This is a genomic window from Novosphingobium sp. 63-713, from assembly GCF_001898925.1.
Classification (GTDB): domain Bacteria; phylum Pseudomonadota; class Alphaproteobacteria; order Sphingomonadales; family Sphingomonadaceae; genus Novosphingobium.
Genome location: NZ_MKVS01000047.1, coordinates 514,446 through 570,495, shown reverse-complemented (window position 1 = coordinate 570,495; position 56,050 = coordinate 514,446). Strand labels below are relative to the sequence as shown.

Genomic DNA, 56,050 nt, shown 5'->3' with positions numbered 1-56,050 from the left:
CGCGCGACGCGACTGGTGGTCGACACCGGCATCCATACCAAGCGCTGGAGCCGCGAAGAGGCCACGCGCTATATGATGGACACCACCGGCTTTGTCCGCGGGCGCAGCCAGAGCGAAATCGAACGCTATATCTGTATGATCGGACAGGCGTGCAGCTACAAGATCGGCCATAATGTCTGGGTGGCCCAGCGCGAAAAGGCGCAAAAGGCGCTGGGGCCGAAATTCGACATGGGCTGGTTTCATGACGTGCTCAAGGACGGCATCCTGCCGCTGGCCATGCTGGAACGGCGGGTGGATGAACGCATCGCGGCGCGGCGCAAGGGTTAAAATTTTCGGCCCCCGCATGGTTAATGCCGCCTAGCGCTAAATACAGGGGGTCGCCGCAAGTTTCTCCGCAAACCCATCGTGTACAAACCGCCCACCAACGAAAGGAATAAAATGGGCGCGCGCAATGGTATCCCGATGGATCGCTCGGATTGGTTTCACCGGCTGGACGAACTGGCCCGGACCATAAAAGAGGCGCAGGCCGGGCAGGAGATCCATCTGCTGCGCCTGTTCCTCGATCTGCTCGACCATGCGCCGGAAACACCTTTGCTGCAGGGCCTCATGCCGCCATCGCGTGATCGTATCGAGGCCGTTCTGGCCGTCGGCGCGATGGAAAGCGCGGCCATGATCCTGATGGGCGAGGACAGCGGTTTTTGCCTGTCGCGCGGGGCCGACGGCACGCCGCTGGCCTCGGTCCTGCTGCCCTATCGCTTTGCGGAAACCACCTCGGGCGGGGCCAGTCTGACGCTGGCCTGTCTTGGCGCGCTGGCGGGCGCGCTCAACGGCGCGCAGGGGCAAATGGCGGGCAGCGCGCAGTTCGATATTCCGGCCGACACTTTGCTGCATTGAACGCCCGCGCCGCGATGGCAGGGCCTGAAAATTCTTGTCAGCGGGCGACGGGATTGTCATACCTTACAACGAAAGGTTGCTAAAAACCTGCGTTGAGAGGACCGCCCCCGATGACCCTGCTTTCCGTGCGCTCCGGCCTGTTGCTGACGCCGCTGCTGCTGGCCGCCTCCCCGGCCATGGCGGCTCCTCCCGCCTCCGGGGCGGGCGCCTGTGCGGCCATGGCGCGCGAGAATTTCGGCCCTGGCGTGGCGATCACCTCGGCGCGGATGGTCCCGGCGGGCACAGTGCCGGGCGAAATGGGCGCGCCGCCGGTTGCCTTGCCCGCCCATTGCCGGGTCGAAGGCACGATCAATGCGCGCCAGTCCAAAGGCGTTACCTATGGCATCGGCTTTGCCATCGCCCTGCCCGCCAATTGGCAGGGGCGCTTTCTGCTGCAGGGCGGGGGCGGGCTGAACGGCACGATCCGCCCGCCCATCGGCGCGGCGGCCTCGGGCAAGATCCCCGCTCTGGCGCGCGGTTTTGCCGTCATCAGCCATGACAGCGGCCACAAGGGCGCGGTTTTCGACAGGGATTTCATGGTCGACCAACGCGCCGCCCTCGATTTTGCCGAAAGCTCGGTGCGCGAAGTGGCGCTGCTGGGCAAGGCGATCACGCGGGCCTATTACCGCCGCCCGATCGCGCGCTCCTATATGGCGGGCTGTTCGACCGGCGGACGCGAGACGATGCTGGCGGCCCAGCGCTATCCCGAATTGTTCGACGGGCTGGTGATTGGCGCGCCCGCGATGCGCACCGGCAATTCCAATCTGGCCACCACCTATGCCGCCGTCACCTTCAACCAGGCCGCCCCGCGCGATGAAGCCGGACTGCCGATCCCCGCGCAGATCTTTTCCGCCGCCGACCGCAAGACCATCCTCGATGGCCTGTTGAACCAATGCGACGCGCTGGACGGGCGCAAGGATGGCATGATCGCTAATGTAGCCGCCTGTCATTTCCGCCCCGCCGCATTGGTCTGCGCGCCCGGCGCGGCGCAGAATTGCCTCTCGCCGCTTCAGGCCGAGGTGCTCGAACGCGCCTTCCAGCCCCCGCGCGACAAGGCGGGCCATGCGCTCTATTCGCCCTATCCCTATGACACGGGCATCATCGCCACAGGGGGCGGCATCCCCGGCTTCCTGCCCACCGGCATGCCTGGCCCGCTCGGCCCGCCGATCCGCGCCTTGACCTTCGATCCCGACGCCCGCATCGAAGCGATCCGCGCCGATTTCGTGCAAGGGCTAACCGACACCGACCGCTGGACCAACCTGTCGGGCTTTCTGGGCCATGGCGGCAAGGTGCTATTCTATCACGGGGTTTCCGACCCGTGGTTCTCGGCCTTCGACACATGGGATTACTGGCAGCGCGCGGCCGCCGCCAATGGCTCGGCTTTCACCGATGCCAGCCGGTTCTATATGGTGCCGGGCATGGGCCATTGCGGCGGGGGCAATGCGTTTGACACATTCGACCTGCTGGGCGCGGTGGTCGATTGGGTGGAAAAGGGCGCGGCGCCCGAGGCCATCGACGCCTTTCGCCGGAGCGGGAGCGAGACGATGCCGCTCTGCCCCTATCCCGGTTTTGCCCGATATGCCGGTGATCCGGGCCGCTTCACCTGCGCCCCGCGTTAACCCTGCGCATTAAGGCTGGCGGTTAAGACTGGTCGCGCTCGGCCCGATAGGTTGCGCGCTGCCAGTCATAGGCCGGTTCGACCAGCTCAGGATGGTCCTTGAACGCCTCGGCGGGCGGCGGGGCCATGCCCATCGCGTCGAGCAGCACCCAGAGCGCGAATTTGCGCCCGCCCTCCTGCTCGACCCCGAAATCGAGCGCGAGCTGTTCGCAGCCCATCGCTAGCGTGTCGGGATCGACATCGGCCAGATCAGTCGTGTGGAAATAATGGGTGAGCAGCATGTCGAGTTCCATGGCGAGACCCTTGCGCCATCGCGCCCGGTTTGAACAGGCCCATCCGCAATTCGGCCCGGTTGACAGGCCGCGCCGCGCTGCCCCAACCTTGGGCGCTGTTTCCAATGGAGTTTGCCATGATCGCCCGCCGCTGCCTGCTTGCTCTTGCCCTTGCAACATCGGCACTGGGGGCGGCCCCGGTTGCGGCAAAGCCTGCCGCCGTCGCTTCGGGCAAGCTGGACGCTATCCCCCGCACCGTCATCATCACTGCCTTCGAGCCGGAATGGGTGGCGTTGGAAGGCGCGGTGAAAGCTCCCAAAGCCTATCACATCAACGGCCTGACCATCCTGACAGGCAAGATGGCCGGACGCCCGGTGGTCTTGCTGCAATCGGGCGTCTCGATGGTCAATGCGGCGATGAACACGCAATTGGTGATCGACCGGTTCAACGCGCGGCGCATCGTCTTTTCCGGCATCGCGGGCGGCATCGACCCGGCGCTGTCGGTGGGCGATGTGGTGGTGGCCGACCAATGGGCGCAATATATGGAGGTCGCGCTGGGCCGCAAAAAGGGCGATCAGTTCATCAGCCCCGACATCTATGACGACCCCGACCATCTGAGCAATTACGGCATGATGATCCCGCGCACGGTGCGCGTGGGCAATGCGGCCCAACCGGCCAAGCGTCATCGCTGGTTTCCGGCCGATCCCGCGCTGCTGGCGCTGGCGCGCAAATCGGTGGGGGGCTTTGCGCTCGAACGCTGCCTGCCCGCCAACGAGCCCATCCCCCAGACGCGCGGCGTTTCGGCCGAGGCGGGGCGCTGCCTCGACCATCAGCCCCGCGTGAGCGTGGGCGGCAACGGCATTTCCGGCCCTGCCTTTGCCGACAATGCCGAATATCGCGAATATCTCTTCGCCCAGTTCAAGGCGCAGGTGCTGGACATGGAAACGGCGGCCACGGCCCATGTCGCCTATGCCAACCAGGTGCCCTTCATCGGCTTCCGCTCGCTCTCCGACCTTGCGGGCGGCGACAGCGGGCCGAACCAGTCATGGGTGTTCGGCCGCCTTGCCGCGCGCAATGCCGCCACGGTGGTGCAGCGGTTTGTGGCCGCGCTTCCTGATTGAGGGGCCGAATTGAGCGGGGCACCGGCCCTCTCAGCCCATCAAAACGCCCGGTAGATCACCGGCGCGATATTGGTGAATTTGGGCAGATCACCCATCACCTTGGGCGTCTCGATCCCGTTCAGCGCCGCATCGATTGCCTCGCTGCTTTCAAAACGCAGCAACACCGCCCCGTGCCACGGCTGATCGCCCTGCGGCAAGAGCACCTCGGCGCTGCTCAGCCCATAGGGCGTCCAGCAGGTGCGGACCAGCGGGATATGCGTTTCCACATAGTATTCGGCGTCAAAATGCGTGTCATTCCCGACCGGATAGCTGACAACCAGAGTAGGCATGATCTTCTCCTCATCCCGCGCCCGGTTCTGGCCGGGCCGCTTGTGTGGTGCCAACTTGCCGCAATTATCGGCAATAGGCGAATTGCCCTTTGGTCCTACGCGCTTTTGCCCGCGAGCCTGTTCAAGGGCGCGTAAAGCGTTTAACCTCGCCCCATCCGACATCAAAAGAGCCGTTCTGCCATGATCGAAAAGCGTTACCTCTCGGCCAATGACCTGCTTGCCGACTCCTTTCGCCTTGCCAATAAAATCCTCGATTCCGATTTCCGCCCCACCCATATCGTGGGCATCTGGCGCGGGGGGGCGCCGGTGGGCATCGCGGTGCAGGAACTGCTGGAATATCACGGCGTGGTGACCGACCATATCGCGGTGCGCACGGCCAGCTATACCGGCATCGACCGTCAGGAGGACGAGGTCCAGGTCTATTCGCTGGGCTATCTGATCGACACGCTGGAGCCTACCGACAAGCTTTTGGTGATCGACGATGTGTTCGACAGCGGGCGCTCGATTGCCGCGTTCCTCAAGGAACTGGCCGCGCGGTGTCGGCATAACACGCCCAAGACGATCCGCAGCGCCACGGTTTACTACAAACCGCGCCGGTCGAAAGTGGATATCAAGCCCGATTTCTATGTCTATGAGACCGATGAATGGCTGGTGTTCCCGCATGAGGTGGACGGGCTAACCAAGGAGGAAATCCGCAAGCACAAGCCCGAGGCGGCGATCATCCTGCGCGAGGAATAAGAGGAGGTGCGCGAATTTTTGCAACGCATGGGGCAAAAATTTGCGCTTTCTCGCACAGGATGGCCGGGGCAAAGAGGACAGGGGCAACACTAAGGAGGCCAGATGAGCGGGGACATCGACGGCGCGACACTCGATGTCCTGCTGCGCGTGGCGGGATTGGCCCCGCCACAGGAATGCCGCGCCGGGATCATGGCCAATCTGGCGCTGCTGGCCCGCCACGGCGCCCATTTGCGCGAAATCGACGATCCGATGGAGGATCCTGCCGAGCTGATCGCGCCGTGATCGATCCTTTCAATGCCTTCACCACGCTCCTGCCCGAAGGCGACCCCGTGCCGGACGGGCCTCTGGCGGGCACCAGCTTTGCCGCCAAGGATCTGTTCGATGTGGCGGGCCATGTCACGCTGGCGGGTTCGAAGATCAACGCCGATGACAGCAAAGTGGCCGCGCAGGACGCCACGCTGGTGGCGCGGCTGAAGGCAGCGGGGTGCCGGTTGGTCGGCATGACCAACATGGACGAATATGCCTATGGTTTCGCCACGGAAAACAGCCATTACGGCACCACGCGCAACCCGCATGATCCCGCGCGCATCGCGGGCGGTTCGTCGGGCGGATCGGCGGTGGCGGTGGCGGCGGGGCTGGTCGATATTGCGCTGGGGTCGGACACCAACGGGTCGATCCGGGTGCCTGCCTCGCTCTGCGGGGTTTACGGACTGAAGCCCACCTTTGGCCGCCTGTCGCGCGCGGGGGTCTGGCCCTTTGTGCACAGCCTCGACCATGCCGGATTGTTCGCCCGGACCCCGGCCATGCTGGCCGCGGCCTATGACGCAGTGCAAGGCCCCGACCCGCGCGACCCCGCGCAAGGCCAACGCCCGGTCGAACCCGTGGCGCTGACATCCGACATGCCCCCCCTGCGCGTCGGCGTGCTGGGCGGATTTTTCGCAGCCGGCGGCGCCCCCGAGGCCCATGCCGCGCTGGCCCATGTGGCCGATGGGCTGGCGGGTCTGGGTTGTTCCATCACCCCCGCCCTGCTTGATGGGGCCAGTCATGCCCGCTCGGCCGCCTTTTGCATGACCGCGATGGAGGGGGGCAGCCTGCACCGCGCCGATCTGATGACGCGCCCGATGGATTTCGATCCCGCCGTGCGCGACCGGATGCTGGCCGGATTGCTGATGCCTGCCGATCTGCTGCTGGCCGCGCGGCGGGTGCGGCGGATTGTGGCCGATCAGGCCCGCGCGCTGTTTGCCGATTTCGACCTGCTGCTCTCCCCCGCCACGCCATGCAGCGCCCCGCGCATCGGCGAACCGACCATCGAGATTGAGGGCCAACAGGTCCCCGTCCGCGCCAACCTTGGCATGTTCTGCCAGCCGATCAGCTTTATCGGCCTGCCCGCAATCTCGGTCCCGGCGCTGCTTGTTTCTGGGGGGGCCGACACGCCCTTGCCCATCGGCGTCCAGATGATCGCGCCCGCATGGGCCGAAGCGCGTCTGATCGACGCCGCCCACCACCTTCACCGCGCCGGGATCACCGGCACCACAGGACCCACGCCATGAGCCTCGCATCCACGCTCGACCGCCATTTCGCGCTATCCGAAAGGGGCACCTCGATCCGCACCGAGGTGCTGGCCGGGGCGACGACTTTCCTGACCATGGCCTATATCATTCTGGTCAATCCCTCGATCCTCGGGCTGGCCGGGATGCCGGTGGCGGGCGTGGCGGCGGCCACCTGCTTTGCCGCCGCTTTTGCCAGCATCCTGATGGGCACGATCGCCAACACGCCGCTGGCCCTTGCGCCGGGCATGGGGCTCAACGCCTATTTCAGCTTTACCGTGGTCCAGTCGATGCATGTGCCATGGCCGGTGGCGCTGGGCTGCGTGTTTGTCTCAGGCGCGATTTTCCTGATCCTGACGCTGGCGGGGATACGCCAGATGATCGTGGCGGCGATCCCGGCCCATCTGTTCGCGGCGGTGGCGGCGGGCATCGGCCTGTTCATCGGGCTGATCGGCCTTAAAAACGGCGGTCTTGTGGTCAACAGTCCGGCCACGGGTCTGGCGCTGGGCAATCTGCATGAGACGGGGCCGATCCTGGCGATTGTCGGCCTTGTGCTGGTGGTGGCGCTGCATGTGTGGCGGGTGAACGCGGCCATCCTGATCGCGATTGCGGCCACCACGGTTCTGGCATGGATCGCGGGCGCGGTCAGTTTCGATGTTAAACCCTATTCCATCGCGGCGATGACCGAAACGGTGGGCAAGCTCGACCTTGGCGGCGTATTCGGCTTTGGCGGCAAGGCGGGGCTGGGGATTTTCGAGATCCTGTTCGTGTTCCTCTTCGTCGATCTGTTCGACAATCTGGGCACGCTGATGGCGGTCACGCGCCGCGCAGGGTTAATTGAACCGGCAGGCAATATTCCCGGCCTCAACCGGATGCTGGTGGCCGATTCGCTGGCCACGATGGTGGGCGCGGTGGCGGGTACGTCAACCGTCACCTCCTATGTCGAAAGCGCCAGCGGGGTTGAGGTCGGCGGGCGCACCGGGTTGACGGCGATTGTCACGGGCGTGCTGTTTCTGGCCGCGATGTTTGTTGCCCCCTATGCGCAACTGGTGCCCGGCGCGGCGACGGCGCCCGCGCTGATCCTTGTCGGCGCGCTGATGATGGCGCCGCTGGCCGATGTGGAATGGACCGATCCGGAAGATGCCATCCCCGCTTTCCTGACGCTGGCAGGCATTCCCCTCACCTTTTCCATCGCCAATGGTCTGGCCTTCGGCATTGCCGCCCATGCGCTCATCAAGCTGGTGCGGGGCAAGATCACGCGGAAAGACTGGCTGCTGCTGGTGCTGGCGGGGCTGTTCATCGCGCGCTTTGTCTGGCTGTCGGGGGCGGCGTGATGCAGACGGCCAAGGAGACGGCACGCGGCGAAGGGGGCATCGTCACCGCGCCCCATTATCTGGCATCGCGCGCGGGCCTCTCGGTCTTGCAGGATGGCGGGACAGCGGTCGAGGCCTGCGTGGCGGTGGCGGCCGCGCTGGCGGTGGTCTATCCGCATATGACCGGCATCGGCGGCGATGGCTTCTGGGTGATCCGCGAGGCCGATGGGCGCGTTCATGGCATCCACGGCTGCGGCGGGGCGGCGGAAAAGGCGGATCTGGCGCTCTATGCGGGGCTGGACGCGGTGCCATGGCGCGGGCCTCTGGCGGCCAACACCGTGGCGGGCACGATCAGCGGGTGGCAGGCGGCGTTGAAAGGCGATGGCGGGACGATGCCTTTGGAACGCCTGCTGCGCGATGCCATCGCCCATGCCGAGGCGGGCGTCGCGGTCACGCGCGGCGGGGCGGAAATTGCCGCCGCCAAGGGTCCGGAACTGCGCATTCAACCGGGCGCCTATGCGTCGGTGTTTGAACCCGATGGCCACCCCCTGCGCGAGGGGGATATTCTGCGCCAGCCCTTGCTGGCCGCGACATTGCGGCGCCTGTGTGACGAGGGGCTGGAGAGTTTCTATCGCGGTCCTCTGGCCGCCGACATGGCCGAGGATCTGGCCGCGCTGGGCAGCCCGGTTTCGGCCTCCGACATGGCCGCGCATCGCGCCACGCGCCCCGCCCCGCCCCATGTGCGGACCGGCCATGGCACCCTGTATAACGCCGCCCCGCCGACGCAGGGGACGGCCTCGCTTTTGATCCTCGCCCTGTTTGACCGGCTGCAGGCGGGCGCGATGGATGGGTTCGGCCATATCCACGGGCTGGTGGAGGCCACCAAACAGGCCTTCCTCTGGCGCGACCGGCATTGCGGCGATCCGGCCTATATGAAGGGCGATCCGCAGACCCTGCTGGATGATCCCGCCGCGCTGGACGCGATGGCCGCGCGGATTGATCCGGCCCGCGCCCTGCCTTGGCCCCAGCCCAGCCAGTGGGGCGACACCTGCTGGTTCGCCGCCGCCGATGGAAGGGGGCAGGTCGTCTCCTGCATCCAGAGCACCTATTTCGAATTTGGTTCCGGCCTTGTCCTGCCGCGCACCGGGATCACATGGCAGAACCGGGGCGCATCGTTTCGTCTGGCACCGGACGGGTGGAATGCGCTCAAACCCTTTCGCAAGCCGTTCCACACGCTCAATCCCGCGCTGGCCCTGTTCGATGATGGCCGCGTGATGGCCTATGGCACGATGGGCGGCGAGGGCCAGCCCCAGACTCAGGCCGCGATCTTTTCCCGCTATGCCCGCTATGGCGCCGATCTTCAGGAGGCGATCTCCGCGCCTCGTTGGTTGCTGGGCCGGACATGGGGGGATCAGTCCACCACGCTCAAGATCGAGGACGGCTTCGCGCCTGAGGTCTATGATGCGCTGATCGCGGCGGGCCATGATGTCGAGCGCGTCGGCCCGATCACGGCGATGATGGGCCATGCAGGCGCCATCGTCCGCCGCCCCGATGGCGAATTGGAAGGCGCCACCGACCCGCGCAGCGATGGCGAGGCATCAGCATGGTAGGCGGGGCAAGAGCAGTTGCCCGCTGCGAGGCTTTGGGCCGCGCTCCCTTTTCCGACATGGAGGGCGGGCTTTACCGCGCATGGCTGAGCCCCGCCTATCGCGCCGCGCGTGAACAGCTCTCGGCATGGATGGTCGAGGCAGGGATGACCCCGCGTACCGATGCGGCGGCCAATCTGATCGGGCGCTATCCCGGCACGCAGGACCTGCCCCCGCTCATCATTGCCAGCCATTTGGACAGCGTGCGCGATGGCGGGTTTTACGATGGACCTTTGGGCATCATGCTGGGGGTGGAATGCGTGGCGGCGCTCTCAACCTCCGGGCGGCATATGCCCTTTCCTATCGAAATCATCGCCTTTGGCGACGAGGAGGGCAGCCGCTTTCCCGCCGCCATGCTGACAAGCAAGGCGGTGGCGGGGGTCTTGGAGGACGTGCCAGACATGGCCGATGCCGGAGGCGTTACGCTGGCGCAGGCTTTGGCCGAATATGGCCTTTCGCCCGATGGACTGGCGAATGCGCGACATCCCGGCGCGCTGGCCTATCTGGAGGCGCATATCGAGCAAGGCCCGGTGCTGGAGGCCGAGGGGCTGGCGCTGGGCGTGGTGACGGGGATTGCCGCGCAATTGCGCTATGGCATGGTGGTGCGCGGGCTGGCAGGCCACGCGGGGACCAGTTCGATGCCGCTGCGCCGCGATGCTTTGGCCGGGGCGGCGGAAATGGTGCTGGCGGTGGAGGCCATCGCGCAGGCCGATGAAAGCGATCTGGTGGCCACGGTGGGCCGGATCGAGGCTTTGCCGGGCGCGGCCAATGTCATTGCGGGCGAAGTGCGTTTTACGCTCGATGTGCGCGCCGGCGATGCGGACCGGCGCAACCGGGCGGCGGAAAGGATCCTAGGCGCGATGGTCGATATTGCCGATGCGCGCGGTCTGGATTTTGAATTTGAGCGGGTCCACGATCTGCCCGCCAGCCCATGCGACGGGCGGCTGATGGACCTGCTGGAGAGCGCCTTGGTGGAAAACGGTCATCCTGCCCGGCGGCTCGTGTCGGGGGCGGGGCATGATGCGATGGTGATGGCGCAATTGTGCCCCACCGCGATGCTGTTCATCCGTTGTCGCGACGGCATTAGCCACAATCCGGCCGAACATGTCGAACCCGCCGACGCCGAGGCGGCATTGGCCGTGATGCTGGGCTTTATCGAGAAAATGGGAGCAACCTATGCTTGATCCGCTGCTCTTTGGCGAGATCGACCCGCCTCAGCGGTTGCTGATGGGGCCGGGGCCGGTCAATGCCCATCCGCGCGTGCTGCGCGCGATGAGCGCGGATCTCTTGGGCCAGTTCGACCCGGAAATGACCGCCTATATGAATCAGGTGATGGCGCTCTATCGCCCGATCTTTGGCACAGGCAATCGCTGGACGATGCTGGTGGACGGCACCGCGCGCGCGGGAATCGAGGCGGCGCTGGTCAGCCTGATCCAGCCGGGAGAAACCGCGCTGGTGGTCAATTTCGGGCGCTTCGGACTGCTCTTGCAGGAGATCCTGACGCGGATCGGCGCAAGGTTTGAAACCGTCGATGCGCCATGGGGCGAGGTCGTGCCGATGGAGGCGATCCGCGAGGCCGCCCTGTGCGTCCGGCCCGCGCTGATCTGCAGCGTGCATGGCGATACGTCCACCACGATGGCCCAGCCCCTCGATGGGCTTGGCGATATTGCCAAAGAGGTCGGTGCGCTCACCTATATCGATGCCACCGCGACGATCGGCGGCATGGAAATCGCCGCCGACCGCTGGGGCGTCGATGTCATCACAGGGGGGCTGCAAAAATGTCTGGGCGGGCCGTCGGGCAGCGCGCCGATCACCATTTCGGATGCGGCGGCCGAGAAGATCTTTGCCCGCCGCCATGATGAAAAGGGCATCCGGGCGGCGGACGCCGTCGATGGCCATGGGCCGCGCATCGGCTCGAACTATTTCGATCTGGCCATGGTGATGGATTACTGGAGCGAGAAGCGGCTGAACCACCACACCGAGGCGACCTCCATGCTTTATGGCGCGCGGGAATGCGCGCGCGTGGCGCTGGGCGAAGGGCTGGAGGCGCGGTATCGCCGCCACCGCGCGGCGGGCGCGGCGATGAGCGCAGGGCTGCGCGCGATGGGCCTGACGCTGTTTGGCGACGATGCCCACCGGATGACCAATGTCACGGGCGTTTACATCCCCGAAGGCATTGATGGCGAGACGATCCGCCGCGCGATGCGCGAGCATTTCGAGATCGAGATCGGCACCGCCTTTGGCCCGCTGGCCGGGCGGATCTGGCGGATCGGGGCGATGGGCTATAATGCGATGAAGCATAAGGTGCTGATAACGCTGGCCGCGCTGGAGGCTTGCCTGAGCGCGCAGGGGTGTCGCGTGCCGCTGGGCGCTGCCGTGCCTGCCGCGCTGGCCGCGTGGGAAGATGCCCAATGAGCCGCGACCTCATCGGCTATGGCGCAACGCCTCCGGCGGCCCAATGGCCGAGCGGCGCGCGGGTGGCGGTCAATTTCGTCATCAATTATGAGGAAGGTGCGGAGAACAGCCCGCTTTACGGCGATGAACTCTCCGAAGGCTTTCTGTCCGACATGGTGGGCGCCGCGCGCCATCCGGCCCGCGCCATGGCCATGGAAAGCCTCTATGAATATGGCAGCCGTGCCGGTTTCTGGCGCCTCTATCGCCTGTTTACCGACCGCGCCGCGCCTGTCACCGTGTTCGGCGTGGCCGCCGCGATGGAGCAGAACCCCAATGCGGTCGAGGCCATGCTGAAGGCCAATTGGGAGGTGGCGACGCATGGCTATCGCTGGATCGACTATCAATATATCGCGCCCGAGGTCGAGGCCGACCATATCGCCAAAGCCATCGCCATCCACACAGCGCTGACCGGAGAGCGCCCGCTGGGCTGGTATCAGGGGCGCACCAGCCCCAACACCGCGCGCCTCGTGGCGCAGGAGGGCGGGTTTCTTTACGATGCCGATTCCTATGCTGACGATCTGCCCTATTGGGATGATCGGCACGGAAAAGCGCAGCTCATCGTACCCTACAGCCTCGACGCCAATGACATGAAGATGGTCGCGCTCAACGGCTTTACCGAGGGCGAGCAATTCTTCCGATATTTGCGCGACACGTTCGACCAATTGGCGGAGGAAGGCGGGCGGATGATGAGCATCGGCCTGCATGGGCGGATCGCGGGGCGGCCGGGCCGCGCGCGGGCGGTCGCGCGTTTCCTCGATCATGTGATGGAGAGCGGCGCGGCATGGATCACCACAAGGCGCGAGATCGCCCGCCACTGGATCGCCACGCATCCCTATGGAGGCGGCGCATGACCATCGACGATCCGGTCGTGCTGGCCGAAGTGACTTCGGCGTTTCATGAATATGAGCGCGCCCTGATGGCGGATGACATTCCCGGGATGGACGCGCTGTTTCACGATGCGCCCACCACCAACCGCTATGGCGTGGGCGAAGTGCTCTATGGCATCGAGGCCATCCGGGAATTTCGCAAGGGGCGCGGCGGATCGCCACAACGCCGGTTGGGGCGCGTCTCGATCACCACCTATGGCGATGCTTTCGCCACGGCGGACGCCGAATTTTTCCGCGAAGGATCGGATCGCCGCGGGCGGCAGACGCAGGCTTGGGTGAAATTTGCCAATGGCTGGAAAATCGTCTCGGCCCATGTCAGCCTTGAAGGGAATTCGCATTGAGCGCCCTGTTTGAACATTCGCCCTGGGTGGAGGAACGCGCCGATGCCGCGCCATCATCGGGCGACCGCCATGCCGATCTGATGGCGGCGGTCTATGGCGCCAGCCGCGCCGAGCAATTGGCCCTGATCCGCGCCCATCCCGAACTGGCGGGCAAGGCGGCGATTGACGGCACGCTGACCAGCGCATCCGCTGCCGAACAGGCCAGCGCCGGGCTGGACCGTTTGACGCCCGAGGAATTTGCCCGGTTCCATGCGCTCAACGCCGCCTATCGCGCGGCCCATGACATGCCCTTCATCATCTGCGTGCGGCTGACCGACAAGGCTGGTATATTGGCCGCGATGGAGGCCCGCGCAGCCCATGATACCGAGACGGAAATCGCCGCCGCGCTGGCCGAAATCGGAAAGATCACCAAGTTGCGGCTGGAGGATCAGCCATGAGCAGCCTTTCGACCCATGTTCTCGACACGATGCACGGCACGCCTGCGGCAGGCATGGCGGTGACGCTGACCGGGCCGCATGGGCTGGCGGCGCAGGGGGTGACGAATGAGGACGGGCGCGTGGCCAATCTGGCCCCGGCCGATCTGGCGCCGGGGCGCTATCGGCTCAGCTTTGCCGTGGCGGATTATTTCCGGGACCGGGGCGTGGCCCTGCCCGATCCGCCGTTTCTGGACGAAGTTTCCATCGATTTCGGCATAGCCCAGAGCAGCGGGGCCGAACGCGGCGGGCATTACCATGTGCCGCTGCTCGTCTCGCCCTTTTCCTATTCCACCTATCGCGGGAGTTGAGATGATCCGCTTTCTGCTCGACGGGCAAGTGACGGAAATCGAGGCGGGCGCGCAGGAAACCGCGCTGCACCTGATCCGCGAAAGGCTGGGCCGCAAGGGCACCAAGGAAGGCTGCGGCGAGGGCGATTGCGGGGCCTGCACAGTGCTGCTGGGCGAGATTGTGGAGGGGGCGGTGCAATGGCGCGCGGTCAATTCGTGCATCCTGTTTGCCCCCATGCTGGACGGCAAGGCGCTGGTGACCGTGGAAAGCCTTGGCACGCCTGACCGTCTCTGCGCGGTGCAGGGCGAGATGGTGACGCGCCATGGCAGCCAGTGCGGCTTTTGCACCCCCGGTTTCATCATGAGCCTTGAAGGGCGCGCGCGCGGCGGATTGGGGACGGTGGGGCGGCCGGTGGCCGATGTGCTGTCGGGCAATCTGTGCCGCTGCACCGGCTATGGCCCGATACTCGACAGCGCGGCGGCCTGCCCCCCTGCCCTGCGCGATGATGGCGATGTGCTGGCGGGTTTGGCGGGATTGCCGCGCGGCGAGGGCGAGAACTGGCACGCGCCGCGCTCGACCGACGAACTGGCCGCGTTGTTGGCCCAATATCCGGAGGCGCGGATCGTGGCGGGGGCCACCGATGTCGGCCTGTGGGTGACCAAGCAATTGCGCGATCTGGGGCGGGTGATCTTCATCGGCGATGTGGCCGACCTGCGCGGGATCGAAGAGAATGAGGCGGGCGTCACGCTGGGCGCGGCGGCGCGCTATTCGGAAGGCTGGGATGTGCTGGCGCGGCTGCACCCGGATCTGGGCGAGCTGGTGCGGCGAATCGCCGGGACGCCTGTGCGCAATGCGGGCACGATCGGCGGCAATATCGCCAATGGATCGCCCATCGGCGACATGCCGCCCGCGCTGATCGCCCTTGGCGCGACATTGACGCTGCGCCGGGGCGACAGGCGGCGCGAGATGGCGCTGGAGGATTATTTCCTGGCCTATGGCAAGCAGGACCGGCGCGAGGGGGAATTTGTCGAGGGGGTCTTCATCCCGCGTCCTGCACCTGAAGCAGTGATCGCCATCACCAAACTGTCCAAACGCTTTGACAGCGATATTTCGGCGGTGCTGGGGGCGTTTCATCTGACCATAGAGGATGGCGTAATCACCCGCGCGCGCATCGCCTTTGGCGGCATGGCGGCCACGCCCAAACGCGCCCATGCCACAGAGGAAGCGCTGATCGGCAAGGCATGGGAGGAGGCCAGCATCGAGGCGGCCATCCCGGCTCTCTCCCGCGATTATCAGCCTTTGAGCGATGTGCGCGGGTCATCGGCCTATCGCCTTGCCGTGGCGGGCAACCTGCTGCGCCGCCTGTGGCTGGCGCAAAGCGGCGAGGCGGTCAGCGTGCTGGAGGTGGGCCATGGCTGAGGTCCATACGCCCCACGCGCATGACAGCGCCCGCCTGCACGTAACGGGCGCGGCAGCCTATATTGACGATCTGCCACATCCTGCCGGGCTGCTGCATCTGGCCTTTGGCCTTTCGGCGCGGGCCCATGCGCGGGTGCTGGGCATCGATCTGTCGGCGGTGCGCGCCGCGCCGGGCGTGGTGGGGGTCTATACTGCCGCTGATATTCCCGGCGCCAACAACATCGGTCCGCTGCGCCATGACGAACCGCTGCTGGCCAGCGACGAGGTGCATTTTGCCGGGCAACCGTTGTTTGTGGTCGCGGCGCAAAGTCATGATTCTGCCCGTCGCGCCGCCCGATTGGCCAAGGTGGATTATGAAGACCTGCCCGCGCATCTGACCGTCGACGAGGCCTTGGCGGCGGGCGACCATATCGAACCGACCCAGCGCATGGCGCGCGGCGATGCCGATGCCGCTCTGGCCGCCAGCCCCCGCCGCCTGTCGGGCAGGCTGGAGATCGGCGGGCAGGAGCATTTCTACCTCGAAGGCCAGATCGCGCAGGCGATGCCGATGGAGGATGGCCAGACCCACGTCTGGTCCTCGACTCAGCACCCTTCCGAGGTCCAGCATCTGGTCGCCCATCTGCTGGGCCGCCCCAGCGCCGATGTGACGGTGGAAGCGCGGCGACTGGGCGGCGGATTTGGCGGCAAGGAAACGCAGGCCACCGCGCCCGCCGCCGCCTGCGCGCTGGTGGCGATGAAGACGGGGCAACCCGCGCGTCTGCGCTATGACCGCGACGATGATATGATGCTGACCGGCAAGAGGCATGATTTTGTCATCCGCTATGATGTCGGCTTTGACGATGAAGGCGTGCTGACCGGGCTGAAGCTGGAGCTTGCCTCGCGCTGCGGCATCAGCATGGACCTCTCGCCCTCGATCAACGACCGGGCGATGTTTCATGCCGACAATGCCTATTGGCTGCCCGCGGTGGAAATCCTGAGCCATCGCCTGCGCACCAACACCGTGTCGAACACCGCCTTTCGCGGCTTTGGCGGGCCGCAGGGGATGATCGCCATCGAGCGGATCATGGACGATGTGGCCGCCAGCGTGGGGCGCGATCCACTGGCCGTGCGCCGCGCCAATCTCTATGCGCCGGGGCGCGACATTACGCCCTATGGGATGCGCGTGGCCGATAATGTCGCGCCGCAGATCATGGATGAGCTGGCGGCATCGTGCGATTATGCGGCGCGGCGGGCGGCGGTGGCGGCCTTCAACGCATCGCACCGCGTGCTCAAAAAAGGCATCGCCCTCACCCCCGTCAAATTCGGCATCAGCTTTACCGCGCAGCATCTCAATCAGGCGGGCGCTTTGGTGCTGGTCTATGCCGATGGTTCGGTCCAGTTGAACCATGGCGGGATCGAGATGGGGCAAGGACTCTACACCAAGGTCGCGCAGGTGGTGGCCGATGTGTTCGCCCTGCCCCTTGCGCGCATCCGCATCACCGCCACGCGCACCGACAAAGTGCCCAACACCAGCGCAACGGCGGCCTCTTCGGGGTCGGACCTGAACGGCATGGCCGCCTATTATGCGGCGATGGAGATCAGGGGGCGGATGGCCGCATGGCTGGCCGCGCAAAATGACGTGGCGGTCGAAGAGGTGCGCTTTACGCCCGAGGGCGTGGTGGCCGCAGACACCACCATGCCGTTTTCCGCGCTGGCCCGCATGGCCTATATGGCGCGGGTGCAACTATGGGCCAGCGGCTTTTACGCGACGCCCGAGATTCACTATGATCGCGCCGCGCATCATGGCCGCCCGTTCTATTATTTCGCCTATGGCGCGGCGTGCAGCGAGGTGGTGATCGACACGCTGACGGGCGAGCATAAGGTGCTGCGGACCGATATTCTCCATGATGCGGGGCGCTCGCTCAACCCGGCGATTGATCTGGGGCAGGTCGAGGGCGGGTTCCTTCAGGGCATGGGCTGGCTGACCACCGAGGAGCTTGTTTTCCATCCCGATGGCCGCTTGCTCAGCCACGCGCCCAGCACGTATAAAATCCCCACGGCATCCGACCGTCCGGCCCATATGGACATTCGCCTGTGGGAAAGGGGCGAGAATGTCGAACCCACCATCCACCGCTCCAAGGCCGTAGGCGAGCCGCCCTTCATGCTCGCGATCAGCGTTTTCAGCGCTTTGAGCGAGGCGGTGATGGCGGCGGCCCCCGGTGTCGGCCTGCCCGCGCTGGACGCGCCCGCCACGCCGGAGCGGATTTTGAAAGCCATTGCGGAGTTAAAGGCGCGATGATCTGGCAGGATCTGGCCCGGCGGGCATTGCCGCGTGAACCGGTTGCGCTCATCAGCGTGCTGGCCACCGAAGGGTCGGCCCCGCGCGGGCCGGGCGCGCGCATGGCGGTGACGGCGGGCGCAATGGCGGGCACGATCGGCGGCGGGCGGCTGGAGCATCAGTTGGTGGCGCAGGCCCGCGCCATTCTGGCCCATCCGGCAGGCACTTGGCGGGTGCAGGATTATCCTTTGGGGCCTTTGCTGGGCCAGTGCTGCGGCGGGCGGGTGCGGGTGATGGTCGAACGCTTGAGCGACGCGGCATGGTTTGATGTGCCCATGCTGACCACCTTGCGCGACGGAGCGGTGGAGCGCGCGCCTTTGGGCAACCGGCCCGTTTCGCCCATCCCGGCGCGCGGACACCTGCCCACCCCCGGCTTTGCCTTTGCCGAGCCGCAGGATGGGCCGCGCCTGCCGCTGATGCTGTTTGGCGCAGGGCATGTCGGGCGGGCGATTGCCCGGCGGGTCGAGGGGTTGCCTTTGTCGCTGGCATGGTATGATAGCCGCGCCGATTATGACGCGCCCGGCGTGGTGATCGCGCCCGAGGCGGAATTGGTGGCCTGCGCGGCCAGCGCGGGGGGCGATCATGCGGTGCTGATCCTGACGCATGACCATGGGCTGGACTATCGGCTGGTGGCGGCGGCTTTGCGCTCGCGGGCGCGGTTTGTCGGGCTGATCGGTTCGGCCACCAAGCGTTCACGGTTTCTGGCGCGGCTGCGGGCGGAAGGGGTGGATGCCTCGCGCCTGACCTGCCCCATCGGCATCCCCGGCATCACCGGCAAGGAGCCGGACACGATCGCCATTGCCGTGCTGGCGCAGTTGCTCTCGCTGCCCCAACGCGCGGCGATGGAGCAGGCGGCATGATCCATGCGTTTCGCGGCGAGATCTTGACCACGCCTGCCCCCGATGTGGTCCAGCATTATCCCGATGGCCTGCTGGTGGTCGAGGATGGCTTGGTGGTGGCGCTGGGCGCCTACGCCGATCTGGCGGAGCGGTTTGGCGATGTGGCGGTTGAAACCCTGTCCGGCCTGATCGTGCCCGGTTTTATCGACACCCATATCCATTATCCGCAAACCGCCCGCATTGCCGCCCATGGCCAGCAATTGCTGTCTTGGCTGGAACAGCATATTTTCCCGGCGGAAAAGGCCTTTGCCTCCCGCGCCCATGCTGACCAAGTGGCCGCCTTCTTCCTCGACGAATTGCTACGCAACGGCACCACCAGCGCGCTCGTTTTCGCCACCGTGCATGAGGGCAGCGTGGACGCCCTGTTCGAGGCGGCAATGACGCGCAACATGCGGATCATTTCGGGCAAGGTGCTGATGGACCTCGGGCCGGAAGGTCTGCGCGATACGCCGGAGGCCGCGCGGGGGGAAAGCGAGGCGCTGATTGCGCGGTGGCGGGGGCGCGGGCGGCTGGGCTATGCGGTGACGCCGCGCTTTGCGCTGACCTCCAGCGATGCGCAATTGCGCGTGGCGGGCGATCTGCTGGCCGCGCATGGCGATGTGATGATGCACACGCATATGGCCGAAAACATCGGCGAATGCGCGGCGGTGGAGGCGCGGTTTGGCGCGGCGCATTATATCGACGCCTATGACCGGTTTGGGCTGGTGGGGCCGCGATCCTTGTTTGCCCATTGCATCCATATGAATGATGCCGCGATGGGCCGCATGGGCGAGGCAGGCTCGGCAATTGCCTTTTGCCCGACCAGCAATCTGTTTCTGGGTTCGGGCCTGTTCGATCTGGCCCATGCGGACCGGTTTGGGGTGAAGGTGGGCATGGGCACGGATGTGGGCGCGGGGACGAGTTTCTCGATGCTGGCAACGCAGGGCGAGGCCTATAAGGTATGCCAGATGCGAGGGAGCGTGCTCGATCCGTTTCGCGCGCTCTATCTGGCAACGGCCGGGGGGGCGCGGGCGCTGGGCCTGTCGGACCGGATCGGCGGATTGCAAGTTGGGCAGGAGGCGGATTTCATCGTGCTCGATCCCGGCGCCACGCCTTTGCTGGCGATGCGCACGCAGGGGGCGGGGCTGGCCGAAAAACTGTTTGCCATGCAGGTGCTGGGCGATGACCGCTGCGTGGCGCACACCTATATTGCTGGCATCCTTGCCCATTCGCGATAGGATCAGGCCATGAGCGACCTCGAAACCTTCAACCTAGACCAATTTATTGGGGGCATCCCCAAAGCCGAACTCCACCTGCATATCGAGGGCAGCCTTGAGCCGGAGCTGATGTTTGAACTGGCGCGGCGCAACAAGGTGGCGATCCCCTTTGCCAGCGTCGAGGACGTGCGCGCGGCCTATCAATTCTCGAACCTTCAGGACTTTCTCGACATCTATTATGCCGGGGCGCAGGTCCTGCAGACCGAGCAGGATTTCCACGATCTGGCCGCCGCCTATTTTGCGCGGGCGCGAGCAGATGGGGTGCGCCACGCCGAGATCTTCTTCGATCCGCAAACCCATACCGATCGCGGCATTCCCTTCGATGTGGTGATCGAGGGGCTGCTCTCGGGCATGGTGGCGGTCGAGGGAGTGTCGTCCAAACTGATCCTGAGCTTTCTGCGCCATCTGGACGAGGAGGCGGCCTTTGCCACATGGAAAGCTGCGGAAAAATGGCTGGACCGGATCGCAGGCGTTGGCCTCGATTCGTCGGAACTGGGCCATCCGCCCTCGAAATTCGCCCGCGTCTTTGCCGCCGCCGGAGAGGCGGGGCTGAAGCGCGTGGCCCATGCCGGCGAGGAAGGCCCGCCCGCCTATGTCTATGAGGCGCTCGACCTGCTGCATGTCGACCGAATCGACCATGGCAACCGCGCGCTGGAGGACCCCGCGCTGGTCGAGCGTCTGGCGCAATCGGGGATGACGCTGACCGTCTGCCCGCTTTCCAATCTGAAATTATGCGTGGTGGGCGATCTGGCCGATCATCCGATCGACCGGATGCTGGATCTGGGGCTGAACGCCACGGTCAATTCGGATGATCCGGCCTATTTCGGCGGCTATGTTGGCGAAAATTACCGAGCGGTGGCCCATGCGCGCAACCTTGGCAAAGCGCAGATCGTCCAACTGGCGCGCAACAGTTTCACCGGCTCTTTCCTGAGCGAGGCGGAGATCGCCACCCATCTGGCGACAATCGAGGAATTTGCCCGCCAAAACTAGTTTTTGTGCCGCCAAGGGTCGCCCGACTCGGCCCAACCCAAAAAAAGAACAAGCCAAACGGCAATTTTCCCGCTATGGGCGCGCCATATGACGGGCTGCTGGCTGTTGTCGCGCCCTCTTTTGGCCCCTTTGGCGGCCTGCTACCGAATGTTTCCATTCCTCCTGCCCCCACCGGGGCAGAGCCACAAGAGTTTGCATGACCGAATCGAACCTTCCCGCCACGCTCGCCCCCTGCATCCTTCGCGCCATTGAGGCGCAGGGCTACACCTCGCTGACCGAGGTGCAGTCCAGCGTCATCAAGGAGGAAGCGGATGGCCGCGACCTCATCGTTTCGGCGCAGACCGGATCGGGCAAGACGGTGGCCTTTGGCCTGGCGATGGCCAATGACCTGCTGGACGGCGGCGAGACGCTGGCCCCCGCGCGCGATCCGCTCGCGCTCATCATTGCCCCCACGCGCGAACTGGCGCTTCAGGTCAGCCGCGAGCTGACCTGGCTCTATTCGCAGGCGGGCGCACGGATCGTGACCTGCGTGGGCGGGATGGACCCGGTCAAGGAACGTCGCCAGCTCAACTTTGGCGCGCATATCGTGGTCGGCACGCCGGGCCGTCTGCGCGACCATCTGGAGCGCGGGGCGTTTGACCTGTCGGGCCTGAAGGCCATCGTGCTAGACGAAGCCGACGAAATGCTCGACATGGGCTTCCGCGAGGATCTGGAACAGATCCTTGAAGCCACGCCCGAAACCCGCCGCACGCTGCTGTTCTCGGCCACGATGCCGGGTCAGATCGTGGCGCTGGCCCGCCGCTATCAGCGCGACGCGCTGCGCATTTCGACCGTGGGTGAAAACCGCGGCCATGGCGACATCGCCTATCAGGTGATGACCGTGGCCCCGGCCGATATCGAACATGCCGTGGTCAATCTGCTGCGTTTCCATGAGGCCGACACCGCGATCCTGTTCTGCGCCACGCGCGACAATGTGCGCCACCTGCACGCCACGCTGGTCGAGCGCGGCTTTGCCGCCGTGGCCCTGTCGGGCGAGCACAGTCAGAACGAGCGCAACAATGCGCTTCAGGCCCTGCGCGACCGCCGTGCCCGCGTTTGCGTCGCCACCGACGTTGCCGCGCGCGGCATCGACCTGCCCAATCTGACGCTGGTGGTCCATGTGGAAATCCCGCGTGACGCCGAAACGCTTCAGCACCGCTCGGGCCGCACCGGTCGCGCGGGCAAGAAGGGCACCGCTGTTCTCATCGTTCCCTTCCCGCGCCGCCGCCGGGTGGAAATGATGCTGCGCGGCGCGCGGATCGAGGCGGAATGGACCGAAGTGCCCAGCCCCGAAGCCATCCGCACCGCCGACCGCCAGCGCCTGCTCGACAAGCTGCTGGCCCCGGTCGATGCCGAGGATGATGCCGAGGATCTGGCCATTGCCGAGGAACTGCTGGGCCAGCGCAGCGCGCAGGATCTGGCGCTGGCGCTGGTGCGTGCGCATCGCGCCTCGCTGCCCCAGCCCGAGGAACTGATCGCTTCGGCCCCGGACAATATCCGTCAGGCCCATCACCGCGCCGGTTTCGAGGATGTGGCCTGGTTCCGCATCGACATCGGCCGTCAGCAGAACGCCGATCCGCGCTGGATCCTGCCGCTGCTGTGCCGCCGCGGCCATGTCACGCGCGGCGAAATCGGCGCGATCCGCATCGGCGCGAACGAAACCTTTGTGCAGATCCCGCGCAATCTGGCCGACCGTTTCGGCAATGCCGTGGCGCGCACCGCCATTCCGGGCAGCGACGATGAGGCCGGTGTCAATATCGAGCCCAGCGTCACCGGCCCGCGCGAACAGGCCCGCGAGCACCGCAAGGGCCGCCATGCGCCCGGCGCGCGCCGTCCTCCGCACAGCGAGGGCCATGCCCAGCACCCCAATGGCGTCAAGCCCTATCGTCCCAAGCCTGCGGGCGGCGGCAAGGGCGGCTTTGGCGGCGGCTTCAAGGGCAAGGGCTCGCGCGGCCGCGACTGAGCCTGATAGGCCTTCAAACAAAAAGGGCGGCGGAACCGGGATGGTTCCGCCGCCCTTTTTGTTGTGTCCGGTAATCTGCGCCGGTTGGGGCCGGCGCAGGATCAAAGCATCAGGCGAAGGCTTCCGCATCGACCGCTTCGGCGGGCTTGCGCGCAAACCAGCCGAAATAGGCGATCACCGCATAGCAGATCGCGGGCAGCGCCAGCGACAGGGCAAGGCTGCCCATGCCGTCGGCAATCGCGCCCGTGGCCAGAGGCACCACCGCGCCGCCGAAAATGGCGATGTTGATGATGCCCGAACCGTCCGCTGCCTTGGGGCCAAGCCCTTCGCAGGCAAGGCTGAAGATGGTGGGGAACATGATCGAGTTCATCAGGCCGATCAGCAGCAGGCTGTAGGCCGCGACCGACCCATGCGTGTTGGTGGAAATCAGGATCAGCGCAATCGCGCCAATCGCGTTGAAGGTCAGCACCTTGCCCGGCGAAACCACGCGCAGCAATGCAGACCCTGCAAAACGGCCCACCAGCGCACCCGCCCAGTAATAGGGAATATAGGCGCCAGCGCCCGCATCCGTCAGGCCCAGCACGCCGGGCTGCTTGAGATAATTGACGATCAGCGAACCGATCGACACTTCCGCGCCGACATAGAGGAAGATGCAAAGCGCGCCCAGACCGAAACGCTTTTCCGAAAGCAGCGCGAAACCGGCGGCCAGCGAGGTCTGCTCATGCTGCTCGCCCTTGAGGCGGTTACGGTTGAACCACACCACAGCGGCCACCAGCGCCAGCGCGGCGGCCAGAGCGGTGTAGGTGTTCACCACATGCTGTGTCTCGGCCATGCGATAGGCGTCAAGCGCCGGACCGGTCAGATCCTCGACCTTCACGTCCTTGAGCTTGCCAAGGATGATCGGCGCGCCCACCAGCGGGAAGATCACCGTGCCAAGGCTGTTGAAAGCCTGCGCAAAGGTCAGGCGGCTGTGCGCCGTCTTGGCGGGGCCAAGCAGCGAGATCAGCGGATTGGTGACGACCTGCACCACCACCACGCCGCTGGCCAGCACGAAGAGAGCGGCAAGGAAGATCGCATAGGTCGCGCTTTTGGACGCCGGGATGAAGAGCAGGCAGCCCACCATCATCGCCAGCAGCCCCGCCACCGCGCCGCGCATATAGCCAATCCGCTTGACCAGCGCGGCACCGGGCAGGCCGATCAGCGCATAGGCGGTGAAGAAGCAGAACTGCACCAGCATCGCCTGGGTGTAATTCAGCGTGAAGAGTTCCTTCAGCTTGGGAATGATCACGTCATTCAGGCTGGTGATGCCGCCGAAGATGAAGAACAGCGCCATGACAAACAGGCGCAATTCCGGTGCGTCGATATTCTGGCCCGCTTGCGCGCTGCCTTTGGTGTCTGGAGCCAATGCCATGGGCGTAAATTCCCCCTCCTCTTGTGCCTTTGTGCGCCTGTCATATCGACAGATCCCGTTGCAGCAATGGCGCGGCCGCACATATACGTTTGCAAAGCGCCAATTGGCCTAGCCCTCGGCAATATCGACAACGCTGTCAAGCGTCTGGCCGCCACGCATACGCTTGCAAAATGCCCCGGCATGACGAAAAAGCGACGAATGGTGCCCACATCCCTCTCTGTTCAGCCTGTTGTGGATGCCTCGGCATGGCTGATGCCATGGCTGGATATGGCGGCCACGGCCGTTTTTGCTCTCTCGGGCGCGCTGGCGGCGGCGCGGATGCGCAAGACGCTGGTCACCTTTATGTTCTTTGGCGCGATCACGGGCGTTGGCGGGGGCACCTTGCGCGATGTGCTGATCGGGGCGCCGGTGTTCTGGATGCATCGGTCCGCGCCGATTGCGATCTGTCTGGGCGCGGCGCTGCTGGTGTGGTTCACGCCGCGCCGGATCTGGCCCGAACAGGCGCTGGAATGGTTCGACGGCATTGGGCTTGCCGCCTACAGCGTGTTTGGCGCGGCCAAGGCGCTGTCCTTGGGCATACCGCCGCTGCCCGCCGCGATCATGGGGGTGGTGACGGCGTGCATGGGCGGGATTTTCCGCGATATGCTGGCGGGGGTGCCCTCGATCGTGTTGCGGCCCGAAATCTATGTGACGGCGGCGGCGCTGGCGGCGGGCTCCTATGTCGCGCTGGTCAGCATGGGGGCGCATGGCGGGCTGGCGATGGGGGTGGGCTTTCTGGGCGGGCTGATCCTGCGCTTTGCCGCGATCCGCTGGCAATTGGGGTTGCCAGCCTACAAAGACCTATAGCCGCTTGCCAGTAAACCCTATTCGGCGCAGACAGTGACCCATGCGTCATAAAGAGCTCCGTCTCGCTCTGGTCTGTTACGGGGGCATCAGCCTCGCGGTTTACATGCATGGCGTGACCAAGGAGGTGTGGAAGCTGGCCCGCGCCAGCCGCCTGCGCCACAGCCCCGACAATCTTTTGCCCAGCGAGCGGATCTATGCCGACCTGCTGAACGCCATCGCGGATCGCACGGCCACCCAATTGCGGGTGCTGCCCGATATTGTCGCCGGGGCCAGCGCGGGGGGCCTCAACGGCGTGTTTCTGGCCCAGGCCATCCACAGCGGGCAATCGCTCGAGCCGCTGACGCGCCTGTGGCTGGAGCGGGCCGATATCGACTGCCTGCTCGATGCCGACGATCAGGGCTGGACCGGCTTTGCCAAGCAATGGGCGGTGCCTCTGGTGCGGATGCTGCTGACGCGCACCTCGCCCATATCGCACACTTCATCGGCCATTGAGGACGAGATCAGGGCCAAGCTCAACCGGCTGGTGCGCTCGCGCTGGTTCGAGGCGCCGTTCAGCGGGATCGGCTTTTCCCGCCTGATCGCCGAGGCGCTCGATGCCATGGCGGGCGGCGCCTGCGGGGTGCCGCTCCTGCCCCGCGGCCATCCGCTCGACCTGTTCACCACCGCCACCGATTATGCGGGCCATCCCGAGAAAGTCGCGCTGCACAGCCCGCCATGGGTCGAGGAACGCGAGCATCGCGTGGACATCAGCTTTCGCGCCCATGCCGGATACGGGGTGCTGGCGGCGCTGCCCGAACTGGTCTTTGCCGCGCGCGCCTCGGCCAGTTTTCCGGGCGCATTCCCGCCGCTGCTGCCAGTCGAAATCGACCGGCTGATGGCCGAACGCGACGAGGTATGGAGCGGGCGGGCCGCCTTTCTCTCGCGCGTGCTGCCCGCCCATTTCGCCGCCGGGACCGTGAATGAGGCGGCGCTGATGGATGGTTCGATCCTCGTCAACGCACCCTTTGCGCAAGCCATTGCCGCCCTGCCCTCGCGCCCGGCCGAGCGCGAGGTGGACCGCCGCCTGCTCTATATCGACCCCACGCAGGACGCGGTTGCCAACGTCCGGCCCACCGGCGCGCCGGGCTTTTTCAGTGTCATCTTTCGCGCGATTTCCACCATCCCGCGCGAACAGCCGATCCGCGACAATCTGGAGGCTCTGGCCCGCCAATCGGCGGATATGGCCCGCGTGCGACAGATCATGGCCGCGATCCAGCCCGAGGTGGAGGCCTCGGTGCGTCTGGCGCTGGGGCGCGATGTGCTCAACACCTGCCCCGATGGGGTCCAGATGGCGGCATGGCGTCAGGCTTCCCATGCCGCCGCCGTCGAACAGGCCGGGTTTGCCTATCAGGCCTATGCGCGGATGAAGCTGGAGATCACGCTGGACGCGCTGGCGCAGGCGTTAACCCCTGAGGGGCCGATGGCGGCGCCTGCGGAGCAGTCCGGCGCGGCGATCCGCCATGCGCTGGGCCGCTGGGCCCATGCCAATCTGCGCCCCAGAGGCACCGCCGGGCAAAGCATGTCGAGCGAGATGCAGGACTTCCTGCGCAGCCATGACAGCGGATTCCGCCTGCGCCGGATGCGCCATCTGATCCGCCGGTTGGAGGAAGCGCGCGAGGAATTGAGCGATGTTTCGGCCCATCATCACGGCATCGCCCGCGATGCGGCATGGCAGGGGCTGTCGCTGGCGCTGAGCATGGCCTCGCCGATCCCGGTCGATTCGGGGCACGTGCTGGTTAATCCGGGCGAAGTGCTACGCGAAATGGCAGCGGCGGGCGCGCTGCCCCAACTGGACGCGCGGATCGACGCGCTGCTGGTCGAGGCGATCCGCCATCTCCCGGCCGCGCTGGGACAGGTGATGCTGCTGGCCTATCTGGGCTTTGCCTTTTACGATCTGGCCACACTGACGCTGACGCGCGGACAGGGCGAGGCCGAGATGAACCCGGTCAAGATCGACCGCATATCACCGCGTGATGTGGCGGGGGGGACAAGCGCCACGGGCCTGTCGCGCCGTTTGAAAGGCGAAGAATTTCATCACTTTGCCGCTTTCTTCAGCCGCGCCTATCGCGAACATGATTACTTGATGGGGCGGCTGCACGGCGCCACGCGCATGGTCGATCTGTTAAACTCCACCGCCCCCGGCGCCATCGACCCGCAGGAAGCGGCAAGGATGGTCAACGCCCTGTTTCAGGCGATTCTCGACGAGGAGCAGGACAAGCTGACGGCCGATTCGGGCCTGATCGAAAGCCTGCGGGCCGAGCTTCTGATTCGTCCCCATTAAGAATTTACCCCCCGAAAAACCCCGGTTTCCCAAGAAACTCGCACCACGAACGCCTCAAAGTTAGCGTTTGTTAACCAATTACGTGCAGGTTTATACGGGAACAAACCTAGGGGTCGATTCATGCGTAAGGACGTGGCCAATCTGCTGGCCAAATTGGGCAAGCGGGACTTCCATTACCAGGAATTTGCGGATCGCTTCAGCGATGTCGAGCTCTGGCCCCTGTTTGAAACGCTGATCCACGATCCGCGCATCCTCAACGCTCCTCCGGCCGAGGATCATGGCGAGGTGGCGATCACCGCCAATGCCGCAACCACAGCGGCGACCCCTGCCCCGGCGGCCACACCGGCCGCGATCGCGCCTGCCCGCCCCGAAAGCGAAGCATCGGGCGGCGATGCAGCACCGGCCTCCAAGGACCTGAGCAGCCTGTTCGCCCGCTATGGCGGCCAGAACACCGAGGATGCGCCCGGCGATGTCCATGCCCTGCTGCAAAAGCTGGCCCAGCAAATCGAACAAGGAAAGCTCTGATGCCGCTGATCCTTTGCCATTCGCCCAAGGGCGGCGCCGGCACCAGCTTTGTGGCCGCGCATCTGGCCATGGCTCTGGCCGAGGCCGGGCATGGCGCCACCGCCATCGACATGACCCGTCAGGACAGCCTCAAGCTCTATTTCGGCCTGAAACCGATCAGCGAGATCCCCGATCTGGAAGCGCCTGAAAACCAGGGGCTGACCATTGGCGGGGTGTCGCTGCGTCAGGGCTGGCGCGCCACGCACGCGCCCGCCTTTGCCAATGCGCTCGACAATGGCGAGCTACCCTTTTCGGGCGGCACTTTCGTGGTGGCCGATATTGCCGCCGACGATACGGCGCTGCGCGATCAACTGCTGCCCCATGCCTCGCTGATGGTGGTGCCGGTTTCGCCCACCGCGCTGGGTCTGGCCGCGCTGACGCAGGTGGTGCCGGGCACGCCGCTGATCGATCTGGATTACACCGCCTTCATCATCAACCGGCTGGATGAAACCCGCCGCTTTGCCCGCAACGCCAACAGCTTCCTGCGCGAACTGCTGGGGGGCAAGCTGATCGGGTCGATCCATGAGGACGAATCGGTCAACGAAGCCGTCGCCATGGCCAAGCTGTTGCCCGCCCATGCTCCGGCCAGCGGCGCTCTGGCCGACATTCGCGCTCTGGCCAAGACCATTGCGCAGGTCTGTGCGCCCCCCCAGACGGAGGAAGAAGCGGCGTGATCGACTATCTCCCCAGGATCGGACGTTTGTTCGGATGGGCGCTGCTGGCGATGATCGCCGTAGCGGTCATCACCGTGCCTCTGGATGCCAAATCGCAATGGCAATTTGCCGGCGCCACGATCGTGGGCGCGCTGATCATCAACCGCTGGAAATCGCAGAAGGGCGCGCTGGCCATCGGCCTGCTCTCGCTGATCGTGTCAACCCGCTATCTGTTCTGGCGCACGACCCAGACGCTCTCCTTCGGCGGCCCTCTCGAAGCGATGCTGGGTACCGGCCTCTATCTGGCCGAAGCCTATGCCTGGGTCATCCTCGTGCTGGGCTTTATCCAGACCAGCTGGCCGCTCTATCGCCCCGTGGTGGAACCTGCGGGCGATCCTTCGCAATGGCCCACGGTGGACGTTTACATCCCCACCTATAACGAGAGCCTCTCGATCGTGCGCAACACGGTCTATGCCGCGATGGACATGGATTATCCGGCCGACCGCTTCAACGTCTATATCCTTGACGACGGCAAGCGCCCGGAATTCAAGGCTTTCGCCCGCAAGGCGGGATGCGGCTACATCACGCGCGACAACAATCTGCACGCCAAGGCGGGCAATATGAACGCGGCGATGAAAAAGACCGACGGCAAGCTGATCGCCATCTTCGACTGCGACCACGTGCCGACGCGCTCGTTCCTTCAGCTCTCGGTCGGCTGGTTCGACAAGGACCCCAAGCTGGCGCTGATGCAGACGCCGCACCACATGTATTCGCCCGATCCGGTCCAGCGCAATCTGGGCAATGTGGTGGGCGACATGCCGGGCGAAGGCGACCTGTTCTATGGCCCGGTGCAGGGCGGCAACGATCTGTGGAACGCGGCTTTCTTCTGCGGCTCCTGCGCGATCATCCGCCGCGAGGCGCTGGAAATCACCAACGGCTTTGCCGGTGAAACCGTGACCGAGGACGCGCATACCGCGCTCAAGCTGCAGCGCATGGGCTGGAACACCGGCTATCTGGAGGCGCGCCTGTCGGCGGGCCTTGCCACCGAACGTTTCGTTCTGCACGTAGGCCAGCGCATCCGCTGGGCGCGCGGCATGACCCAGATCCTGCGCATCGACTGCCCGCTGTTCGGCAGGGGGCTGAGCATCACCCAGCGCCTTTGCTATCTCAACGCCATGATGCACTTTCAGTTTCCGCTGCCGCGCATCGTGTTTTTGACCAGCCCGCTGGCCTATCTGATCTTTGGCCAGAACATCATTCAGGCCTCGGCCTCGCTGATCTTCGCCTTCTCCGCGCCCCACCTCGTCTGTTCGCAGGTGTTCAGCGGCCGTTCGCAGCTTGGCTGGCGCCGCCCGTTCTGGGGCGAGGTCTATGAAACCATGCTGGCCTTCCATCTGGTCAAGCCCACGGTCATGACCTGGTTCCAGCCGCGCAAGGGCAAGTTCAACGTCACCGACAAGGGCGACCTGCTGGACCAGACCTTCTTCGACTGGGCCATTGTGAAGCCCCATCTGGTGGCCATCGCGCTGCTGGCGGGGGCCGTCTCGATGGGCTGGATCAAGCTGCTGTTCTTCCAGTCCAGCTTCAACATCCAGATCATCCAGATCGACACGCTGCTGCTCAACACCGCATGGGCCAGCTTCTCGCTGATCATCCTGTTGGCCGCCGTCTCGGTGGCGCGCGAAACCCGTCAGGCGCGCAAGGACATCCGCATCCATGCCGAACTGCCCGTCACGCTCTATCTGAAGTCGGGCCATGCAATCACCGGCGTCACGCGCGACATCTCGATGGGCGGCGCGGCGATTGCTCTTCCCGCCGATCTGCCGGTGCGCGAACCTGAACTGACCCATATCGCGCTGGATATGGACGCTGATCGTTTGGTTATTCCTGTGGATACTATTCGCACGGCGCGCGGATACGCATTTGTACGGTTCCACCCGCTGGACATGGCCATGGGCCGCAAGCTAGTGCGTGCCGTTATGGGACGGGCGGATGCGTGGCAAATGTCGGCACCCGATCCGGTTGGGGAACTGCGGTCTGTGAAAGATATTCTTGCCGTCGATCTGATGACGTTGAAGCGCCTGCTTGGTCTGAATGTCGAGGAACGTCGCCGGATGCGTGCCCAGCGTGCGCAAATGGCGGCCGCCAACGCCGAATTGCCCAGCAAGCCCGTTCCGGCCGCCAAGGAAGCCGCCAAGGACAAGCCGATGGCGCGCCCCGAAGCGTCGTCCGAACCGGTCGAGGCAGAGGCCGCCCTGGCCGAACGCCCGATGCTGATGGCCCGCCCGGTGGCCGCGCCCAAGGGGCTGGCCGGGGTCCAGGCGGCTGCCTGCCTGCTTGCGGTGATGGTCGCCTCGATGCTGGCCCCGCATGATGCCTTGCGCGCCCAGGCTCCGGTGGCCGCTGCCGCCACCGCCGCGCCCGAGGCCGCCGCCCCGGCCGCGCCGCTGATCTCGGCGGGCACCACCGGCACGCGCCGCGAACATCTGACCTTCAAGGACCTGCGCATCAAGACGCCGATCCGTCTGGCGGGCACGCGCGGCGAAATCGGCATTCCCTTCGGCATGCGCCCCAATGATATCGTCACCGACGCGCTGGTCACGCTGCGCGCGGCATGGAGCCCGGCGCTGCTGGGCGACCTGTCGCAGCTCGTCGTGCTGCTCAATGGCGAGGTGGTCCAGACCGTTGCGCTGACCCGCGACAATGCGGGCGGCATCACGCTCAAGATCCCGGTCAATCCCGCGCTGTTCCTGCCCGGCGACAACCAGCTCAACCTGCGCCTGATCGCGCATTATGCCCGCGATTGCGAGGACCCGTTCCACTCCTCGCTCTGGGCCAATGTCAGCAATGTCCAGTCCGGCTTTGACCTGACCGTGCAGTCGCTGCCCAAGGCGCCCGATCTGGCCAGCCTGCCCGGCCCGTTCTTTGACCGCCACGACAATGGCGCGCTGCATCTGCCTTTTGTGTTTGCCGCCGCGCCCACGCATGGCGATCTGGAAGCCGCCGCCAGCATCTCCTCGTGGATGGGCAGCCTGGCCTCGTATCGCGGCTTTGCCTTCAAGCCGATGGTAGGCCGTCTGCCCACCGGCAATGCGATCGTGTTCATGAAGGCCCCCGCGCTGGGCATCAATGTGCCGATCAATGGCGCGACCGCCACGATGATCCGCAACCCGGCCGATTCCAGCGGCATGCTGCTGGTGATTGCCGGGCGCAATGATGCCGAAATCCGCCTTGCCGCCGCCGCTCTGGCCAGCGCCAAGGGCATTCCGGGCGGCGCGCAGATGAGCTTTGACAATGCCCGCATCCCCACCTGGCCGCGCTATGGCGCGCCGCGCTGGCTGACCACGGGCCGCGAGGTCAAGCTGGGCGAGGTCATGGCGCCTTATGCGCTGGTGGGCATGGGCCTGCCGCCGGGCCCGCTGGCCGCGCGTTTCCGCCTTGCGCCCGACCTGTTCTTCTGGCCCCGTCAGGGCGGCTCGCTCAATCTTGGCTATATCTATCCCGACGCCAAGTGGCTGGACCGCGAAGGTTCGCGCATGGATGTGTCGATCAACGGCCAGTTCCTGAAAACCCTGCCGCTGACCGGCATGAGCTGGTGGCAGCGCCTGTGGTATGGTTCGGGCGCCAACAGCGTCAATGGTCGCGGCAGCGTGGGCCTGCCCCGCTACAACCTGTTCGGCTCGAACGAGATCGTCTTCGACTATAACCTCATCATGGCCGACAAGCAGAAGTGCACCGGCACGCTGCCCGACAATGTGCGCGTGGGCCTCGATCCCAATTCGACGATCAACCTGACCGGCGCATGGCACGGGCTGCAGATGCCCGATCTGGCCAGCTTTGCGGGCGCGGGCTATCCCTTCACCGTGCGCCCCGACCTGTCGGAAACCGTGGTGGTGATGGACGAACATCCCAGCGAACCCGCGATCGAGGCATTCCTCGACATGATGGGCCGTCTGGGCGATTCGACCGGCGTGGCCACCACGGGCGTTACCGTTTCGATGGGCGGCAATGGTGAACAGACCGCTGACCATGATGTGCTCGTGATCGGCAGCGCCAATCTGGCGGGCGGGGCGCTGTTTGCCAATGCGCCGCTGCGCAACGAGGGCGGCACGCTCAAGGTCACCGAGCGCTCGCCCCTGCAATATGTCGAGAGCCTGCTGGGCGGCTGGGGCAAGGACAACAAGGAAGACGTCGAGAACACCGTCTATGCCTCCAAGGGCTTCAACGGCATCGTCGCCTTTGAATCGCCCATCTCCTCGGGCCGCAGCGTGGTCGCGCTGATTGCGGATGACACCGCCACCCTGCCCCAGTTGGTCGACGGCATGAATGACGACAAGATCAACGCCCAGATTCAGGGCGACCTTGCCGTCACCACCGGCGATGGCATGAACAGCTTTGCCATTGGTCCGCGCTACTGGGCCGGCAGCCTGCCGCTCTGGATGAAGATGGCCTATTGGTTCAGCCAGCGCCCGCTGTTGATGGCACTGAGCGGGGTGCTGCTTGCCCTGCTGCTGACGGGCCCTGTCTATCTGATCTTTGCCCGCCAGGCCAAGAAGCGCCTGCAGGGTGAAGCGCCTGCCGACCTGAACCAGCACAAGGGAGACAAGAAGTGAGCATCGCCTCTCAACGCCGCGCAATGCGCTGGAATACCGGCGTAGCGCTGGCCGCAGCGATGCTGGCCTCGGGTATGGTATCCACGCCCGCCCATGCGCAGGCATCGGGGGTCAAGACCCTGCTGGATCAGGCCCAATATTGGGAAGGCAAGGGGCGTCACGATCTGGCCGTGCAGGCATGGCGCCGCGCGCTGGAGCTGGACCCGGGCAATGCGGTGGCCAAGCGCGCGCTGGCGCCCGCCGCAGCCCCCGCCCCCGCGCCCCAGCCGACCCGCACGCTGGCGGCCATGCCCCAGCCCGCCCGCGCACCGGCTCCGCGTCCGGTCACGCCGCGCGCCGCGCCTGCGCCCGCTCCGGCTGCGGCCGAAAAGCCCGCGCCGCGCCCTGCCGCACCCGCCGGACCTTCGGCGGCCGACCGCGCCGGTCAGGCCCGCGTCATCGGCTTCCGCGAGTTGCAGGACAATGATCTGGACAGCGCCGAGCGTCAGTTCCAGTCGGCCCTTGCCCGCAACAAGCGCGACGCCGATGCGCTGGGCGGCCTTGGTCTGGTCGATCTGAAGCGTGGCCGCTTTGCGCAGGCCCGCGATCAACTGGCGCAGGCCAGCCAGTTGGGCGATGCGTCCAAGTGGAAGGAAGCGCTGGAATCAGCGCGCTATTTCGCCTCGCTTCAGGAAGCGCAGGCGATGGTCACGCGCGGCGCTCTGGACGATGCCCGCAAGGCCGCCGAGGCGCTGATCCGCTCGGGCTATGCCGAAAATGGCGGCGCCTATGAATTGCTGGCCGACATTTACGAACGTCAGGGCCGCTTTGCCGATGCCGCCGACCTCTATCGTCAGGCAGGCGGCGAGGACAGCCCCAACGGCCAGCGGCTGCAAAGCCGCGCGGCGCGCGGGGCGGCCCTGTCGGCGGCGGCGCGCGGCGATGATTTCGGCGCGGAACAGGCGTTTCAGCAGGGCATCATGCTGGACCAGAGCGATCCTTGGATCCGCTATGAATTTGCCCGCTTCATGATCCGCCGCGGCCGCGTGCCCGAAAGCGAGAGCCTGATCGCCTCGCTCTCTTCCTCGACCGATCCCGATGCGCTTTATGCCGCCGCGATGCTGAACGCCGATCTGGGCCGCACCGCCAATGCGCAAGGGCTGATCGACCGCATTCCCGACGAGGCCCGCTCGGCCCCGATGCGCAATTTCGCCATCGGACTGAAGATCGACACCGCCATCATCCGCGCCAAGCAGATCGGCGCGAATGGCCAGAAGGGCGAAGCGGTCGGCGTGCTCAAGCAATTGGGCGGCACCAAGGGCCTTTCGCCGATCAAGCAGGCCGCGATTGCCGAGGCGCTGCTCGATCTGGGCGACAATTTCGACGCCGCCGCGATGGCGCAGCAGGCGATCAACGGACCGGTTTCGGAAATCGCCGGCTATGAGGCCATCCTGCGCGTGGCCGTGCGCACGGGACGCGACGATCTGGCACGCACCGCGATGGCCAAGGCGACGCAATTGGCCGCGGGCGATCCCAATGGCCAGCGCGCCGTGGCCCGCATGGCCGCCAGCGCGGCGGCCCAGCAGGCCGACCGCCTGCGTCAGGCCGGTCAGTTCGCCCAGGCCTTCGACGTGCTCCAGACCGCGTTTAACGCCGCGCCCGACAGCCCGGAGATCCTTTCCTCGCTGGCGCGGCTCTATCAGTCGGGCCGGATGAATGCCCGCGCGGCGCAGACCTTCCAGATGATTCTGGTGCGCGATCCCAAGAACCGCGACGCGCTCTCGGGCCTGATGGAAACCGCGCAGGCGGCGGGCGACAAGAGCCTGAGCCAGCAGGCGCAGACCCAGTTGCTGCGCGAAAACCCGAACAATTACGAAGTCTGGCTGGCCGCCGCCCGCACCGAGCAGGCACGCGGCAATGCCTCGGCCGCCACGCGCTATTTCAAACAGGCCCGCGAGGTCTATCAGCGCAGCAGCGGGACGAACAACGGCGCCAATCCTTTCGCCTCATCGCCCTTTGCCGCCGATGGCGCGCAGGTGGCCCAGCAAGCGCCCGACGCCAACCCCTTCCGCGCGCAGCAGCAACAGCAGCAGCCCGCCGCGCCCGCCATGCCCAACCCCTTTGCCCTTGGCGGCGGCACGCGCCTGCAGATGAGCGCGCCCGCGCAGCAGAACAGCTTCGCGCCCCAAAACGGTTTTGCCCCCCAAAACGGGGCCGCGCAGAGCGGCTTCTCTCCGCAGGGCAATTATGGCGCCCAGCAGGTTCCCACCGCCTATCAGGGCAATAATTTCGCCCCGCAATCGGCTCCGGCTCCCGCCACATGGGGCGGCCTGCCGGGCAATGGCTTTGCCGGAGGCGCCCAGAATAACGCCGCCCCTTTCGCCGCGACCCCGCAAGCACCCGTCGATCCGGTGCTGGCGGGAATTGAGCGCGACATCGCCGGGCTGGCCGCCGACAATGGCCCGCGCGCCGAGGTCAACGCCTCGTTCCGCGCGCGCAAGGGCGAAGCGGGCCTCTCGCAATTGAGCGAGATGAAGACCAATGCCCAGCTTTCCACCGGGCTTGGCCGCGGCCGCGTCTTTGCCCGCGCCGAAGCGGTGGTGATTGACGCCGGGCGTCCGACGGGCTCGGGCCTTGCGCGCTTTGGCACCAATGCCACGATCGAGGCGCAGGCCATCGTCAACAAGGTCGCCTCGGCGCTGATCAATGCCGAGACCCAGCGCGCCTCGGGCGTGGCGCTGAGCGCAGGCTATGCCGACAAGCTGGTGCAGATCGAAGGCGGCACCACGCCGGTAGGCTTTGGCAGCACCAAGGCGACATGGCGCGTGGCCGTCACCCCGCAACTCTCCGAGCATGCCACGGCGCGCGCATGGTTTGAACGCAAGCCGGTGACCGACAGCGTCGTCTCTTATGCCGGAACGCGCGACCCCGTGACGGGCCAGACCTGGGGTCAGGTCATGCGCACCGGGGGCGGTGTTGGTTACTCGTACGAAAACAATGGCAATGGCGCCTATGGCGACGTCAGCTACAACCGTTACAACGGCACGAATACGCGCAAGAACCGCAATGTCGAGGTCAATGTCGGCGGCTATATGCGGGCATGGCGCGATGAACACTCGTCGATCACGGCCGGGATGAACATCAATTACCAATCCTATGGCAACAATCAAAACGAGTTCACCTGGGGTCAGGGCGGCTATTTCAGCCCGCAAAGCTTCCTCGCGCTCAGCTTCCCGGTCCGTTACGCCTATGAAAAGGGCAATCTGGATCTGAAAGTATCCGGCACGCCCGGCTTCCAGAGCTTCTCGCAGAACCGCACCAACCTGTATCCCCCGGCCAATGCGGCCGCACAGGCCCAGCTCGACGCGCTCAAGGCCCTCAACAGCGATGTGCGCAACTATTACGACAGTCTGAGCAAGACCGGTTTCGGCATGTCGGCCCAGACCTCGCTCTACTATCGCATCGGCCCGGCCACCCGCGTGGGCGGCGAAGTCAGCTACAACACATTCGGCAATTATGACGAATTCCGCTCGATGCTGGGCATTCGTCAATCCCTTGGCAGCACCAAATAAGGGGAGGGCATCACATGAGGCTTGCATATGACGGGACACCCAAGGGGAAGGGCACGATGGATGACATGCCTTTGCCGCCGCTGACCTCGGAGCGCGGATTGGCGGTGATCGCGGCCTTGGCCGTATCGGAGATCTTTGCCAATGCGGGCAAGGAGCAGGCGCAGGGCTTCTTTCGCGCCGTGGGCCAGCGTCTGGCGCGGCAGAACCCGATTCCGGCCATGCGTGACCTGCGCGAGCTTCAGGGCGCGGTCAACGCGGTCTGGTCGCGCGTCGGGCTGGGCGAGGCGGAGATCACGCTCGATCTTCAGGGCGTGCTGATCCATCATCACGACGCCCCCGCCACCATCCCCTATGACCCCGATTTCCACTGGGGTGCGGCCTTGCCCGCGCTGCTGCTGGGAGCCTATGACGGGTGGATGCGCGCCATGGGCAGCCCTGAGGCGCTGCAGACCCGCCTGTTGTCCTGTGCGGACAACATCATTGAAATCCGCCATGGCGCAGAGATTGATGCAAGATAAATCCATGTTGTTCGACCGTCGCCATATGTTGATGGCCGCCAGCGCCGCCTTGATGGTGGGCTGTTCGCGCAAGGGGGAGGGCAAATCCGTGACCCCGGAAGCATCGACGGACGGGCAGAAGTCGTTTGACGGCCCGAAGATCATGGAGAGTCCGAAAAACCTCGACGGCATGTGGACCAGCTTTCGCCAGATCTATCTGGACGCCTCGGGCCGGATCGTGGACACCGGCAATGGCGGCATCAGCCATACCGAGGGTCAGGGCTACGGCATGCTGATGGCCGCGACCCTGGGCGACCGACCGGCGTTCGAGGCCATGTACAACTGGACGCAGGCCCATCTGGCCCGCGCCGATGTGGCGCTTTATTCATGGCGCTTCGATCCGCGTTCGAACAATCCCGTGGCCGACCCCAACAATGCCACCGATGGCGACATGCTGATCGCGCTGGGGCTGGCGCGGGCGGCGCGGCGCTGGGGTATGCCCGCATGGGAGGCGCGCTCGCGCCAGATCCGGCAGGCGATCCGTGAGCATCTGGTGATCGCGCGCGGGGGCCAGCATTATCTGATGCCGGGGATTGCCGGTTTCGATCTGGGCGATCGGCTGATGATCAACCCGTCCTATTACATCTTTACCGCGCTTGACGCCTTTGCCGCGCTGGATGGCGCGGGCACATGGGGCCCGGTGATCGCCACCTGCGAAAACCTGCTGCGCAAGGCGCGGTTCGGCGCGCATAATCTGCCCACCGACTGGGTGGTGGTGGGGGCCGACGGCACGCCCCAGCCCGCGCCGGACAAGGCGCCCCAATTCGGTTTTGATGCGGTGCGGATCGCGCTCTATGCGGTGGCGGCGCGGCGCGGCGCGCTGGTGGCCCCGATTGCCGATTACTGGCGCTCCAAACAGGCCTCGGGCCAGCCGATTCCGGCGTGGGTCGATGTCTGGTCAGGTGCCGAGGCGCCCTTCCCGCTGTCGCCGGGCGGACGCAATGTCGTGCAGCGCACCTTGAACCAGCCGATCAAGACCGAGGCGCTGGCCCAGGATTATTACGGCTGCGTGCTGCAATTGCTGGCGCGCCATCTGCGCTGATCTCTTGCGCTGGGGGGCCGGCGGCCACATCTTGTCCGGTAAAGGAGAATGTGGATGACCTCCCCCCTTACGCTCAAGCCTGTCACGCTGAACACAGATGCCCTGCGTTTCGAGATGCCGATCGAGGAAGGCGCCCTGGCCTTCTGCACCTATCGGCAGGATGCGAGCGGCGCCTATCACCTGCTCCATGCCGAGGTTCCCCCCGCCTTTGAGGGGCGCGGGATCGGCGGGGCGCTGGCCAAAGGCGTGTTTGAACTGGCGCGGAGGCAGGGGTTGAAACTGGTGCCGCGCTGTTCGTTCATGGTGGCATGGGCCGCGCGCCACCGCGAATATGGCGATGTGCTGGCCTAAGCCCGCCATAACGCTGGCCCCGCTCTCGCCAGCGGGGCCAACGCCCTGCCCTCCATCGAGGGGGCAGCTTATTCGCCGATAGCGGCCTTGGCCTTGCCCGCGGCGGTCTGAATCTTGCCCTTGGCGTCCTGCGCCGCGCCCTTGGCGGCCAGCTTGGGGTCGCCCGTTTCCTTGCCGATGGCTTCCTTCGCCTTGCCGACCAGCGAGTTGGTGGCGCCCGAAATGCGATCGCTGACTGAACCCATGATACGTCTCCTGCGAAATGGATGATTGAGAAGGCCGTCTTGCCGCCTTCATGGGATGGAATGGCGAGCGCAGGGCAGAGTTCCGTCACGGTTTTATTTTTGCAATTCACACCGCGTCATGAAACCTTTTGCGATCTGGCGCGTCTACATACCTGATGGAGCGGGGAAAGAACATGAACGTCGGGCCAAAACGCGCCTGCTTTGTGCTGGCTGCCTGCTTTGTGCTGGCCGGATGCTCGGACGGCAAGGGTCAGGACGACGTCTGGTACGGCTATTACTATGATGATCTGCGCGAGAATGCCGAGGGCGCCCTTTCCCGCCCCTACCGAACCGCGCAGGAATGCCGCATCGCGATGCAGGACTATACGATGGAGGCCAAGGTGACCTCCGGCTTTGCCTGCGCACGCGGATGCGCGCCGCCGCGCGATGGCGCCATTGCCAATTGCCGCGAGGTGGTGCGCTGACATGGTGCTGGACCTGCGCGCCCCCATTTCCTTGCGCGGCAAATGGATCGGCATGATCCTGCTGGGCTTTGTCGCGCTGGCCGGGATTGTGGGTTCGGCGGCCATTCTGATGACGATGAACCAGCGCCAGATGGACGGCGTGGCCCATGCCTATCAGGTCGAGCGGCAGGTTTCGGCCATGCGCGTGTCGCTGCTGCGGATCGACAGTTTCCGGCGCAAGAGGGACATCGAGCGGCGCGCCGACGAGTTGAAAACCTATCGCACCAGGCTGGAAAGCGCGATCGCCAGCTTTCGCACGCTGACCAGCGACAACCCCCGGCAGCAGGCCCGGGTGCCCTTGCTCGAAGCCTTGCAGGCGCAGGTGCTGCTGGATGTGGGGGCGATCACCAAAGAGGAGTTCGGCGAATCGATCCGGGTCGAGGACCCGCTGGGAATGCTCGATGTGCTGACCCGCGCGATGCAGGATGAGGAATTGCGCCTGCAGCGGTTTCGCGGCGCGGAAATGCGGCGGATCCAGTATGGTTTCTATGTCGTGCTGGGCGCGGCGGGGCTGCTGCTGATCGTGGTGGCGCTGCTCACCTTTGTCAGCCTGCGCCGGTTCACGCTCGATCTGGTCAATTCGCGTCAGGCGCTGCGCGATGCCAACGCCGGGCTGGAACTGGCCGTGCAGGAGCGCACCGCCGATCTCAAACGCGCCAATGGCGAACTTCAGCGCTTTGCCTATATCGTCAGCCATGATCTGCGCTCGCCGCTGGTCAATGTGATGGGTTTCACCTCGGAGCTCGAACTGGCCACCAAGCGGCTGGGCGAAATGCTGGTCGAGGCGCGCCGGACCCGGCCCGAAACGCTGTTTCCCGGCACCGACGAGCTGATCGAGCAGGATTTGCCCGAGGCGATCCATTTCATCCGCACATCCACGCAAAAGATGGACCGGCTGATCAACGCCATCCTGCAACTCTCGCGTCAGGGCAGCCGGGCGCTGACCCCGACCTGGCTGGACATGAACCGGCTGCTGGGCGATGTGGTCGAAAGCATGAAGATGCGCGCCGAACAGGCCGGGGCGCAGATCATCATCGCGCCTGAACAGCCCGAGATCTATTGCGACCGGGTGGCGATCGAGCAGATCATGTCCAACCTGATCGAAAACGCGATCAAATACCGCCAGCCCGACCGACCGCCCGTCATCCGCATCACCGGCAAGCGCATCGGCAGCCAGGCCGAATTTCGCGTGGCCGACAATGGGCGCGGCATCGACCCGCGCGATTTCGAGCGCGTGTTCGACCTGTTCCGCCGCTCGGGCGCGCAGGATCAGCCCGGCGAAGGCATTGGACTGGCGAATGTTCGCGCGGTGGTTTATCGTCTGGGCGGGTCCATCCTGCTCGAATCCGAACTGGGTGTCGGGTCGACATTCATCCTGTCGATCCCCCTGCATTATTCCGAGGAGCAGAGTCAGGTTTCATGAGCAATCCATTGCCTGTCACGATTATCATGATCGAGGACGATCTGGGCCACGCGCGCCTGATCGAAAAGAACATCCGTCGTGCCGGAATTTCCAACCACATCAACCATTTCGACAATGGCACGGCGGCGCTGGAATTCCTGTTCAACCCGGCCAGCGATCCGGCGCGGCACGGCCCGGTGCTGATCCTGCTCGACCTTAACCTGCCCGATATGAGCGGGACGGCGATCCTCTCGCGGATCAAGGAAAACCCCAGACTGCACCGCACCCCGGTCGTCGTGCTGACCACCACCGATGACAAGGTCGAGATCCAGCGCTGTTATGATCTGGGCTGCAACGTCTATATCACCAAGCCCGTCAATTATGAGAGTTTTGCCGACGCCATCCGCCAGCTCGGCCTGTTCCTCTCGGTCATCCAGATTCCGGAAAGCGGGGGCTGATGCCGCTGTCTGAATCGCGCATCCTCTATATCGACGATGACGAGGGTCTGTGTCGTCTCGCCAAGCGCCACCTCGAAAGGATGGGCTGCAAGCTGACCTATGCGCTCTCGGGTGCGGAGGGGATTGAGCTGGCCCGCGCGACGCCTTTCGATCTGGTCGCGCTCGATCACATCATGCCGGGGATGGGAGGGCTGGAAACGCTCGAACTGCTGATGGCGCTGCCTTCGCCGCCGGGGGTGATTTATGTTACCGGGTCGGATGAAACGGGCGTGGCGGTGGCAGCGCTCAAGGCGGGCGCGGTCGATTATGTGGTCAAGACCGGCAGCGGCGACTTCTTTGAATTGCTGACCAGCACGCTGCATCAGGCGGCGGCCACCCTGCGCCTGCGCCAGCAGAAGGAGCAGGTCGAGCAGCAATTGCGCGAAACCAACGCGCAATTGGAGGCGCTGCTGCATGAGATGAACCATCGGGTGGCCAATAGCCTGCAGATGGTCTCCTCGCTGGTCAGCCTGCAATCGCGCCGCGCCACCGGCCAGGAGGCGCGCGCCATGCTGCAGGATGTGCGCCACCGCATCCAGGCCATCGGCCGCATCCACCGCCAGCTTTACACCGGCGAGAGCTTTCACGCTGTCAATATGCGCGATTATCTGGAAGGCATGGCGCGCGATCTGGCGGGCACTTTCTCCAGCGAGAATATCCGCCGCTCGATCAAGGTGATGGCCCAGGATGCCTCCCTGCCTGCGGCCACGGCGGTGACGCTGGGCGTGCTCGTCAATGAACTGGTCAGCAATGCCTGCAAATATGCCTATGGCCGCGAGGAATCGGGCGAGGTCCGCATCTGTTTCGACCTTGAAGGCGAGGATGGCTATCACCTGCGCGTTGAGGACGACGGGGTGGGCCTGGGCGAAAACCATAGTCCGCAAGGCACAGGGCTGGGCTCGCAGATCATAACCGCGATGGCCCGCTCGCTGGGCGCCAAACACAGCTTTTCCTCCGATGGCAAAGGGCTGCAGGTCGATATCTATCGCGCACCCTCAGCCTCGAAACAGACGGAAGCCGCCGCCGGCTAATCCCGCCGAACCAACTCCGGGGCGCCGGTGATGCCCGTCACCGGCGCCCCGCTCGGGCAGGATCAGGCCACCAGCCGCATGGTCAGGTGCGGGGGCGCAATTTGCCGAAATTGGCTGATAAAAGCTTCCAGCACCTCCCCTTCCAGGACGAAGTTATGGCGGAAATCAGGCAGCACGCCGCCCTCCAGCACCGCCGAGAGCGCGGCGCGTGCCCGCGCGATCCGGCTCTTGACCGTACCAACGGCCACGCCGCAGATTTCGGCGATTTCCTCATAGCTGACCGAACCGACCGCCATCAGGATCAGCACCTCGCGCTGGGCATCGGGCAAGGTCTGGAGCGCGCGCAGCACGTCGGTGGCCTCCATCTGGCTTTCCTGATCGCCCGGCGTGTTCAGCACAGTCTCGGCCACGCCTTCATCATAATCGCCGACAAAGCGTTCGCGGCGCAACTGGCCGAAATAGTGGTGGCGCAGGATCGTGAAGGTCCATGCCCGGAAACTGGTGCCCGCCGCATAGCGGTCACGCGCGGCCCAGGCCTTCATCAGCGTTTCCTGCGCCAGATCATCGGCCCGGTCGCGGTTGCCGCAAAGCGTGCGGGCAAAGGCGCGCAAATGCGGGATAGCCGCGGTCAGTTCCTTGTGAAACTCGGCATCGCTCAGCGGGGCGCCGGACGCGACAGCCTTATGATCGGATCTCTCGGTCATGCGAAATTTCCTTTTTAGGTCCTCGCAAGGGCTAACGTCCCGATCAGGTGAAGGTTCCATTCCGGCGGCCTTCCGAGAAATTCAGTTTTTCCTTTTATTTATCAGATCATTAGAGCAGTAACCCAACCTTCTGTGAAAAATTTTTCGGATTTTGCACGACCAATGGAACCCGCCGCGCGCTGAGCTGTTTGACACGCAGGCCCCTACTCGCTGCGAGGAAATCCATGACTTTGATCACTGAGCGCGCCGGTTCCGTCCACAAGGCAGTTCACGATTCCCGCGACCTTGCCGCCTCGCTGCCTTTCCTGCGCCGCTATGCGCGTTCGGTCACCGGGCGTCAGGCCAGCGGGGACGCCATCGTTCGCGCCACACTGGAGGCTTCCTTGCAGGACCCTGCGCTGCTGGCGGAAATCAACAGCGGGGCGGTGGGCCTGTTTCGCGCCTTTACGAAGGTGTGGACCACCAGCGATGCCGGTTTCGCGCGCGGGGCGGACAGTTTCGCCGCCGAAACCGCATCCCAGATCGCGCGCGTCCCCAGCTTTCCCCGCCAGGCGCTGCTGCTCAACCAGCTGGAGGACTTCTCCATCGCCCAGACCGGCGAGATTCTGGGGGTGAGCGAGGAAGAGGCCGAACAGCTCGTTCATCAGGCTATTGCCGATCTGGCGCTTGACCGTCCGGTCGATGTGCTGATCATCGAGGATGAGCCGCTGATCGCCAGCCATCTGGAAGATATCGTGGCCGATGCCGGGCACCGTGTCATCGGCAATGCCACCACCGCCACCGAGGCGGGCGTGATCTTTGCCGAAAAGCGCCCCGGCTTGGTGCTCAGCGACATGCAGTTGGCCGATGGCAGCTCGGGCGCCGATGCGGTGGACGCGATCCTGCGCATCGGCGATGTGCCGGTGATCTTCATCACCGCCTTCCCCGAATTGCTGCTGACGGGCGAGCGGCCGGAACCGGCCTTTCTGATCGGCAAACCGTTTCGCGATGAAACCGTGCGGGCCGCGATCAGTCAGGCGCTGTTTTTCGGATCGCATGTTGAAAAATGATCGCCGATGCGCTGTCATCGGCGCCTTCGGTATGCGATATTGCGACGCATGGAATGGGACAAGCCCGTGAAAGAAGCTCCACCAACCAATGCCCTTGGGGCAAAAACCGACCCTGAACGTCCCCCCACCCCGGCGTGGAGCGAGGATATTCGCGCCTATTATCACGCCGCCGCCGAAGAGCCGGTGCCGCAGGATTTTGCCGAACTGATGGCGCAAATCGCCAAACAGATCGGCAAATAACCTTCGTCAAAAATCATGGAACCTCCGTTCCTTCCGGGCATTTCTGTTTTATAGTCGCCTGTTGCGGCCATGGAAATAGAAATAAAGGAGGAACCCCATGCTGCTTTTTCTTGCCATTATTTTGGTTGTCGCATGGATCGGTGGATTTGCCGTCTTTCACGTCGCGGGATCACTGATTCATCTTCTGCTGGTTTTTGCCATTGCCTCCTTCATCTTCCACCTGATCACGGGACGATCATCGATCCGTTGAGGCGAAAATCCGACGATCCGAGTTATAGGCCGGGACAGAGCCGAACCTATCGTGCATTATGCGCTTGTGAGATATAACAAGCCCCTGTCGCCGCGATTCCCGTCACGCCTGCATTTGGCTTTGCGCCCATGACCTATGCTCAAGGCCTCTCTTTTGCGCTGTTGTTCGGCGCCATTGCGATGTTTGTGTGGGGGCGGTTTCGTTATGATCTGGTGGCGCTGGTCGTGCTGGTCATTGCGATGGCCACAGGCGATGTCCCGGTCAAACAGGCCTTTACCGGCTTTACCAGCGATGTGGTCATCATTGTCGGCTCGGCGCTGGTGGTCAGCGCGGCGATCGCCCGATCGGGGGTGATCGAATGGGCGGTGGGACCATGGCTGGAACGGCTGCGCACCGCGCGGGTTCAGGTGCCGGTGCTGGCGGGCACCACCGCGCTGCTTTCGATGCTGACCAAGAACGTCGGGGCGCTGGCGATCCTGATGCCGGTGGCGCTGCGCATGAGCCGCAAGACCGGCACATCGCCCGCCAGCCTGCTGATGCCCATGGCCTTCATGTCGTTGCTGGGCGGGCTGGTCACGCTGGTCGGCACATCCACCAACATCATCGTCAGCCAGATCCGGCAACAGGAATTGGGCCGCCCGTTTGCCCTGTTCGATTTTGCCCCGGTCGGTCTGGTGCTGACGGCGCTCGGCCTGCTGACGGTCAGCGTGGCCTGGCGCCTGCTGCCCGCCAAGCGGCAGGGCGCGGCCAGCCTCGATACCGCATCGGCCCAGACGCGCTATGCCACAGAGGCGCGGATCACCACCGAACTGGCGCAGAGCGGCGTCACGATCGCCAGCCTGCGCCTGAGCGATGACGGGGTGACATTGCGGCGGCTGATCGGCCCGGACGGGGCGGCGCGCCCTGCCTTGCCCGATGCCGCGCTTCAGGCCGACAGTTGCCTCCTGCTGGAGGGGCAGGACGAGGCGCTCGACCGCCTGTTCGCCCGCGTGCCGCTGATGCATGGACGCGAAACCCGGCAGCCCAGCAAATCGGAACCCGGCGAGGAAATGCGCAGCATCGAGGCGGTGGTGCAGGAGCATTCGCTGCTGGTGGGCCAGACCGCGCAGGAGGTCGGGTTGAATGACCGTTTCGGCGTCCGCCTGATGGGCATCGGCCGCAGCCAGGAGCGGATCACCGAAAGGCTGGACGAAACCGCCCTGCGCGCCGGCGATGTGCTGGTGCTGCGCGCGGGCGAAAGGGCGCTTCCCGCGATCCTGACCGACCTCGACCTGCTGCCGCTGTTTGAACGCCATGTGAAACTGGGCGACCGGCGGCAAAGGTTCCTGCCGATCCTCGTTCTGGCGGGGGCCATGCTGATGGTGGCTTTCGGGGTGGCGCCGGTGGCAGGGGCCTTTTTCGGCGCGGCGGTGATGATGATGGTGGTGGGCGCGCTCTCCCCGCGCGAGGCCTATGGCGCGCTGGAGCCCGAGGTGCTGGTGCTGCTGGGGGCGCTGACGCCGATCAGCGAGGCGGTGCATCACAGCGGCGGCACCGAGATCATCGCCCAGGTGATGACCGGCCTGCTGGACGGCGTGGCGCCGATTCTGGCCTTGGGGCTGATGATGGTGGCGGCGATGGCCTGCTCGCCCTTTTTGCACAATGCGCCCACGGTGCTGTTGCTGGGGCCGGTGGCGGTGGGGGTGGCGCGCGGGCTGCATCTCAATCCCGACGCTTTCCTGATGGCGGTAGCCACGGGCGCGGGATCAGACTTCCTGACGCCTGTGGGCCATCAATGCAACACGCTGGTGATGGGGCCGGGGGGCTATCGCTTTGGCGATTACTGGCGGCTGGGCCTGCCCCTGTCGGTCATGGTGATTGTCGCGGGCACGCTGGCCATTGATGTCTTCTGGCCATTATAGACGGGCGCGCAGGGGGCTGCGCGCCCGTTGAGAATTGCCCGCATGGTTTCAACGTTTCAGCGCAAGGAACCGCGTCGAAACAGGTTGACGATGCCCAGCAGCACGATGGCGCCCACCAGCGAGACCGAAAAGCTGCCGATCGTCAGCGGGCTGTTGTTGATATCGCCATGGGCAAAGAGCAGGCCGCCGATAAAGGCGCCCACCACACCGATGACGATATTGCCGAACAGGCCCATGCTTTCGCCCATGATCATGCCCGCGACCGCCCCGACCAGCGCGCCGATCAGAAGCCATAAGAGAATGCTCATCATTACTCTCCTTGATTGACTGATACCCCATCAATGGCGGCCGGGGCGGGATGTTCCATGGCGAAATGCGCCATCGATGTGCTGCGCCCGCAAAAAGACGTAATTTTGCTGCGGGGCCATGCAACCTTCTCTCGTCTCGATTCTTTCATCGTCGAAACGCAGGCACCACTCGCCAATGACAAGCCCGCGGGTCGAAAGGAAGGAAAACCATGAGAAATCTGATTATTGCGGCCGCGATGGCCTCTTCCGCGCTGGCCACCACCGCTTATGCCGAAACCGGGCCCTATGTCACGGTCGAAGCCGGCGCAGTGCAGCATGAGCGCGTCGATATCCGCGACGGCAGCGGCAATTTTCAGCGCAACAACAGGGCCAAGGTAGGCTGGCAGGCGGGCGGCGCGCTCGGCTATGACTTTGGCAATTTCCGCCTTGAAGCCGAAGGTTTCTACGACAAATCGGCGCTCAGGAGCGAATATCGACCCAACGGCACGCCGCTGCCCAATGGCTATTACAACAATGGCAATGGCTTTTACGGCCATACCGAAACCGTCGCGGGCATGGCCAATGCGCTCTTCAGCGTTGGCAAATGGGGCATGTTCAAGGCCTATGCAGGCGCGGGCGCGGGTTATGCCCGTGTGAATGTCTGGTCCAGCAATGGCGCCGCCGGGGGCCTGCGCGGCCATGACGAGGGCTTTGCCTGGCAGGCCTTGGCAGGCGTTACCGCCCCGCTCAGCAAGAATGTCGACCTGGGCATAAAATATCGCTATTTCCGCCCCGATGGCGCCACCAATTTCGCCGATAGCAACGGTTTCCAGCAATATGCCAAGCTGCGCAGCCACTCCGTGCTGGCCACGCTGACCTACAACTTTGGCCGCGCGGCCGAGCCTGCCCCCGAGCCCGCTCCGCCGCCGCCGCCGCCGCCCGAGCCTGCTCCGCCACCGCCGCCTCCGCCACCCCCGCCCCCCGCTCCGGTCTGCAACAAGGGGCCCTATATCGTGTTCTTCGATTGGAATAAGTCGGACATCACGAGCGAAGCGGCCGGTATTCTCGACAGCGCGATCCAGGCCTATGGCAATTGCACCTCGGTGCCGGTGATGGTGGCCGGCTACACCGACAGTTCTGGCTCGCCCAAGTACAACCTTGGCCTGTCTGAACGCCGTGCCGAATCGGTCAAATCCTATTTGACCAGCCATGGCATCGGCAGCGCCTCGATCACCACACAGGGTCTTGGCGAAGCGAACCAGCGCGTGCCCACCGCCGACGGTGTGCGCGAACTGCAGAACCGCCGCGTGGAAATCACCTATGGGCCGGGCGCGGGCAACTGAGCCCACGCATCGCGCGCAACGAAAGGGCCGGAGCAATCCGGCCCTTTTTTGCATGAAGGCGTTGATGGAAGCGGGGTGTTCCCCTTACCGCATCGCCACCTGTGTCGGCGTCAGCATCGACTTGGCCCCGTCGCCCACCAGAAAATAGGCGCCCCAGTAATAGGGGTGGGAAAAGCGGCGGGTGTCGATCATCTGGTCCTGCGCGGTCTTGATCGCGTCGGCCATGGTGGCGCTGCGCCCGGTGCGATAGAAAGTGGACATCAGATCGTCGGTCTGGGTCAGCACCGGCACGGCCCAGAACGTGGCCATGACCGTGCGCGCGCCCGCCGCGATAAACGAACGCACCAGCCCGTCGAGCGCGGGCGAGGCGCTTTCCAGCCCCGCCTTGAGCGCGGTCTGAACGCTGGTGCCCGCCGCCGTGTCGCAGGCCGAGAGCACCACCAGATTGGCGTCCAGCTCCAGCTTGGCCACCTCGTCAAAGGACAACATGCCATCGGACAGGACCTGTCCTGTGGGCGTGATTGACGAGAAATTCGTGCGCAAATTCAGCCGCAGCTTCATCTATGCGGGCACGGCCATGCGGTCCGGCGGCCGGATGGGCGTGCCTGCCGAAACCGAAAAGCTGGACAAGCAGCGCCCCCATGTTCACGATCTTCTGCTGAAAGCCTATGGCGACGATGGCTATCGCCATGCCCAGGCCGCCGACCTCTACCGCATCGCGCCGCGCGGACACAACCGGCTGGTCAAGGTGTTCACCATCGTGCGCCATATCGATGGGATGGAGCCTGCCACGCAATATCCGGTGGGCGGCGCCCATCTGCAATGGACGCTGATCAAGCCGAGGGATTTCATCTGCGGCGCCTTTGTGGACGGCGACGGATTGGCCAAAACCCCCTCTTTCACGGTGTCGATCGCGCCGGGCGCACCGCAAGCCAATTTCTTCCGGCTGGAGCGCTATCTCGAGCAGTTGTGAGGGGGGCGGAAAGCACCCAAATGGCGGAGCGGGAGGGATTCGAACCCTCGATACGCTTTTGACGTATACTCACTTTCCAGGCGAGCGCCTTCGACCACTCGGCCACCGCTCCGCATTGCTCTGGAAGGCAGGCCCCTAGCGATGAAACGCGGCTTGCGCAAGAGAGGGCGCGCAGGCAGATTGCCCTGATGCGCAAAAAGATTGTTCTGTCCGCCGCCTTTGCCCTTTCCGCCGCCCAGATGGCCATGGCGGCCGCGCCAGAAAAACCCGCACCGGAAAAACCCAAAACCCGCCCCAGCGCCGAGATCATCAAGGCCGCCCCGGCCAGTGATTGGCGCGAGATCGACCCTGCCGACCTGCTGGTGATGGTGCTGGCCCCGGATGGCAACGGCAAAACGCGGCAGGTGATCATCCAGCTTTTGCCTGCACCCATCAGTCAGGGCTGGATCGGCAATATGCGCAAGCTGGCCGCCGCGCATTGGTGGGACAATGGTGCTGTCTATCGGGTTCAGGACAATTGGGTCGCGCAATTTGGCGATCCCGATGAGGATACGCCGCAAGCCAAACCCCTGCCGCCCGGCTTGGCCAAAGTACCCGAGAGCGACTATTTGCTGCGCGCATTTGCTGCGCCCGAATATATCAATCCGGGCCACGATGCCTATGCGCCGCATACGGGCATCGACATGGGCTTCCCCATGGCTTTTGACGACAATCATGTCTGGCCCGTCCATTGCTATGGCTCGGTGGGCGTGGGGCGCAACAATTCGCCCGATACGGGCATGGGGGCCGAACTCTATGCGGTGATCGGCACGCCCCCGCGCCAGCTCGACCGCAACATTGCCGTGGTGGGGCGAGTGATCGAGGGGATCGAGCATCTCTCCTCCCTGCCCCGCGCGCCGGGCAACGGCATGTATAATGACAAGGCAAAGAACACGCCGATCCTCTCGATCCGGCTGGGCAATGACCTGCCGCCTGCCGATCGGCCGCATTTCGAATATCTCTCCAGCGCCAGCGCATCATTTCGCGATTATGTGAACGCGCGGGTCAACCGGCATGACGATTTCATCATCTATTCGCCCGGAGCCGCCGACATCTGCAACATCCCGATTCCCGTCCGCCGCCGGGGGTGACGGGCGGGCACAACAGGCGGGGATGAGCCGCCTCGCGCCCTTGCACGGCGCATGGCGAAAACCTATTCATACCGCAAATTCGTATTCAAACCCTAGGATTTCCGCGCCATTCCCGGGCGATGAACTGGCGCAAACCCCATCAGGGCGCTAGATCACCCAGGCAAATGGGCCACCGCCAAGGCGGCCCTGTGAACCATGGCGCGGAAGCACTCCAACCCAAGGAGAAAGCCGTGACAGTCGTGACACCCGAGGGGACTCCATCGATGAGCTTTACCGCCGACAAGCTGCTGCTGTTTGGCGCCACCGGCGATCTTTCGCAGCGCATGCTGCTGCCCTCGCTGTGCGCGCTTCATGCCGATGCTCTGGTGCCGGAAAAGCTGGGCATCATCGGCACGGCCCGCTCCGACCTCGATGACGATGGCTTCCGCAATTTTGCCGCCGATGCGCTGGGCAAGTTCCTGCCCGATTATCGCAAGAGCGCGATCCCCGGCTTTCTCCAGCGGCTGACCTATCAGGCGCTCGACGCGAACCAGACCGCGCAATTTGCCGATCTGGCCGCCAAGGTCGGCCCGCGTCAGGATGGTCTGGCGATCTTCCTGTCCACCGCGCCCAGCCTGTTCGAACCCACCATTGCGGGCCTTCAGGCCAGCGGACTTGCCGACGAGACCAGCCGCATCGGCCTGGAAAAGCCGCTGGGCACGGATCTGGACACCAGCCGCCACATCAATGACGCGGTGGCCTCGGCCTTTCCCGAAGACCGCATTTTCCGCATCGACCACTATCTGGGCAAGGAAACCGTCCAGAATCTGATGGCGCTGCGCTTTGCCAACATTCTTTTCGAGCCCATCTGGAACTCACACTATATCGAGCACGTTCAGATCACCGTGGCGGAAACGGTTGGCCTTGAAGGGCGCGTGGGCTTTTACGACGGCGCGGGCGCGCTGCGCGATATGGTGCAGAACCATATGCTGCAACTGCTCGCCCTTGTCGCGATGGAGCCGCCCAGCCGGTTTGACCCGGCCGCGATCCGGGGCGAAAAGACCAAGGTCCTGCGTAGCTTGCGCACCGTTGCTGCGGGCGACACCGTGACCGGCCAGTATCGCGCGGGCGCGATCAACGGCGCTTCGGTGCCCGGCTATGCCGATGAATTGGGCCAGCCTTCGGCCACAGAGACTTTCGTGGCGATCAAGGCGCATATCGACAACTGGCGCTGGAAGGGCGTGCCCTTCTATCTGCGCACCGGCAAGCGTCTGCCCAAGCGGACCACCGAGATCGTGGTCCAGTTCCGCCCTGTGCCCCATTCGATGTTTGCCCAGCGCGGCGCGATTGCCCAGCCCAACCGGCTGGTCATCGGCATCCAGCCGGAGGAAAACATCACCTTCACCACCAATGCCAAGGTGCCGGGTCTGGATCGCGGAGGCTTGCGCCTGCGCGAAGTGCCGCTCGACATCAGCATGGAAGACGCCTTTGCCGGCCCGACCAAGCGCATTGCCTATGAGCGCCTGCTGCTCGACCTGATCGAGGGCGACCAGACGCTGTTCGTCCGCCGCGACGAGGTGGAGGCGCAATGGGCCTGGATCGACGGCGTGCGCAAGGTGTGGACCGACAATGGCATCACGCCCAACCCCTATGGCGCAGGAAGCTGGGGGCCGACCGCCGCCATCGCCCTTGCCGCCAAGGATGGCGTGGCGTGGCATGAATAAGCGGGCAGGAACAAGGAATAGTATCATGGCTGAACTGCACCCCACTATCGCCCGCGTGACGCAGCGCGTGATCGAGCGATCCAAGGCGACCCGCAGCGCCTATCTCGACCTGATGGCGCGCGAGAGTGATCGCCATGGGGACCGTTCGGCCTATGGCTGTTCCAACCTTGCCCATGCCTATGCGGGCGCAGTCGAGGACCAGAAGACGCTGGCCTTCACCCGCGCCCAGAACATCGGCATCGTCACGGCCTATAATGACATGCTATCGGCGCATCAGCCCTATGCGCGTTTTCCCGATGCGATGAAGATCTATGCCCGCGAAGTGGGCGCCACCGCGCAGGTTGCAGGCGGCGTTCCGGCCATGTGCGACGGCGTGACGCAGGGCATGGACGGGATGGAGCTCTCGCTCTTCTCGCGCGACACGATTGCGCTGTCCACCGCCGTTTCGCTCAGCCACGCCGTGTTTGACAGCACCGCGCTGCTGGGCATCTGCGACAAGATCGTGCCGGGTCTGGTGATCGGCGCGCTGCGCTTTGGTCATCTGCCCTCGATCTTCATCCCCAGTGGCCCGATGCCCAGCGGCATCGCCAACAAGGAAAAGCAGAAGACCCGCCAGCTTTACGCCGAGGGCAAGGTGGGCCGCGAAGAACTGCTCAAGAGCGAGATGGGTTCGTACCATTCGCCGGGCACCTGCACCTTCTATGGCACCGCCAATTCCAATCAGATGATGATGGAAATGATGGGCCTGCAACTGCCCGGCTCCAGCTTTGTGCCCCCCAACACCCCGCTGCGCAGCCAGTTGACCCGCGCCGCCGTCCATCGCCTGACGCAAATCAGCCGCAAGGGCGCCGATCCGCGCCCGATGGCGCAAGTGGTCGATGAAAAGGCGATCCTCAACGCCTGCATCGGCCTGCTGGCCACCGGGGGCAGCACCAATCACGCGATCCACCTGCCCGCAATGGCGCGGGCGGCGGGGGTCATCATCGACTGGGCGGATCTGGATGAACTGTCCAGCGTCGTGCCGCTGATCGCGCGCGTCTATCCCAATGGGTCGGGCGATGTGAACCATTTCCACGCGGCGGGCGGCATGGGCTATGTCATCCGCGAATTGCTGGGCGCCGGGCTGTGCCATGGCGATATCCTGACCGTGGCCGAGGGCGGGTTTGCCGCTTATGCCACCGAGCCTTATCTCGAGGGCGATGCGCTGGCCTTCCGCCCGGCGCCTGAGGTCAGCCACGATCCGGCGATGCTCTCGACCGTGGCCCAGCCGTTCCAGCCCGATGGGGGCATGCGTCTGGTGCAGGGCAATCTGGGCCGCGCGACCTTCAAGTCCTCGGCGGTGGAAAAGGAGCGCTGGACCATCGAGGCCCCCGCGCTGGTGTTCAACAGCCAGGAAGACGTGCAGGCCGCCTTCAAGGCGGGCGAGCTGGAGCGTGACTGCGTGGTGGTCGTGCGTTTCCAGGGGCCACGCGCCAATGGCATGCCCGAACTGCACAAGCTGACCCCGCCGCTGGGCGTGCTTCAGGACAAGGGCTTCAAGGTGGCGCTGGTCACCGACGGGCGCATGTCGGGCGCCTCCGGCAAAGTTCCCGCCGCCATCCACGTCACGCCCGAAGCCCTTGCGGGCGGCGCGCTGGCGCTGGTGCAGAACGGCGACATCATCCGCGTCTGCGCGCAATCCGGCACGCTGGAGGTGAAGGCTGATCTGTCGGGCCGCACGCCTGCTGCGGCGCCTGTGGCCGCGATGGGCGTGGGGCGCGAATTGTTCGCCATGTTCCGCGCCGGGGCCGATGGCGCCGAAAAGGGCGGCTCGGCCATGCTGGCACTCGCAGGTCTTTGACGCTAAAGGCCTGACGACGGAGGGGATTCATGGAACTCGTTACGGTAGATATCGGCGGCACCCACGCGCGTTTCACCATTGCCACACTTGGCGATGATGGCGCGATCGTGCTGGGCGAACCGGCCACGCTGAAAACCAATGAACATGCCAGCTTTGAAACGGCATGGGAGCATTTCGCGCAGATCTCGGGCCGCGCCCTGCCCCGCGCTGTTGCGCTGGCGGTGGCGGGGCCGGTGGGTGGCGAACTGATCCGCTTTACCAACAACCCGTGGGTGATCCTGCCCGATCAGTTGCCCGAGCGTTTGGGCGTGGACAAAGTCACCATCGTCAATGACTTTGGCGCGGTGGGCCACGCCGTGGCGCGCGCGGGCGATGAATATTTCCAGCATCTGACCGGGCCGGATGTCGCGCTGCCCGCCAGCGGCACGATCACCATCGTCGGCCCCGGCACCGGGCTTGGCGTGGCGCATGTCTGGCGCGATGGTAACGGCTTCTATCATGTTCAGGCAACCGAAGGCGGCCATCTCGATTTCGCCCCGCTCGATGCGGTGGAGGACGCGATTCTGGCCCGCCTGCGCCAGCGTCATCGCCGCGTTTCGGTTGAGCGCGTGGTGTCGGGCCCGGCCATCGTCGATATTTACGAAACGCTGGCCGCGCTAGAGCAGCGCCCCGTGCTGCATACCGACGACCGCACGATCTGGACCAGGGGCACTGCGGGAGAGGACACGCTGATGGCGGCGGCCATCGACCGTTTCTGCCTCTCGCTGGGTTCGGCGGCGGGAGATCTGGCGCTGGCGCAGGGCGGGTCGGCCGTGGTCATCGCGGGCGGGCTTGGCCTGCGCATCAAGGACACGATCCTGTCCTCCGGCTTTGCCGACCGTTTCCGCGCCAAGGGCCGCTTTGAAAGCCTGATGGCCAGCCTGCCGGTCAAGCTGATTACCCATCCCCAACCGGGCCTGCTCGGCGCGGCCGCCGCGTTTCAGAAGGAACATGCATGATGAGCGAAACACCTACCCCCGCCTCCGCCCGGATCGACGCCATCATGCGCACCGCGCCGGTGATCCCGGTGCTGGTGATCGACCGGCTTGAAGATGCGCTGCCGCTGGCCGAGGCGCTGGTCGCCGGTGGCCTCAAGGTGCTTGAAGTCACGCTGCGCACCGAGTGTGCATTGGACGCCATCAAGGTGATGAAGCAGGTTCCCGGCGCGATTGTCGGCGCAGGCACGGTGCTGAACCCCGACGATCTGGCGCGCGCGATTGACGCGGGCAGCGAATTCATCGTCTCGCCGGGCCTCACCCCGCGTCTGGGCGAAGCGGCCGTTGCGGCGGGCATCCCGTTCCTGCCGGGCACGGCCAATGCGGCTGACATCATGCTGGGCATGGATCTGGGCCTCAACCGCTTCAAGTTCTTCCCCGCCGAAGCCAGCGGCGGCGTCAGCGCTCTGAAGGCCATTGCAGGCCCGTTCGGCTCGGCCCGCTTCTGCCCCACCGGCGGCATCACGCTGGCCACGGCCCCCAACTATCTCGCCCTGCCGCAGGTGCTCTGCGTCGGCGGAAGCTGGATGGTGGGCAAGGGCGCCGATGCGGCGGCCATTACGGCCGCTGCCGGCGCGGCGGCGGCTCTGAAAGCCTGAAACTGAATACCCTGCCCGCGCAAGCCATCGGCGCGGGCAGACATTTCCCTTCTTCCATTTGCCTTACCAAATTCGTCTGCGGCTTTGCAGTCCCCCTTCCCCTGTCCGGCGATCATGGCCATAGTCAGGGGCAAGACCATAAGGGCAGGAGAGGCAAAGCAGGCCGCCAGCACATGGGCCAGAGCGCCCGACGGGAGTGTCCATAAAGATGAGCCAGATTGCCGCCCTTTCGCAGCGTTTGCAGGATTTGCACGCGACGACCGAAGAAACCCCGCTGTTCAACCCGGTGTTTCAGCTCTCCCTCGAACTCTCGCGCCAGATTGAAAACGGCGAACTTGGCCTCGACAAGGTTGAGGCCATGGTGGCCGAGCTGGAATGCGAAGGGCTTCAGGCGCGCGCGCGGCGGCTGCATCGCCTTTTGGAGCCGGTCGAACCGGAGGCCAATCTGGCCCGCGTGAAAGGCCATGCCGAAACGGGCGATTTTGCCAGTTTTGCCACGCGCTGGGGCCGCCCCGCCGCGCATATCGTGTTCACCGCCCATCCCACCTTCCTGCTGAACAAGGCG

General features: G+C 65.1%; 54 protein-coding genes and 1 tRNA gene (2 of these 55 only partly in view). 47 read left to right on the top strand and 8 right to left on the bottom strand.

Annotation, left to right across the window (positions count from 1 at the left end; genetic code table 11):
- From BGP00_RS21060 to BGP00_RS21050, 3 genes are all read left to right on the top strand, one after another.
- A protein-coding gene (locus BGP00_RS21060; protein ID WP_292688764.1) for a DUF885 family protein crosses the window boundary here: on the top strand, positions 1 to 327 show its final stretch. It extends 1,488 nt beyond the left edge of the window; only the last 327 of its 1,815 coding nucleotides appear in the window; its start codon lies off the left edge, out of view; its stop codon occupies positions 325 to 327.
- Positions 328 to 438: 111 nt separating this feature from the next.
- Positions 439 to 894 carry a hypothetical protein gene (locus BGP00_RS21055; RefSeq protein WP_292688762.1) on the top strand — a complete coding sequence of 152 codons (456 nt, stop codon included), beginning with the start codon at positions 439 to 441 and terminating at the stop codon, positions 892 to 894.
- A gap of 110 nt (positions 895 to 1,004) precedes the next feature.
- Complete coding sequence (locus BGP00_RS21050; protein ID WP_292688760.1) at positions 1,005 to 2,552, top strand: tannase/feruloyl esterase family alpha/beta hydrolase; 1,548 nt, start codon at positions 1,005 to 1,007, stop codon at positions 2,550 to 2,552.
- 22 nt (positions 2,553 to 2,574) lie between these two features.
- Here the strand turns inward: BGP00_RS21050 and BGP00_RS21045 are convergent, their stop codons facing one another.
- A complete protein-coding gene (locus tag BGP00_RS21045) occupies positions 2,575 to 2,844 on the bottom strand; it encodes a hypothetical protein (RefSeq protein ID WP_210428538.1) in 270 nt (89 codons plus the stop codon).
- Between the two features lie 116 nt (positions 2,845 to 2,960).
- Here BGP00_RS21045 and BGP00_RS21040 point away from each other — a divergent pair, with 116 nt between their 5' ends.
- A complete protein-coding gene (locus BGP00_RS21040) occupies positions 2,961 to 3,944 on the top strand; it encodes a 5'-methylthioadenosine/S-adenosylhomocysteine nucleosidase (protein WP_292688757.1) in 984 nt (327 codons plus the stop codon).
- 38 nt (positions 3,945 to 3,982) lie between these two features.
- Here BGP00_RS21040 and BGP00_RS21035 read toward each other — a convergent pair whose 3' ends face one another.
- Positions 3,983 to 4,273, bottom strand: a complete 291-nt coding sequence (locus tag BGP00_RS21035; RefSeq protein WP_292688755.1) for an EthD family reductase — start codon at positions 4,271 to 4,273, stop codon at positions 3,983 to 3,985.
- A 180-nt stretch (positions 4,274 to 4,453) separates the two neighbouring features.
- On the opposite strand from BGP00_RS21035, the gene BGP00_RS21030 reads away from it, so the two are divergent.
- The 17 genes from BGP00_RS21030 (at position 4,454) to BGP00_RS20950 (ending at position 22,846) form a co-directional block, all read left to right on the top strand.
- Positions 4,454 to 5,011, top strand: a complete 558-nt coding sequence (locus BGP00_RS21030; RefSeq protein ID WP_292688753.1) for a phosphoribosyltransferase family protein — start codon at positions 4,454 to 4,456, stop codon at positions 5,009 to 5,011.
- 102 nt (positions 5,012 to 5,113) lie between these two features.
- On the top strand, positions 5,114 to 5,293 hold the full coding sequence (locus BGP00_RS21025; protein WP_292688751.1) for a hypothetical protein: 180 nt from the start codon (positions 5,114 to 5,116) through the stop codon (positions 5,291 to 5,293).
- Positions 5,290 to 6,561 (top strand): AtzE family amidohydrolase, encoded by a 1,272-nt coding sequence (locus BGP00_RS21020; protein ID WP_292688749.1) that lies wholly within the window; start codon positions 5,290 to 5,292, stop codon positions 6,559 to 6,561. Before BGP00_RS21025 ends, BGP00_RS21020 begins: the two co-directional genes overlap by 4 nt.
- On the top strand, positions 6,558 to 7,892 hold the full coding sequence (locus tag BGP00_RS21015; RefSeq protein WP_292688747.1) for an NCS2 family permease: 1,335 nt from the start codon (positions 6,558 to 6,560) through the stop codon (positions 7,890 to 7,892). The genes BGP00_RS21020 and BGP00_RS21015 overlap by 4 nt, the downstream gene beginning before the upstream one ends.
- On the top strand, positions 7,892 to 9,481 hold the full coding sequence (locus tag BGP00_RS21010) for a gamma-glutamyltransferase (protein ID WP_292688744.1): 1,590 nt from the start codon (positions 7,892 to 7,894) through the stop codon (positions 9,479 to 9,481). Before BGP00_RS21015 ends, BGP00_RS21010 begins: the two co-directional genes overlap by 1 nt.
- On the top strand, positions 9,475 to 10,701 hold the full coding sequence (locus BGP00_RS21005) for an allantoate amidohydrolase (RefSeq protein WP_292688742.1): 1,227 nt from the start codon (positions 9,475 to 9,477) through the stop codon (positions 10,699 to 10,701). The genes BGP00_RS21010 and BGP00_RS21005 overlap by 7 nt, the downstream gene beginning before the upstream one ends.
- A complete protein-coding gene (locus BGP00_RS21000; RefSeq protein ID WP_292688740.1) occupies positions 10,694 to 11,932 on the top strand; it encodes an alanine--glyoxylate aminotransferase family protein in 1,239 nt (412 codons plus the stop codon). Before BGP00_RS21005 ends, BGP00_RS21000 begins: the two co-directional genes overlap by 8 nt.
- Positions 11,929 to 12,822 (top strand): allantoinase PuuE, encoded by an 894-nt coding sequence (gene puuE / locus BGP00_RS20995; RefSeq protein ID WP_292688738.1) that lies wholly within the window; start codon positions 11,929 to 11,931, stop codon positions 12,820 to 12,822. The genes BGP00_RS21000 and puuE overlap by 4 nt, the downstream gene beginning before the upstream one ends.
- Positions 12,819 to 13,199 carry an oxalurate catabolism protein HpxZ gene (hpxZ, locus tag BGP00_RS20990; protein WP_292688736.1) on the top strand — a complete coding sequence of 127 codons (381 nt, stop codon included), beginning with the start codon at positions 12,819 to 12,821 and terminating at the stop codon, positions 13,197 to 13,199. Before puuE ends, hpxZ begins: the two co-directional genes overlap by 4 nt.
- Positions 13,196 to 13,636, top strand: a complete 441-nt coding sequence (uraD, locus tag BGP00_RS20985) for a 2-oxo-4-hydroxy-4-carboxy-5-ureidoimidazoline decarboxylase (RefSeq protein WP_292688734.1) — start codon at positions 13,196 to 13,198, stop codon at positions 13,634 to 13,636. Before hpxZ ends, uraD begins: the two co-directional genes overlap by 4 nt.
- Positions 13,633 to 13,983 (top strand): hydroxyisourate hydrolase, encoded by a 351-nt coding sequence (gene uraH, locus BGP00_RS20980; protein WP_292688732.1) that lies wholly within the window; start codon positions 13,633 to 13,635, stop codon positions 13,981 to 13,983. Before uraD ends, uraH begins: the two co-directional genes overlap by 4 nt.
- A gap of 1 nt (position 13,984) precedes the next feature.
- Positions 13,985 to 15,382 carry a xanthine dehydrogenase small subunit gene (gene xdhA / locus BGP00_RS20975; RefSeq protein WP_292688730.1) on the top strand — a complete coding sequence of 466 codons (1,398 nt, stop codon included), beginning with the start codon at positions 13,985 to 13,987 and terminating at the stop codon, positions 15,380 to 15,382.
- Positions 15,375 to 17,660, top strand: coding sequence for a xanthine dehydrogenase molybdopterin binding subunit (gene xdhB, locus BGP00_RS20970; protein WP_292688728.1), 2,286 nt, complete (start codon positions 15,375 to 15,377; stop codon positions 17,658 to 17,660). The genes xdhA and xdhB overlap by 8 nt, the downstream gene beginning before the upstream one ends.
- A complete protein-coding gene (gene xdhC / locus BGP00_RS20965) occupies positions 17,657 to 18,559 on the top strand; it encodes a xanthine dehydrogenase accessory protein XdhC (protein ID WP_292688726.1) in 903 nt (300 codons plus the stop codon). Before xdhB ends, xdhC begins: the two co-directional genes overlap by 4 nt.
- Entirely contained in the window at positions 18,556 to 19,815 is a 1,260-nt protein-coding gene (gene guaD / locus BGP00_RS20960) for a guanine deaminase (RefSeq protein WP_292688724.1), read from the top strand. The genes xdhC and guaD overlap by 4 nt, the downstream gene beginning before the upstream one ends.
- Positions 19,816 to 19,824: 9 nt before the next feature.
- A complete protein-coding gene (locus BGP00_RS20955) occupies positions 19,825 to 20,844 on the top strand; it encodes an adenosine deaminase (protein WP_292688722.1) in 1,020 nt (339 codons plus the stop codon).
- 196 nt (positions 20,845 to 21,040) lie between these two features.
- Positions 21,041 to 22,846 (top strand): DEAD/DEAH box helicase, encoded by a 1,806-nt coding sequence (locus tag BGP00_RS20950; RefSeq protein ID WP_292688720.1) that lies wholly within the window; start codon positions 21,041 to 21,043, stop codon positions 22,844 to 22,846.
- A 109-nt stretch (positions 22,847 to 22,955) separates the two neighbouring features.
- On the opposite strand, the gene BGP00_RS20945 is transcribed toward BGP00_RS20950, so the two are convergent.
- A complete protein-coding gene (locus tag BGP00_RS20945; protein WP_292688719.1) occupies positions 22,956 to 24,257 on the bottom strand; it encodes a sugar MFS transporter in 1,302 nt (433 codons plus the stop codon).
- Positions 24,258 to 24,455: 198 nt separating this feature from the next.
- On the opposite strand from BGP00_RS20945, the gene BGP00_RS20940 reads away from it, so the two are divergent.
- From BGP00_RS20940 to BGP00_RS20900, 9 genes are all read left to right on the top strand, one after another.
- A complete protein-coding gene (locus BGP00_RS20940; RefSeq protein ID WP_168604156.1) occupies positions 24,456 to 25,103 on the top strand; it encodes a trimeric intracellular cation channel family protein in 648 nt (215 codons plus the stop codon).
- Positions 25,104 to 25,143: 40 nt separating this feature from the next.
- Positions 25,144 to 27,423 (top strand): patatin-like protein, encoded by a 2,280-nt coding sequence (locus tag BGP00_RS20935; protein ID WP_292688716.1) that lies wholly within the window; start codon positions 25,144 to 25,146, stop codon positions 27,421 to 27,423.
- Positions 27,424 to 27,543: 120 nt separating this feature from the next.
- Positions 27,544 to 27,948: a hypothetical protein gene (locus tag BGP00_RS20930; protein ID WP_292688715.1), complete on the top strand. Its 405-nt coding sequence runs from the start codon at positions 27,544 to 27,546 to the stop codon at positions 27,946 to 27,948.
- Entirely contained in the window at positions 27,948 to 28,661 is a 714-nt protein-coding gene (locus tag BGP00_RS20925) for a division plane positioning ATPase MipZ (protein ID WP_292688713.1), read from the top strand. Before BGP00_RS20930 ends, BGP00_RS20925 begins: the two co-directional genes overlap by 1 nt.
- The gene (gene bcsA, locus BGP00_RS20920) at positions 28,658 to 33,253 is read left to right on the top strand and encodes a UDP-forming cellulose synthase catalytic subunit (RefSeq protein WP_292688711.1); all 4,596 of its coding nucleotides are present in this window, start codon (positions 28,658 to 28,660) and stop codon (positions 33,251 to 33,253) included. The genes BGP00_RS20925 and bcsA overlap by 4 nt, the downstream gene beginning before the upstream one ends.
- Positions 33,250 to 36,804: a cellulose biosynthesis protein BcsC gene (locus tag BGP00_RS20915; protein ID WP_292688710.1), complete on the top strand. Its 3,555-nt coding sequence runs from the start codon at positions 33,250 to 33,252 to the stop codon at positions 36,802 to 36,804. The genes bcsA and BGP00_RS20915 overlap by 4 nt, the downstream gene beginning before the upstream one ends.
- A gap of 14 nt (positions 36,805 to 36,818) precedes the next feature.
- Positions 36,819 to 37,322: a hypothetical protein gene (locus BGP00_RS20910; protein ID WP_292688708.1), complete on the top strand. Its 504-nt coding sequence runs from the start codon at positions 36,819 to 36,821 to the stop codon at positions 37,320 to 37,322.
- Positions 37,312 to 38,403 carry a glycosyl hydrolase family 8 gene (locus BGP00_RS20905; RefSeq protein ID WP_292688706.1) on the top strand — a complete coding sequence of 364 codons (1,092 nt, stop codon included), beginning with the start codon at positions 37,312 to 37,314 and terminating at the stop codon, positions 38,401 to 38,403. The genes BGP00_RS20910 and BGP00_RS20905 overlap by 11 nt, the downstream gene beginning before the upstream one ends.
- 54 nt (positions 38,404 to 38,457) lie before the next feature.
- Positions 38,458 to 38,754 (top strand): GNAT family N-acetyltransferase, encoded by a 297-nt coding sequence (locus BGP00_RS20900; protein ID WP_292688704.1) that lies wholly within the window; start codon positions 38,458 to 38,460, stop codon positions 38,752 to 38,754.
- A gap of 68 nt (positions 38,755 to 38,822) precedes the next feature.
- Here BGP00_RS20900 and BGP00_RS20895 read toward each other — a convergent pair whose 3' ends face one another.
- Positions 38,823 to 38,999 (bottom strand): CsbD family protein, encoded by a 177-nt coding sequence (locus BGP00_RS20895; RefSeq protein WP_168604150.1) that lies wholly within the window; start codon positions 38,997 to 38,999, stop codon positions 38,823 to 38,825.
- 173 nt (positions 39,000 to 39,172) lie between these two features.
- Between BGP00_RS20895 and BGP00_RS20890 the strand changes: the two genes are divergently transcribed.
- The 4 genes from BGP00_RS20890 to BGP00_RS20875 are packed head-to-tail and all read left to right on the top strand — an operon-like array spanning position 39,173 to position 42,432.
- Complete coding sequence (locus BGP00_RS20890; RefSeq protein ID WP_292688702.1) at positions 39,173 to 39,463, top strand: hypothetical protein; 291 nt, start codon at positions 39,173 to 39,175, stop codon at positions 39,461 to 39,463.
- Between the two features lies 1 nt (position 39,464).
- The gene (locus BGP00_RS20885; RefSeq protein WP_292688700.1) at positions 39,465 to 40,925 is read left to right on the top strand and encodes an ATP-binding protein; all 1,461 of its coding nucleotides are present in this window, start codon (positions 39,465 to 39,467) and stop codon (positions 40,923 to 40,925) included.
- Positions 40,922 to 41,362: a response regulator gene (locus tag BGP00_RS20880; RefSeq protein ID WP_168604147.1), complete on the top strand. Its 441-nt coding sequence runs from the start codon at positions 40,922 to 40,924 to the stop codon at positions 41,360 to 41,362. Before BGP00_RS20885 ends, BGP00_RS20880 begins: the two co-directional genes overlap by 4 nt.
- Positions 41,362 to 42,432, top strand: a complete 1,071-nt coding sequence (locus tag BGP00_RS20875; RefSeq protein ID WP_292688698.1) for a histidine kinase dimerization/phosphoacceptor domain -containing protein — start codon at positions 41,362 to 41,364, stop codon at positions 42,430 to 42,432. The genes BGP00_RS20880 and BGP00_RS20875 overlap by 1 nt, the downstream gene beginning before the upstream one ends.
- A 62-nt stretch (positions 42,433 to 42,494) precedes the next feature.
- Here BGP00_RS20875 and BGP00_RS20870 read toward each other — a convergent pair whose 3' ends face one another.
- Complete coding sequence (locus BGP00_RS20870) at positions 42,495 to 43,136, bottom strand: sigma-70 family RNA polymerase sigma factor (RefSeq protein WP_168604145.1); 642 nt, start codon at positions 43,134 to 43,136, stop codon at positions 42,495 to 42,497.
- Positions 43,137 to 43,360: 224 nt separating this feature from the next.
- Here BGP00_RS20870 and BGP00_RS20865 point away from each other — a divergent pair, with 224 nt between their 5' ends.
- The 4 genes from BGP00_RS20865 to BGP00_RS20850 all read left to right on the top strand — a co-directional run bounded on the left by BGP00_RS20865 (position 43,361) and on the right by BGP00_RS20850 (position 46,576).
- Complete coding sequence (locus BGP00_RS20865; RefSeq protein ID WP_168604144.1) at positions 43,361 to 44,185, top strand: response regulator; 825 nt, start codon at positions 43,361 to 43,363, stop codon at positions 44,183 to 44,185.
- A gap of 66 nt (positions 44,186 to 44,251) precedes the next feature.
- A complete protein-coding gene (locus BGP00_RS20860; protein WP_168604143.1) occupies positions 44,252 to 44,425 on the top strand; it encodes a NepR family anti-sigma factor in 174 nt (57 codons plus the stop codon).
- Positions 44,426 to 44,522: 97 nt separating this feature from the next.
- Complete coding sequence (locus BGP00_RS20855) at positions 44,523 to 44,675, top strand: lmo0937 family membrane protein (RefSeq protein ID WP_168604142.1); 153 nt, start codon at positions 44,523 to 44,525, stop codon at positions 44,673 to 44,675.
- A gap of 128 nt (positions 44,676 to 44,803) precedes the next feature.
- Positions 44,804 to 46,576, top strand: coding sequence for an SLC13 family permease (locus BGP00_RS20850; RefSeq protein ID WP_292688694.1), 1,773 nt, complete (start codon positions 44,804 to 44,806; stop codon positions 46,574 to 46,576).
- A gap of 56 nt (positions 46,577 to 46,632) precedes the next feature.
- Here BGP00_RS20850 and BGP00_RS20845 read toward each other — a convergent pair whose 3' ends face one another.
- Positions 46,633 to 46,884, bottom strand: a complete 252-nt coding sequence (locus tag BGP00_RS20845) for a GlsB/YeaQ/YmgE family stress response membrane protein (protein ID WP_168604140.1) — start codon at positions 46,882 to 46,884, stop codon at positions 46,633 to 46,635.
- Between the two features lie 57 nt (positions 46,885 to 46,941).
- Here BGP00_RS20845 and BGP00_RS20840 point away from each other — a divergent pair, with 57 nt between their 5' ends.
- Positions 46,942 to 47,097, top strand: coding sequence for a hypothetical protein (locus BGP00_RS20840; protein ID WP_168604139.1), 156 nt, complete (start codon positions 46,942 to 46,944; stop codon positions 47,095 to 47,097).
- The gene (locus tag BGP00_RS20835; RefSeq protein ID WP_292688691.1) at positions 47,094 to 48,206 is read left to right on the top strand and encodes an OmpA family protein; all 1,113 of its coding nucleotides are present in this window, start codon (positions 47,094 to 47,096) and stop codon (positions 48,204 to 48,206) included. Before BGP00_RS20840 ends, BGP00_RS20835 begins: the two co-directional genes overlap by 4 nt.
- An 84-nt stretch (positions 48,207 to 48,290) precedes the next feature.
- Here BGP00_RS20835 and BGP00_RS20830 read toward each other — a convergent pair whose 3' ends face one another.
- Positions 48,291 to 48,767, bottom strand: coding sequence for a CHAT domain-containing protein (locus BGP00_RS20830; RefSeq protein WP_292921021.1), 477 nt, complete (start codon positions 48,765 to 48,767; stop codon positions 48,291 to 48,293).
- Here BGP00_RS20830 and BGP00_RS20825 point away from each other — a divergent pair.
- Entirely contained in the window at positions 48,742 to 49,179 is a 438-nt protein-coding gene (locus tag BGP00_RS20825) for a hypothetical protein (RefSeq protein ID WP_292921023.1), read from the top strand. The two genes, BGP00_RS20830 and BGP00_RS20825, sit on opposite strands and share 26 nt — an antisense overlap.
- A gap of 21 nt (positions 49,180 to 49,200) precedes the next feature.
- Here the strand turns inward: BGP00_RS20825 and BGP00_RS20820 are convergent.
- Positions 49,201 to 49,291: transfer RNA gene (locus tag BGP00_RS20820), tRNA-Ser, on the bottom strand.
- A 76-nt stretch (positions 49,292 to 49,367) separates the two neighbouring features.
- Here BGP00_RS20820 and BGP00_RS20815 point away from each other — a divergent pair.
- The 6 genes from BGP00_RS20815 to BGP00_RS20790 all read left to right on the top strand — a co-directional run.
- Positions 49,368 to 50,309, top strand: a complete 942-nt coding sequence (locus tag BGP00_RS20815; protein WP_292688685.1) for a peptidylprolyl isomerase — start codon at positions 49,368 to 49,370, stop codon at positions 50,307 to 50,309.
- 263 nt (positions 50,310 to 50,572) lie between these two features.
- Positions 50,573 to 52,012: a glucose-6-phosphate dehydrogenase gene (zwf, locus tag BGP00_RS20810; protein ID WP_168605672.1), complete on the top strand. Its 1,440-nt coding sequence runs from the start codon at positions 50,573 to 50,575 to the stop codon at positions 52,010 to 52,012.
- A gap of 25 nt (positions 52,013 to 52,037) precedes the next feature.
- Positions 52,038 to 53,852, top strand: a complete 1,815-nt coding sequence (gene edd, locus BGP00_RS20805; protein ID WP_292688683.1) for a phosphogluconate dehydratase — start codon at positions 52,038 to 52,040, stop codon at positions 53,850 to 53,852.
- A 29-nt stretch (positions 53,853 to 53,881) separates the two neighbouring features.
- Entirely contained in the window at positions 53,882 to 54,850 is a 969-nt protein-coding gene (locus BGP00_RS20800; protein ID WP_292688681.1) for a glucokinase, read from the top strand.
- Complete coding sequence (locus BGP00_RS20795) at positions 54,850 to 55,485, top strand: bifunctional 4-hydroxy-2-oxoglutarate aldolase/2-dehydro-3-deoxy-phosphogluconate aldolase (protein ID WP_168605657.1); 636 nt, start codon at positions 54,850 to 54,852, stop codon at positions 55,483 to 55,485. The genes BGP00_RS20800 and BGP00_RS20795 overlap by 1 nt, the downstream gene beginning before the upstream one ends.
- Positions 55,486 to 55,693: 208 nt before the next feature.
- Positions 55,694 to 56,050, top strand: the 5' portion of a protein-coding gene (locus tag BGP00_RS20790) for a phosphoenolpyruvate carboxylase (protein WP_292688677.1). 2,412 nt of this gene lie beyond the right edge of the window; 357 of the gene's 2,769 nt are visible here — the first part of the coding sequence; its start codon is at positions 55,694 to 55,696; its stop codon lies off the right edge, out of view.

Bases quoted from the DNA above. Each gene is read 5' to 3' on its own strand.
- BGP00_RS21055 (WP_292688762.1), top strand. From the start codon at position 439: ATGGGCGCGCGCAATGGTATCCCGATGGATCGCTCGGATTGGTTTCAC.
- BGP00_RS21050 (WP_292688760.1), top strand. From the start codon at position 1,005: ATGACCCTGCTTTCCGTGCGCTCCGGCCTGTTGCTGACGCCGCTGCTG.
- BGP00_RS21045 (WP_210428538.1), bottom strand. From the start codon at position 2,844: ATGGAACTCGACATGCTGCTCACCCATTATTTCCACACGACTGATCTG.
- BGP00_RS21040 (WP_292688757.1), top strand. From the start codon at position 2,961: ATGATCGCCCGCCGCTGCCTGCTTGCTCTTGCCCTTGCAACATCGGCA.
- BGP00_RS21035 (WP_292688755.1), bottom strand. From the start codon at position 4,273: ATGCCTACTCTGGTTGTCAGCTATCCGGTCGGGAATGACACGCATTTT.
- BGP00_RS21030 (WP_292688753.1), top strand. From the start codon at position 4,454: ATGATCGAAAAGCGTTACCTCTCGGCCAATGACCTGCTTGCCGACTCC.
- BGP00_RS21025 (WP_292688751.1), top strand. From the start codon at position 5,114: ATGAGCGGGGACATCGACGGCGCGACACTCGATGTCCTGCTGCGCGTG.
- BGP00_RS21015 (WP_292688747.1), top strand. From the start codon at position 6,558: ATGAGCCTCGCATCCACGCTCGACCGCCATTTCGCGCTATCCGAAAGG.
- BGP00_RS21010 (WP_292688744.1), top strand. From the start codon at position 7,892: ATGCAGACGGCCAAGGAGACGGCACGCGGCGAAGGGGGCATCGTCACC.
- BGP00_RS21005 (WP_292688742.1), top strand. From the start codon at position 9,475: ATGGTAGGCGGGGCAAGAGCAGTTGCCCGCTGCGAGGCTTTGGGCCGC.
- BGP00_RS21000 (WP_292688740.1), top strand. From the start codon at position 10,694: ATGCTTGATCCGCTGCTCTTTGGCGAGATCGACCCGCCTCAGCGGTTG.
- puuE (WP_292688738.1), top strand. From the start codon at position 11,929: ATGAGCCGCGACCTCATCGGCTATGGCGCAACGCCTCCGGCGGCCCAA.
- hpxZ (WP_292688736.1), top strand. From the start codon at position 12,819: ATGACCATCGACGATCCGGTCGTGCTGGCCGAAGTGACTTCGGCGTTT.
- uraH (WP_292688732.1), top strand. From the start codon at position 13,633: ATGAGCAGCCTTTCGACCCATGTTCTCGACACGATGCACGGCACGCCT.
- xdhA (WP_292688730.1), top strand. From the start codon at position 13,985: ATGATCCGCTTTCTGCTCGACGGGCAAGTGACGGAAATCGAGGCGGGC.
- xdhB (WP_292688728.1), top strand. From the start codon at position 15,375: ATGGCTGAGGTCCATACGCCCCACGCGCATGACAGCGCCCGCCTGCAC.
- xdhC (WP_292688726.1), top strand. From the start codon at position 17,657: ATGATCTGGCAGGATCTGGCCCGGCGGGCATTGCCGCGTGAACCGGTT.
- guaD (WP_292688724.1), top strand. From the start codon at position 18,556: ATGATCCATGCGTTTCGCGGCGAGATCTTGACCACGCCTGCCCCCGAT.
- BGP00_RS20955 (WP_292688722.1), top strand. From the start codon at position 19,825: ATGAGCGACCTCGAAACCTTCAACCTAGACCAATTTATTGGGGGCATC.
- BGP00_RS20950 (WP_292688720.1), top strand. From the start codon at position 21,041: ATGACCGAATCGAACCTTCCCGCCACGCTCGCCCCCTGCATCCTTCGC.
- BGP00_RS20945 (WP_292688719.1), bottom strand. From the start codon at position 24,257: ATGGCATTGGCTCCAGACACCAAAGGCAGCGCGCAAGCGGGCCAGAAT.
- BGP00_RS20940 (WP_168604156.1), top strand. From the start codon at position 24,456: ATGGTGCCCACATCCCTCTCTGTTCAGCCTGTTGTGGATGCCTCGGCA.
- BGP00_RS20935 (WP_292688716.1), top strand. From the start codon at position 25,144: ATGCGTCATAAAGAGCTCCGTCTCGCTCTGGTCTGTTACGGGGGCATC.
- BGP00_RS20930 (WP_292688715.1), top strand. From the start codon at position 27,544: ATGCGTAAGGACGTGGCCAATCTGCTGGCCAAATTGGGCAAGCGGGAC.
- BGP00_RS20925 (WP_292688713.1), top strand. From the start codon at position 27,948: ATGCCGCTGATCCTTTGCCATTCGCCCAAGGGCGGCGCCGGCACCAGC.
- BGP00_RS20910 (WP_292688708.1), top strand. From the start codon at position 36,819: ATGAGGCTTGCATATGACGGGACACCCAAGGGGAAGGGCACGATGGAT.
- BGP00_RS20905 (WP_292688706.1), top strand. From the start codon at position 37,312: ATGCAAGATAAATCCATGTTGTTCGACCGTCGCCATATGTTGATGGCC.
- BGP00_RS20900 (WP_292688704.1), top strand. From the start codon at position 38,458: ATGACCTCCCCCCTTACGCTCAAGCCTGTCACGCTGAACACAGATGCC.
- BGP00_RS20895 (WP_168604150.1), bottom strand. From the start codon at position 38,999: ATGGGTTCAGTCAGCGATCGCATTTCGGGCGCCACCAACTCGCTGGTC.
- BGP00_RS20890 (WP_292688702.1), top strand. From the start codon at position 39,173: ATGAACGTCGGGCCAAAACGCGCCTGCTTTGTGCTGGCTGCCTGCTTT.
- BGP00_RS20885 (WP_292688700.1), top strand. From the start codon at position 39,465: ATGGTGCTGGACCTGCGCGCCCCCATTTCCTTGCGCGGCAAATGGATC.
- BGP00_RS20880 (WP_168604147.1), top strand. From the start codon at position 40,922: ATGAGCAATCCATTGCCTGTCACGATTATCATGATCGAGGACGATCTG.
- BGP00_RS20875 (WP_292688698.1), top strand. From the start codon at position 41,362: ATGCCGCTGTCTGAATCGCGCATCCTCTATATCGACGATGACGAGGGT.
- BGP00_RS20870 (WP_168604145.1), bottom strand. From the start codon at position 43,136: ATGACCGAGAGATCCGATCATAAGGCTGTCGCGTCCGGCGCCCCGCTG.
- BGP00_RS20865 (WP_168604144.1), top strand. From the start codon at position 43,361: ATGACTTTGATCACTGAGCGCGCCGGTTCCGTCCACAAGGCAGTTCAC.
- BGP00_RS20855 (WP_168604142.1), top strand. From the start codon at position 44,523: ATGCTGCTTTTTCTTGCCATTATTTTGGTTGTCGCATGGATCGGTGGA.
- BGP00_RS20850 (WP_292688694.1), top strand. From the start codon at position 44,804: ATGACCTATGCTCAAGGCCTCTCTTTTGCGCTGTTGTTCGGCGCCATT.
- BGP00_RS20845 (WP_168604140.1), bottom strand. From the start codon at position 46,884: ATGAGCATTCTCTTATGGCTTCTGATCGGCGCGCTGGTCGGGGCGGTC.
- BGP00_RS20840 (WP_168604139.1), top strand. From the start codon at position 46,942: ATGGCGAAATGCGCCATCGATGTGCTGCGCCCGCAAAAAGACGTAATT.
- BGP00_RS20835 (WP_292688691.1), top strand. From the start codon at position 47,094: ATGAGAAATCTGATTATTGCGGCCGCGATGGCCTCTTCCGCGCTGGCC.
- BGP00_RS20830 (WP_292921021.1), bottom strand. From the start codon at position 48,767: ATGAAGCTGCGGCTGAATTTGCGCACGAATTTCTCGTCAATCACGCCC.
- BGP00_RS20815 (WP_292688685.1), top strand. From the start codon at position 49,368: ATGCGCAAAAAGATTGTTCTGTCCGCCGCCTTTGCCCTTTCCGCCGCC.
- zwf (WP_168605672.1), top strand. From the start codon at position 50,573: ATGAGCTTTACCGCCGACAAGCTGCTGCTGTTTGGCGCCACCGGCGAT.
- edd (WP_292688683.1), top strand. From the start codon at position 52,038: ATGGCTGAACTGCACCCCACTATCGCCCGCGTGACGCAGCGCGTGATC.
- BGP00_RS20800 (WP_292688681.1), top strand. From the start codon at position 53,882: ATGGAACTCGTTACGGTAGATATCGGCGGCACCCACGCGCGTTTCACC.
- BGP00_RS20795 (WP_168605657.1), top strand. From the start codon at position 54,850: ATGAGCGAAACACCTACCCCCGCCTCCGCCCGGATCGACGCCATCATG.